Origin of the sequence: Pontibacter coccineus (genome assembly GCF_030546575.1) — a bacterium.
GTDB lineage: Bacteria > Bacteroidota > Bacteroidia > Cytophagales > Hymenobacteraceae > Pontibacter > Pontibacter coccineus.
The window spans coordinates 57,672-115,342 of record NZ_JAUOTN010000011.1 but is presented as its reverse complement, the minus strand read 5'-3'; the positions used below and the strand labels follow the sequence as shown (position 1 = coordinate 115,342).

Annotated in this window: 53 protein-coding genes (1 of these 53 only partly in view); 21 read left to right on the top strand and 32 right to left on the bottom strand. The window is 50.1% G+C overall.

The window, feature by feature from the left end; all coding sequences use genetic code 11:
- Positions 1-81 precede the first annotated feature (81 nt).
- The 6 genes from Q4E40_RS20050 to Q4E40_RS20025 form a co-directional block, all read right to left on the bottom strand.
- Complete coding sequence (locus tag Q4E40_RS20050) at positions 82-1,881, bottom strand: acyl-CoA dehydrogenase family protein (protein WP_303414972.1); 1,800 nt, start codon at positions 1,879-1,881, stop codon at positions 82-84.
- 35 nt (positions 1,882-1,916) lie between these two features.
- A complete protein-coding gene (locus tag Q4E40_RS20045; protein ID WP_303414970.1) occupies positions 1,917-3,095 on the bottom strand; it encodes a thiolase family protein in 1,179 nt (392 codons plus the stop codon).
- A 277-nt stretch (positions 3,096-3,372) separates the two neighbouring features.
- Positions 3,373-3,486, bottom strand: a complete 114-nt coding sequence (locus tag Q4E40_RS20460) for a GIY-YIG nuclease family protein (protein WP_425475188.1) — start codon at positions 3,484-3,486, stop codon at positions 3,373-3,375.
- A gap of 76 nt (positions 3,487-3,562) precedes the next feature.
- Positions 3,563-5,965 (bottom strand): 3-hydroxyacyl-CoA dehydrogenase/enoyl-CoA hydratase family protein, encoded by a 2,403-nt coding sequence (locus Q4E40_RS20035; protein WP_303414968.1) that lies wholly within the window; start codon positions 5,963-5,965, stop codon positions 3,563-3,565.
- 26 nt (positions 5,966-5,991) lie between these two features.
- Positions 5,992-6,426: a MarR family winged helix-turn-helix transcriptional regulator gene (locus Q4E40_RS20030; protein WP_303414966.1), complete on the bottom strand. Its 435-nt coding sequence runs from the start codon at positions 6,424-6,426 to the stop codon at positions 5,992-5,994.
- A 230-nt stretch (positions 6,427-6,656) separates the two neighbouring features.
- Positions 6,657-8,414, bottom strand: coding sequence for an AMP-dependent synthetase/ligase (locus Q4E40_RS20025; RefSeq protein ID WP_303414964.1), 1,758 nt, complete (start codon positions 8,412-8,414; stop codon positions 6,657-6,659).
- 240 nt (positions 8,415-8,654) lie between these two features.
- Here Q4E40_RS20025 and Q4E40_RS20020 point away from each other — a divergent pair, with 240 nt between their 5' ends.
- From Q4E40_RS20020 to murQ, 4 genes are all read left to right on the top strand, one after another.
- Positions 8,655-9,806 (top strand): formimidoylglutamase, encoded by a 1,152-nt coding sequence (locus Q4E40_RS20020; RefSeq protein ID WP_303414962.1) that lies wholly within the window; start codon positions 8,655-8,657, stop codon positions 9,804-9,806.
- A 108-nt stretch (positions 9,807-9,914) separates the two neighbouring features.
- Complete coding sequence (locus Q4E40_RS20015; RefSeq protein WP_303414960.1) at positions 9,915-10,172, top strand: cytochrome b5 domain-containing protein; 258 nt, start codon at positions 9,915-9,917, stop codon at positions 10,170-10,172.
- A 61-nt stretch (positions 10,173-10,233) separates the two neighbouring features.
- Positions 10,234-11,094, top strand: coding sequence for a hypothetical protein (locus tag Q4E40_RS20010; RefSeq protein ID WP_303414958.1), 861 nt, complete (start codon positions 10,234-10,236; stop codon positions 11,092-11,094).
- Between the two features lie 47 nt (positions 11,095-11,141).
- A complete protein-coding gene (gene murQ, locus Q4E40_RS20005; protein ID WP_303414956.1) occupies positions 11,142-11,960 on the top strand; it encodes an N-acetylmuramic acid 6-phosphate etherase in 819 nt (272 codons plus the stop codon).
- An 88-nt stretch (positions 11,961-12,048) separates the two neighbouring features.
- On the opposite strand, the gene Q4E40_RS20000 is transcribed toward murQ, so the two are convergent.
- Complete coding sequence (locus Q4E40_RS20000; RefSeq protein ID WP_303414955.1) at positions 12,049-13,131, bottom strand: hypothetical protein; 1,083 nt, start codon at positions 13,129-13,131, stop codon at positions 12,049-12,051.
- A gap of 222 nt (positions 13,132-13,353) precedes the next feature.
- On the opposite strand from Q4E40_RS20000, the gene Q4E40_RS19995 reads away from it, so the two are divergent.
- Positions 13,354-13,923: a hypothetical protein gene (locus tag Q4E40_RS19995; RefSeq protein ID WP_303414953.1), complete on the top strand. Its 570-nt coding sequence runs from the start codon at positions 13,354-13,356 to the stop codon at positions 13,921-13,923.
- Positions 13,924-14,000: 77 nt separating this feature from the next.
- Here Q4E40_RS19995 and Q4E40_RS19990 read toward each other — a convergent pair whose 3' ends face one another.
- From Q4E40_RS19990 to era, 4 genes are all read right to left on the bottom strand, one after another.
- The gene (locus Q4E40_RS19990; RefSeq protein WP_303414951.1) at positions 14,001-14,192 is read right to left on the bottom strand and encodes a hypothetical protein; all 192 of its coding nucleotides are present in this window, start codon (positions 14,190-14,192) and stop codon (positions 14,001-14,003) included.
- A gap of 186 nt (positions 14,193-14,378) precedes the next feature.
- Positions 14,379-14,561, bottom strand: coding sequence for a hypothetical protein (locus tag Q4E40_RS19985; protein WP_188503135.1), 183 nt, complete (start codon positions 14,559-14,561; stop codon positions 14,379-14,381).
- Positions 14,562-14,633: 72 nt separating this feature from the next.
- Entirely contained in the window at positions 14,634-15,947 is a 1,314-nt protein-coding gene (der, locus tag Q4E40_RS19980; protein ID WP_303414949.1) for a ribosome biogenesis GTPase Der, read from the bottom strand.
- A 63-nt stretch (positions 15,948-16,010) separates the two neighbouring features.
- Positions 16,011-16,898 carry a GTPase Era gene (gene era / locus Q4E40_RS19975; protein WP_303414947.1) on the bottom strand — a complete coding sequence of 296 codons (888 nt, stop codon included), beginning with the start codon at positions 16,896-16,898 and terminating at the stop codon, positions 16,011-16,013.
- Positions 16,899-17,176: 278 nt separating this feature from the next.
- Here era and hemH point away from each other — a divergent pair, with 278 nt between their 5' ends.
- Together hemH and Q4E40_RS19965 are read left to right on the top strand one after the other, a co-directional pair.
- Positions 17,177-18,208 (top strand): ferrochelatase, encoded by a 1,032-nt coding sequence (gene hemH / locus Q4E40_RS19970; protein ID WP_303414945.1) that lies wholly within the window; start codon positions 17,177-17,179, stop codon positions 18,206-18,208.
- Positions 18,209-18,225: 17 nt separating this feature from the next.
- Entirely contained in the window at positions 18,226-18,645 is a 420-nt protein-coding gene (locus tag Q4E40_RS19965; protein WP_303414943.1) for a hypothetical protein, read from the top strand.
- On the opposite strand, the gene Q4E40_RS19960 is transcribed toward Q4E40_RS19965, so the two are convergent.
- The 3 genes from Q4E40_RS19960 to glmM form a co-directional block, all read right to left on the bottom strand.
- Positions 18,618-19,199: an LOG family protein gene (locus tag Q4E40_RS19960; RefSeq protein WP_303414942.1), complete on the bottom strand. Its 582-nt coding sequence runs from the start codon at positions 19,197-19,199 to the stop codon at positions 18,618-18,620. The genes Q4E40_RS19965 and Q4E40_RS19960 overlap by 28 nt on opposite strands.
- A 98-nt stretch (positions 19,200-19,297) precedes the next feature.
- Positions 19,298-20,440, bottom strand: coding sequence for a cysteine desulfurase family protein (locus Q4E40_RS19955; protein WP_303414940.1), 1,143 nt, complete (start codon positions 20,438-20,440; stop codon positions 19,298-19,300).
- Positions 20,441-20,575: 135 nt separating this feature from the next.
- Positions 20,576-21,967 carry a phosphoglucosamine mutase gene (gene glmM / locus Q4E40_RS19950; protein ID WP_303414938.1) on the bottom strand — a complete coding sequence of 464 codons (1,392 nt, stop codon included), beginning with the start codon at positions 21,965-21,967 and terminating at the stop codon, positions 20,576-20,578.
- 169 nt (positions 21,968-22,136) lie between these two features.
- Between glmM and mazG the strand changes: the two genes are divergently transcribed.
- The 8 genes from mazG (at position 22,137) to Q4E40_RS19910 (ending at position 30,436) form a co-directional block, all read left to right on the top strand.
- Positions 22,137-22,949, top strand: coding sequence for a nucleoside triphosphate pyrophosphohydrolase (mazG, locus tag Q4E40_RS19945; protein ID WP_303414937.1), 813 nt, complete (start codon positions 22,137-22,139; stop codon positions 22,947-22,949).
- Positions 22,950-23,509: 560 nt separating this feature from the next.
- A complete protein-coding gene (locus tag Q4E40_RS19940; RefSeq protein ID WP_303414936.1) occupies positions 23,510-24,376 on the top strand; it encodes a MotA/TolQ/ExbB proton channel family protein in 867 nt (288 codons plus the stop codon).
- A gap of 25 nt (positions 24,377-24,401) precedes the next feature.
- Entirely contained in the window at positions 24,402-25,004 is a 603-nt protein-coding gene (locus Q4E40_RS19935; RefSeq protein ID WP_253406434.1) for an ExbD/TolR family protein, read from the top strand.
- 23 nt (positions 25,005-25,027) lie between these two features.
- Positions 25,028-25,552 carry an ExbD/TolR family protein gene (locus tag Q4E40_RS19930; protein ID WP_303414933.1) on the top strand — a complete coding sequence of 175 codons (525 nt, stop codon included), beginning with the start codon at positions 25,028-25,030 and terminating at the stop codon, positions 25,550-25,552.
- A 177-nt stretch (positions 25,553-25,729) separates the two neighbouring features.
- A complete protein-coding gene (locus Q4E40_RS19925; RefSeq protein WP_303414931.1) occupies positions 25,730-26,386 on the top strand; it encodes an energy transducer TonB in 657 nt (218 codons plus the stop codon).
- A gap of 230 nt (positions 26,387-26,616) precedes the next feature.
- Positions 26,617-27,459 (top strand): energy transducer TonB, encoded by an 843-nt coding sequence (locus tag Q4E40_RS19920; protein WP_303414928.1) that lies wholly within the window; start codon positions 26,617-26,619, stop codon positions 27,457-27,459.
- 368 nt (positions 27,460-27,827) lie between these two features.
- A complete protein-coding gene (locus Q4E40_RS19915; protein WP_303414925.1) occupies positions 27,828-28,790 on the top strand; it encodes a PstS family phosphate ABC transporter substrate-binding protein in 963 nt (320 codons plus the stop codon).
- Between the two features lie 41 nt (positions 28,791-28,831).
- A complete protein-coding gene (locus tag Q4E40_RS19910; protein ID WP_303414922.1) occupies positions 28,832-30,436 on the top strand; it encodes a tetratricopeptide repeat protein in 1,605 nt (534 codons plus the stop codon).
- Positions 30,437-30,529: 93 nt separating this feature from the next.
- On the opposite strand, the gene Q4E40_RS19905 is transcribed toward Q4E40_RS19910, so the two are convergent.
- From Q4E40_RS19905 to Q4E40_RS19840, 14 genes are all read right to left on the bottom strand, one after another.
- Entirely contained in the window at positions 30,530-31,615 is a 1,086-nt protein-coding gene (locus tag Q4E40_RS19905; RefSeq protein ID WP_303415077.1) for an RluA family pseudouridine synthase, read from the bottom strand.
- Positions 31,616-31,646: 31 nt separating this feature from the next.
- On the bottom strand, positions 31,647-32,261 hold the full coding sequence (locus tag Q4E40_RS19900) for an OmpH/Skp family outer membrane protein (protein ID WP_303414919.1): 615 nt from the start codon (positions 32,259-32,261) through the stop codon (positions 31,647-31,649).
- 31 nt (positions 32,262-32,292) lie between these two features.
- Positions 32,293-32,958: an OmpH/Skp family outer membrane protein gene (locus Q4E40_RS19895; protein WP_303414916.1), complete on the bottom strand. Its 666-nt coding sequence runs from the start codon at positions 32,956-32,958 to the stop codon at positions 32,293-32,295.
- Positions 32,959-32,967: 9 nt separating this feature from the next.
- Positions 32,968-35,448, bottom strand: coding sequence for an outer membrane protein assembly factor BamA (bamA, locus tag Q4E40_RS19890; RefSeq protein ID WP_303414913.1), 2,481 nt, complete (start codon positions 35,446-35,448; stop codon positions 32,968-32,970).
- Between the two features lie 8 nt (positions 35,449-35,456).
- Positions 35,457-36,200, bottom strand: a complete 744-nt coding sequence (uppS, locus tag Q4E40_RS19885; protein ID WP_303414910.1) for an undecaprenyl pyrophosphate synthase — start codon at positions 36,198-36,200, stop codon at positions 35,457-35,459.
- Between the two features lie 60 nt (positions 36,201-36,260).
- Positions 36,261-37,067 (bottom strand): type IX secretion system protein PorG, encoded by an 807-nt coding sequence (porG, locus tag Q4E40_RS19880; protein WP_303414907.1) that lies wholly within the window; start codon positions 37,065-37,067, stop codon positions 36,261-36,263.
- A 48-nt stretch (positions 37,068-37,115) separates the two neighbouring features.
- Positions 37,116-38,117 (bottom strand): DUF6089 family protein, encoded by a 1,002-nt coding sequence (locus tag Q4E40_RS19875; protein WP_303414904.1) that lies wholly within the window; start codon positions 38,115-38,117, stop codon positions 37,116-37,118.
- Positions 38,118-38,240: 123 nt separating this feature from the next.
- Positions 38,241-39,128 (bottom strand): NAD kinase, encoded by an 888-nt coding sequence (locus tag Q4E40_RS19870; RefSeq protein WP_303414901.1) that lies wholly within the window; start codon positions 39,126-39,128, stop codon positions 38,241-38,243.
- A gap of 15 nt (positions 39,129-39,143) precedes the next feature.
- The gene (locus tag Q4E40_RS19865; RefSeq protein WP_303414899.1) at positions 39,144-40,532 is read right to left on the bottom strand and encodes a POTRA domain-containing protein; all 1,389 of its coding nucleotides are present in this window, start codon (positions 40,530-40,532) and stop codon (positions 39,144-39,146) included.
- A gap of 8 nt (positions 40,533-40,540) precedes the next feature.
- A complete protein-coding gene (locus Q4E40_RS19860) occupies positions 40,541-41,206 on the bottom strand; it encodes a CBS domain-containing protein (RefSeq protein WP_303414896.1) in 666 nt (221 codons plus the stop codon).
- Complete coding sequence (locus Q4E40_RS19855; protein ID WP_303414893.1) at positions 41,203-41,979, bottom strand: alpha/beta fold hydrolase; 777 nt, start codon at positions 41,977-41,979, stop codon at positions 41,203-41,205. The genes Q4E40_RS19860 and Q4E40_RS19855 overlap by 4 nt, the downstream gene beginning before the upstream one ends.
- A 44-nt stretch (positions 41,980-42,023) precedes the next feature.
- A complete protein-coding gene (locus Q4E40_RS19850; RefSeq protein ID WP_303414890.1) occupies positions 42,024-42,596 on the bottom strand; it encodes an anthranilate synthase component II in 573 nt (190 codons plus the stop codon).
- Positions 42,597-42,913: 317 nt separating this feature from the next.
- Entirely contained in the window at positions 42,914-43,432 is a 519-nt protein-coding gene (locus tag Q4E40_RS19845; protein WP_303414887.1) for a CvpA family protein, read from the bottom strand.
- Between the two features lie 106 nt (positions 43,433-43,538).
- The gene (locus Q4E40_RS19840) at positions 43,539-44,000 is read right to left on the bottom strand and encodes a GatB/YqeY domain-containing protein (protein ID WP_303414884.1); all 462 of its coding nucleotides are present in this window, start codon (positions 43,998-44,000) and stop codon (positions 43,539-43,541) included.
- 166 nt (positions 44,001-44,166) lie between these two features.
- Between Q4E40_RS19840 and Q4E40_RS19835 the strand changes: the two genes are divergently transcribed.
- The 6 genes from Q4E40_RS19835 (at position 44,167) to Q4E40_RS19810 (ending at position 49,482) form a co-directional block, all read left to right on the top strand.
- Complete coding sequence (locus Q4E40_RS19835) at positions 44,167-44,880, top strand: pyridoxine 5'-phosphate synthase (RefSeq protein WP_303414881.1); 714 nt, start codon at positions 44,167-44,169, stop codon at positions 44,878-44,880.
- Positions 44,881-44,882: 2 nt separating this feature from the next.
- On the top strand, positions 44,883-45,914 hold the full coding sequence (mnmH, locus tag Q4E40_RS19830) for a tRNA 2-selenouridine(34) synthase MnmH (RefSeq protein ID WP_303414878.1): 1,032 nt from the start codon (positions 44,883-44,885) through the stop codon (positions 45,912-45,914).
- A gap of 119 nt (positions 45,915-46,033) precedes the next feature.
- Positions 46,034-47,089 carry a selenide, water dikinase SelD gene (gene selD / locus Q4E40_RS19825; protein ID WP_303414875.1) on the top strand — a complete coding sequence of 352 codons (1,056 nt, stop codon included), beginning with the start codon at positions 46,034-46,036 and terminating at the stop codon, positions 47,087-47,089.
- Between the two features lie 15 nt (positions 47,090-47,104).
- The gene (locus Q4E40_RS19820; protein ID WP_303414872.1) at positions 47,105-47,593 is read left to right on the top strand and encodes a hypothetical protein; all 489 of its coding nucleotides are present in this window, start codon (positions 47,105-47,107) and stop codon (positions 47,591-47,593) included.
- A gap of 107 nt (positions 47,594-47,700) precedes the next feature.
- Complete coding sequence (locus tag Q4E40_RS19815) at positions 47,701-48,471, top strand: alpha/beta fold hydrolase (protein ID WP_303414869.1); 771 nt, start codon at positions 47,701-47,703, stop codon at positions 48,469-48,471.
- Positions 48,472-48,765: 294 nt separating this feature from the next.
- Positions 48,766-49,482, top strand: coding sequence for an SAM-dependent methyltransferase (locus tag Q4E40_RS19810; protein ID WP_303414866.1), 717 nt, complete (start codon positions 48,766-48,768; stop codon positions 49,480-49,482).
- Positions 49,483-49,551: 69 nt separating this feature from the next.
- Here Q4E40_RS19810 and Q4E40_RS19805 read toward each other — a convergent pair whose 3' ends face one another.
- The 4 genes from Q4E40_RS19805 to Q4E40_RS19790 all read right to left on the bottom strand — a co-directional run.
- Positions 49,552-50,583: a DUF4249 domain-containing protein gene (locus Q4E40_RS19805; protein ID WP_303414863.1), complete on the bottom strand. Its 1,032-nt coding sequence runs from the start codon at positions 50,581-50,583 to the stop codon at positions 49,552-49,554.
- Between the two features lie 5 nt (positions 50,584-50,588).
- Positions 50,589-52,844, bottom strand: coding sequence for a TonB-dependent receptor (locus tag Q4E40_RS19800; protein ID WP_303414860.1), 2,256 nt, complete (start codon positions 52,842-52,844; stop codon positions 50,589-50,591).
- Positions 52,845-53,155: 311 nt separating this feature from the next.
- Positions 53,156-54,586, bottom strand: coding sequence for a SusD/RagB family nutrient-binding outer membrane lipoprotein (locus Q4E40_RS19795; RefSeq protein WP_303414856.1), 1,431 nt, complete (start codon positions 54,584-54,586; stop codon positions 53,156-53,158).
- A gap of 11 nt (positions 54,587-54,597) precedes the next feature.
- Positions 54,598-57,671 carry the 3' portion of a SusC/RagA family TonB-linked outer membrane protein gene (locus Q4E40_RS19790; RefSeq protein ID WP_303414853.1) on the bottom strand. Its footprint extends 139 nt past the window's final position, so only the last 3,074 of its 3,213 coding nucleotides appear in the window; its start codon lies off the right edge, out of view — the gene reads right to left on this strand; the stop codon is at positions 54,598-54,600.

Below are 57,671 nucleotides of genomic sequence, written 5' to 3'. Positions count from 1 at the left end.
GTCACCCGAGGCTAACTCAATAAAACAAAAAGGCTACCCCCTACGGAGGCAGCCTTTCCTAAACTATAGATTTGTCAGAATCTAGTATACGTACTCATTGGCCTCGATCATAGCGGCGGCTATGCGGCGGCGTGCCTCTTTGGTATTGTAGAGGTCTTTTTTTGTAAAGCGTTTCAGGCCCATGAACAGAAGGCGCTGCTCGTCACCCTCCACCATAGAAGCAATGGCATCCTTGCCGGCCAGGAAGGCGGTATCCACGGCATCGTTCACGGTCACACGCACCATGTCGATCTGGTTCGCCACTGCCTCCTCGCCTTTCATACCTACCAGTTTCTCCACGCGCAGCAGCGTTGACTCCGCCACATAGGTCTTAATAGCCATGTCGGCGATGTTCATCAGTACCTCCTGCTCCTTAGCCAGTGAGTTCATGTACTTCTGCACAGCCGTGCCAGCTACCATCAGGATCGCCTTCTTCAGGTTGCGGATTGCTTTGTGCTCAGCGGCGAAAAGGCCCTCCTCTTCCGAACCGAAATCAGGTATAGCCATCAGCTCGTTTTGCACGTTTTGAGCAGGTCCCATCAAATCCAACTCACCGTTCATAGCCTTTTTCAGGATCATATCTACAGTGAGCATGCGGTTGATTTCGTTGGTACCCTCAAAAATGCGGTTGATACGGGAGTCGCGATAGGCGCGGTCCATGGGGTAGTCAGCTGAGAAGCCGTAGCCACCGTAGATCTGCACACCTTCGTCTACCACGTAGTCGAGCACCTCAGAGCCTTCCACTTTTAGCATGGCGGCTTCCACGGCAAACTCCCGGGCGGCACCCAGCATGGCTTCGTTCTCGCCTTTGCCTTCTGCCAGCAGCTCCTGCTCTTTGCGGAAGATGTCCATGCCGCAACGGTACAGCGCCGACTCTACCGCATAAATGCGGATGGCCTGCTCCGCCAGTTTGTGGCGTATAGCACCGAATTTCGAAATAGGCAGCTTGAACTGCTGACGCTCGTTGGCATACTTTATCGACAAGTCCACCACTTTTTTAGAGGCACCCAGCGTAGCGGCGCAAAGCTTGACACGGCCGATGTTGAGGATGTTGAAAGCGATCAAATGGCCTTTGCCGATCTCGCCCAGCACGTTCTCTTTCGGAACCTGACAGTCAGAGAAAAATACCTGGCGGGTAGACGAGCCTTTGATACCCATTTTATGCTCTTCGTTGCCAAGGCTCAGACCCGGGTAGCCTTTCTCCACAATGAAGCCCGTGAACTTATCGCCGTCTACCTGCGCGAACACGATGAACACATCAGCAAAGCCGGCGTTCGTGATCCACATTTTCTGGCCGTTCAGGATGTAGTGTGTGCCTGCTTCATTTAGCACAGCTTTGGTTTTAGCTGCCAGGGCATCAGAACCAGAGCCCGGCTCAGTGAGGCAGTAAGCCGCCGCCCACTCACCGGAGGTAAGCTTTGGCAGGTACTTCTCTTTCTGCTCGTCTGTACCGAAGTACAGGATGGGCAGCATACCTATACCTGTGTGGGCCGCAAAGGCCACCGGGAACGAGTGACCGCCCCCCACTGACTCCGTTACCAGCAGCGAAGTGTTAAAGTCCATGTTCAGGCCACCGTATTGCTCCGGCATCGATACCGCAAACAAGCCAAGTTCACCGGCTTTCTTCATCAGGCCTTCCATCAGGCCTTCTTCGTGGTTGTCGAGGCGGTCGAGCAGCGGGTTGACTTCTTCGCGCACAAAGTCCAGACATGTCTGGGCCATCATGCGCTGCTCCTCGCTAAACTCGGCAGGTATAAATACATCCTGCGGATCAGTTTCCTTGATCAGGAATTCACCACCGCGGACGGTGGCCGTTTTATTTTTATCTGTTACATTTTCCATGGCAGAATATGATTAGTGTTTTTAGGTACAGTTTTTTATTTCAGTAATTCGAAGATGCCCGCTACGCCCTGACCGCCGCCAACGCAGGCTGTCACGACACCGTGCTTGCCACCGGTGCGGCGCAGGTCGCTGAATAGCTGCACGCTCAGCTTGGCGCCGGAGCAACCCAGTGGGTGACCAAGGGCAATGGCACCACCGCCAATGTTCAGCTTAGCCGGATCGAACTCGAGGTGACGCATCACGGCAATGGACTGAGCCGCAAAGGCCTCGTTCATCTCGATCAGGTCAATGTCGTTGAGGGTCATACCCGCTTGCTTCAAGGCTTTTGGAACGGCAGCGATCGGGCCCATGCCCATGATGCGCGGATCCACACCGCCTGTGCCGTAGCTCACCAAACGGGCAATCGGCTCCAGGTTTAGCTCCTTCATCATGCGCTCGCTCATCACAACCACAAAGGCAGCACCATCAGAAGTCTGGGAAGAGTTGCCGGCTGTCACCGTACCGCCGGCCGCAAAGACCGGCTTCAGACGCGCCAAAGCCTCCATGGAGGTATCAGCACGCGGGCCTTCGTCAGTATCGACCACATAAGAGCGGGTCTTCTTCTTGCCATTCTCGTCCACGTACGTTTCCTCTATCGTGATCGGAACGATCTGGTCCTTGAAGTAGCCGTTCTTAATAGCGTTGATGGCCTTCTGATGGGAGTTAAAGGCAAACTCGTCCTGGTCTTCGCGGGTTACCTTGTAGTCGGCGGCTACTGCTTCCGCTGTTAGTCCCATGCTCAGGTACCAGTCGGGGTTGTGCTTGGCGATGTTGTAGTTCGGCACGGTCTTCCAACCAGCCGTCGGCACCATCGACATCGATTCGGTACCGCCCGCGATAATACAGTCAGCCATACCTGCCGCAATGCGGTTGCTGGCAATGGCGATGGTCTCCACACCCGAGCCGCAGTAGCGGTTCACGGTCATACCGGATACCGACATGGGCAGGGCCAGCAGAGAAATCATGCGGCCGATCTGCAGGCCTTGCTCCGCTTCCGGCACGGCGTTCCCCACGATCAGGTCGTCTACGCGCTCCGGGTCCAGGGCGGGTACAGAAGCCAAAAGATGCTTGATGACGTCAGTGGCCAGGTCATCGGGTCTGGTGAACCGGAAGCCCCCGCGCCCGGCCTTGCCTACTGCGCTACGAAATCCGGCTACGATATATGCGTTGTTCATTTTGATGCTCTTTATAGTTTATACTATCAGCTATGTTTCATTTTTATTTTGTCATCCTGTAAGGATCTTGGTAGTTAGGGTATGAGGCTGTTGTTCAAGGATCAGCTTTCAAAAATCTTAGGTATGGATTCTCGCTTTTGATCATCTCCATTTTCTTTTCACGACTCCAGCTTTTCAGCTCCTTTTCTCTATCGATGGCATGCTGTACATAAGTATAGCGTTCATAGTAGAGAAGCCTGTAACAGAAGTAGCGTCCTGCAAAAGTTTCGGGCTTGCCTCAGTTTTCCCTATGTTGTTCAAGCCGATATACCAAGTCATTTGTCATCCCCACATAAACCACCGTTTTGCTTGGATTCGTAGTGATGTAGACAAAGTAGTTATGACTTTTCATAGCTGGGGCTTAACCTCCCTTCTACCAAGTTTCTTTCAGAATGACAAAGAACAAACAGCGAATGCTGCGTTAAACCTTAATTCCTAAGCGGCTTGCCTGTGGTCAGGATGCTCTGGATACGCTCGAGTGTTTTGCGCTCACCGGTCAGTGACAGGAAGGCTTCTCGTTCCAAGTCCAACAGATACTGCTCGCTCACCTCGGTGGGGGCAGACAGATCGCCGCCGCACATCACGTAGGCGAGTTTGTGCGATATCTTCTGGTCGTGCTCCGAAATATAGCGGCCGCTTACCATGGCATTGGCTCCGGTCAGGAACATACCCAACGCGCCTTTGCCCTGCACCTTGATGTTAGTTTTCTTGGCTGGCTGCGTATACCCTGCCTCGGCCAGACGAATCGCCTGCGCTTTCGCATCCGCTACCAGGCGGTTGCTGTTGAGGGTAATACCATCGCCCTGGCGCATAAAGCCCAGGTCAAAGGCCTCTTTCGCGGAGGTCGACACCTTGGCCATACCTATGTTCAGGTAGATGTTCTTGAGGGTGTTGTACTCAATGTCGCCATCTTCGTACATTTCGGCTGCGCGGAGCGTCATTTCTTTGGTGCCGCCACCACCAGGTATCAGGCCTACGCCAAACTCCACAAGACCCATGTAGGTTTCGGCTGCCGCCTGCACATGGTCAACATGTAGGTTGAGTTCGCAGCCACCACCCAGGGTCAGGCCGTGCGGCGCGCCAACCACAGGTATAGCCGAGTAGCGCATGCGCATCATCGTGTTCTGGAACTGGCGGATGATCATATTCAGTTCGTCATAATCCTGATCCAGCGCATACATATAGATAAGCCCCACGTTGGCGCCGGCAGAAAAATTGGCACCCTGGTTACTCACTACCATGCCACGGAAATCTTTCTCGGCGAGCTCTATCCCTTTGTTCAGTGCCATGATCACGTCGCCGCCCATGGTGTTCATCTTCGTATGGAACTCCACATTCAGGATGCCGTCACCTAAGTCAATGATCGTTGCTCCGGTGTTTTTCCACACTACTTTGTTGCTGCGCAGGTTGTCGAGGATGATGAAGTTCTCGGCGCCAGGTATAGCTTTGTATGCTTTGCTTTGGATGTCGTAGTAGCGGCGGTTACCGTTTTCCACAATGTAAAAAGACTCCTTGCCGTTATTGAGCATCTCCTCCACCCATGCGGCAGGCTCGTAACCGGCTTCGGTCATGCGCTGTAGCACCTCGCGGGCACCCAGCACGTCCCAGTACTCAAACGGACCCAGTTCCCAGCCAAAGCCGGCACGCATGGCGTCGTCGATGCGGTACAGCTCATCGGAGATTTCAGGTATACGGTTGCTCACATATTGGAACAGCCCGTAGAGTGACTCGTTGAAGAATTGCGCTGCCTTGTCCTTTTGCTGTGAGAAAGCTTTCACGCGCTGCTTCAGATCTTCGATCGGCTTGAGCACCTCCAGGCTCTGGAACTTGGCGCGCTGCTTTGGCCCGTACTCCAGTGTGTTTAGGTCGAGCGTGAGTATCTCGGTTTTGCCTTTGGCGTCTTTGGTCTTTTTGTAGAAACCCTGCCCGGTCTTGTCGCCCAACCATTTGTTCTCCACCATTTTCTGCAGGTAGTCCGGCAGCTTAAACAACTCCCTAGACTCGTCCTTTTCGCCGGTCTGATACAAGCCATTGGCCACATTCGCCAGTGTATCCAGGCCCACCACGTCCAGCGTGCGGAAGGTGGCGGACTTCGGACGGCCGATGATCGGCCCGGAGATGCGATCCACCTCGTCCACGTTTAGGCCGAGTTTGTTCATCACCTGCAGGCCTTGCATAATGGCATAGATGCCTACACGGTTCGCGATAAAGGCCGGGGTGTCTTTGGCCAGCACAGTGGTTTTGCCCAGGTATAGGTCGCCGTAGTGCATCAGAAAGTCTACTACTTCCTGATCCGTTTCCGGCGTAGGTATAATCTCTAATAACTTGAGGTAGCGCGGCGGGTTGAAGAAGTGCGTACCGCAGAAGTGCTTCTTAAAATCATCGGAACGGCCGTCCAGCATCAAATGGATCGGTATACCTGATGTGTTGGAAGTGATCAGGGTGCCCGGCTTGCGGTGCTGCTCTACCTGATCGAACACCGTTTTCTTGATCTTCAGATTCTCCACCACTACTTCTATAGTCCAGTCGGCAGTGGCGATCTCCTTCATGTTGTCTTCGAAGTTGCCGGTCTGAATCAGGCGGGCGTCGGACTTGCGGTAAAGGGGCGACGGGTTGGAGTTGATGGCAGCCTGCAGCGCCGTGTTCACAATGCGGTTGCGGACATGCTTGCTCTCCAGCGTTAGTCCTTTTTTCTCTTCGTCGGGGGTCAGCTCGCGTGGCACGATGTCGAGCAGCAGCACCTGCACGCCGATGTTGGCAAAGTGGCAGGCAATGCGGGAGCCCATTACGCCGGAACCCAGCACGGCTACTTTCTTAATAATTCTTTTCATAGAAAAAGCTTGATGGTCTACTATGGTTAGAAAATTTCTTTGTTTTCGATCATGCTGATGATGCGCTCCGACACCCGGAAAAAATTATTCAGCTCTTCCTGCGGTATGGTTTCCTGCACCTTGCGGTTAAAATGGAGCACCGTTCGGCGCGATACCTCCTTTTTCTCAAGTCCTTTTTCGGTCAGGAAAATTCGCACCAGCCGCTTATCCTTGTCGTCAGACACTTTATAGATAAGGCCCTTCTCCTCCATACTCTTCAGGATGCGGGTCAGGCTGCGCGCCTCCAGCCCGAGCAAAGGGGCTATTTTGGTGGCGGGAGTACCTGTCTCCTGGTTAATGTTGAGCAGAACGAATCCTATGGAAGTGGTAATGTCGTTTTTGGCAGCCTCTGTATTATACATACGAGAGATGGCGTGCCAACATACCTTTACATTATAATCTACGGTCTCTTCAGGCTTCATGCATTATGGTGTTTATACCAAATATATAAAATAATGTTATGCAAGCATACTATTTTAGGAAAAAAATTAATCCCCGTCCGTTTCCACAACCAAAAGCGGATTACATGCCATAGTACCTTTTCCTATTGTTTATGTATAATCAGCGTAATGGTTACAAACAAAAAACCCTTTCCGGTCGGGAAAGGGTTTTTTGTTTGTTGGCAGGCCTGGAGCCGTATCTTTAAGGCCAATTAATACATGCTGTCGATTTCTTTCTGATAGTTAGTCGTAATGTTCTTGCGCTTCACTTTCAGGGTTGGTGTCAGCTCGCCGCTTTCTACGGTCCACATATTCGGCACGAGTGTGAACTTCTTGATCGTTTCGTACTGCGCCAGCCCTTCGTTCGCCTTCTCTATCTCGCGCTTATACTTGTCCAGAATCTCTGGCTTTTTGATCATATCGGCATCGGAGGTATACGGAATACCCTTGTGCGCGCACCAATCCTGCAGTCCCATGAACGAAGGCACAATAAGCGCGGCGGCATACTTCTGTCCGGCTCCTACTACCATGGCCTGTTCAATCACTACAGACTCTTTCAGCTTGTTCTCGATCGGCTGCGGTGCCACATACTTGCCACCCGACGTCTTGAACATCTCTTTCTTGCGGTCGGTGATCTTGATGTACTTGCCGTCTACCAGCTCGCCAATGTCACCGGTATGGAACCAGCCTTCGGCGTCGATCACTTCAGCTGTCAGGTCAGGTTTCTTGTAATAGCCTTTCATCACATGCGGGCCGCGGGTCAGAATCTCGCCGTCTTCGGCAATTTTCACTTCCACGCCGTCAATCGGCAGACCCACGGTGCCAATCGCGTTGTTTTCCGGCTCAAAACGGTTCACAGATATTACCGGCGAGGTCTCCGTCAGGCCGTAGCCTTCCATCACGCGGATGTTGGCCGACCAGAACACACGCGCCAGGCGTGGCTGCAGCGCCGCGCCACCCGAAACGATCGCGATGATGTTGCCGCCCAGCGCCTCACGCCACTTGCTGAAGATCAGCTTGTTGGCCAGCTCCAGCTGCTTGTTGTACCACCAGCCTTTGTCTTCGCGGGTGTCGTACTCCAAACCAAGCTCCAGTGCCCAGAAGAACAACTTGCGTTTTACCCCCGTCAGCTCCATGCCTTTGGCCACGATCTTGTCGTACACCTTCTCGAGCAGGCGCGGCACGGTCGTGAACACGTGCGGCTGCACCTCTTTCAGGTTGTCGGCCACTTTTTCGATGCTCTCGGCATAGTAGATCGACACGCCGATACGCATGTATAAATAAAGCAGCATGCGCTCAAAAATATGGCAAAGCGGCAGGAAGCTCAGCGCGCGGTGGTGCTGGTTCACCGGCACGTAAGGCAGTGTGCCCGTCACGTTGCTGATGATGTTGTTATTCGTCAGCATCACCCCTTTCGGGTTGCCGGTAGTGCCAGAGGTATAGATAATGGTCAGGACATCGTCAGGAGCAACGGCCGCCTTCATCGGCTCGAGTATCGCCACGTCTTCGCCCTCGGCCATTTTCACAACTTCTTTCCAGTGTTTGGCACCGTGTATCTCATCGAAGGTATAGATCTCCTTGATGCTCTCCATCCCCTCGGTAGCGGCCACCACTTTGTTGTAGAGTTCGGCGTCAGACACAAATACCGCCTTCACCTCCGCATCATTGAAGATGTAACGGTAGTCCTCCACGGTAATAGTGGGGTACATGGGCACACTGATCGCGCCAATCTGCTGGATACCGAAGTCAGCGAACACCCACTCCGGGCGGTTCAGGGAGATGATGGCCACTTTGTCGCCTTTTCCTATACCTAGTCTCAGCAGACCCAGGCTCACCTTGTTGGCCATGTCCTGCACGTCCTGCGTGCTGTATTTAATCCACTGTCCGTTAACTTTTGTAGCAAGACAGTCGGTCTGGGGCAAATTTTGCAACTGATAAGGCAGCAGATCCAGGGTGCGGGTTACGTTCATGGTGGTGCTTAGGTTAGTGTCAGTCTTTTGTAGAGCAGTATACTTATGGCGCAACATTGGCCATGCCTGCGTTCTTTAGTGCATTTTAATTATTTTTTTCTGAAATTTCTATACCTGCCTCCACAAATATTTGTCAATCCTTATATTGATAGTACTTTTTACACTAAAAAGTTATACTTACCTAAAAGCCACTCGCAAAAGCTGCATTTTTGCTATATTTGACATTCCTGATACTGCTTTATGAATCTTTCCATTTTCTTCGAACCTCTGAACGAGGACATCTTTGCGCTGCTCGACAAGCCGCGCACGCTTGGTGCCTACATCGGCCGCTTTACAGGCAAGTTCCCGGACTGGCGCGCTGCCGATATTGCCCTGATCGGTGTGAATGAAACCCGTGGACGGGGAGAAGAAACTGTATCAGAGGTGTTTCCGGCCCGGGCGGTGCGCAAAAAACTGTACAGCCTGCACAAAGGAACCGGCCGCTGCAACATAGTGGACTTGGGCAACCTGCGCTCAGGTATAACACTCGACGACACTTACCTGCGCCTGAAAGAGATCGTGGAAATCCTCATCTCACACAACACCATCCCTGTGATCATTGGTGGTTCGCATGACCTGGAGTACGGCCAGTACATGGGTTACGAGCACCTGGAACGCGCCGTGAACATGGTCACCGTGGACAGCAGCGTGGATATGAGCGAAGACAATGACGTGCCCGCCAACAAAAAGCAACTGCACCAGATCCTGATGCACGAGCCCAACTACCTCTTTAGCCTGGGGCAGATCGGCTATCAATCGTACCTGGTGGACCCGGAGGTGATGGCTACCTTTGAGAAGCTCCATTTTGAGGCCTACCGTGTGGGCGAGGTGCACCGCAGCCTGCAGGAAATGGAGCCTGTCGTACGCCAGGCCGACCTGCTCTCCTTCGACATCTCCGCAATCCGCCATCAGGATGCTCCGGGCTATTCGCCTGCCAACCCCTTTGGGCTCACCGGCGAGGAGGCTTGCCAGCTGTGCTGGTATGCGGGCCTGAGCGACCAGATGAGTTCGCTGGGAATCTACGAATACGATCCGCAGCAGGACGAGCAGGAACTTACGGCCATGACGATCGCCACCATGGTCTGGTACTTCATAGAAGGCTTCTATCACCGCAAGAACGAAACAGAGTTCAGCTCTGGCAAGTTTACCAAATACGCCGTGGCCTTCAATGACGCCCCCGACCGCATGACCTTCTTTAAAAGCAAAGTGAGTGAAAAGTGGTGGATGGAGGTAGAGCCCTTATCGGACGAGAAGAGCCCGCGCATTGTGCCTTGCAGCTACGAAGATTACCTGCAGGCCATTAAAGGCGAAGTGCCCAACCGCTGGATCCTGACACAGGCCCGCATCGGCTAAACCTGGGGCGCCGAATAAAGAAACAAACCTGATTCTGTTCCGTTTGCCCCAATCAGTAGGGTAGTATTATTATATTTGCAATCCGGGCCCTGTAGGGCCTGCCATTGAATGGACGAAAATCTCCCGGAATACACCCTGCAACAACTCGCCCTGCGCAACGGCCAGGACCGGGACGATGTATGGGTTGCCTACAAAGGGCTGATCTACGACGTAAAAAAATCAAGGCTGTGGCGGAGCGGCAACCACTACGAACACTGGGCCGGACAAGATCTGACCGAGGAACTAAAGGACGCCCCGCACACCGAACATGTGTTTGACAAATTTGAGGTGATCGGACTAGTCAAAAACTCAGTATACCGAAAATAAAGCAGAGGGAGTTTGCCAGCATAGCGGGTAGGCTCCTGATCAACTATAATTTACCAATACTATGATTCTGATAGCTGACAGCGGCTCTACCAAAACAGACTGGCGCACCATTGATGCCGACAACGAGTACGAACAGGTAACCACCACTGGCATCAACCCCCAATACCTGGATACTGATAAGATCTACAGCATTTTTGAGACCGAGCTGCTGCCTCAGTTAAAAGAGCGAAACATCAGCGCCATTTACTACTACGGTGCCGGCTGCAGCTCCCCGGAGCGTAACAGACGCGTGGAAGACGCACTCAGCCGTGCCTTCCCGGGTGTGCCCAACTATGTGGACCACGACCTGCTGGCAGCTGCCCGCGCCCTGTGCGGTCACAAGCCGGGTATCGCCTGTATCCTGGGCACGGGCTCCAACTCCTGCCTCTACGACGGCAAAAACATCATCGACAACGTGACCTCGCTGGGCTTCCTGATGGGGGACGAAGGAAGCGGCGCCTATCTAGGCAAACTCCTGATCAAAGCCTACATGTACCGCGAGCTGCCTGACGAGTTGGCGACATCGCTAACAAACAGGTATAACCTGACCAAGAACGGCGTACTCGATGCAGTATACGGTTCTGACATACCGAGCCAGTACCTGGCGACTTTTGCCAAGTTCATGCACGAGAAGCGCAAGAATCCGGTAATCAAGGAAATGATTTACGAGAACTTTGAGGAATTCTTCGAGCGCCATGTCAGCAAGTACGAGGGCTTTGGCGAGCTTCCGGTAAACTTTGTGGGCTCCATCGCGTTTCATTTCGCGGACACGCTTAAGCTGGTGGCCAAAAAGTACGGCTGCCACATCGGGGTCATCATCTCCAGCCCGAGCGAAGGCCTGATCAAGTACCACCAGGAGCTGCTCAAAATGCAGAATGCCTAAGGGTACGCATGTTTATTTTCTGAATTCAAATTTGACCGATCAATACAGTGTCTACTACCGAATCCGATTCTCTTTACGATAGATTAGAGCAAATGCCTGTGCACGAGCTGCTCACCTGCATCAACCAGGAAGACAAAAGTGTGCCAATGGCCGTGGAGCGGGTAATCCCGCAAATAGAAACCCTGGTGAATGCCACGGTAGAGCGTCTCCGCAAGGGCGGCAGGCTCTTTTACATCGGAGCGGGCACGAGCGGCCGCCTGGGCATAGTAGATGCCTCCGAGTGCCCTCCTACCTTTGGGGTACCCCATGGCATGGTCATCGGCATTATAGCGGGCGGCGATGGTGCGATCCGGAAGGCAGTGGAGTTTGCGGAGGACGACACCAAACAGGCCTGGAAAGACCTGCAGGAGCACAACATCACTGACACAGACATGGTGGTAGGTATAGCCGCCTCTGGCACGACACCTTATGTGGTAGGAGGATTAGAAGCCTGCCGCCGTGCAGGTATAGCCACAGGCTGTGTCGTATGCAATGCCAACAGCCCCGTAGCCGCCGTAGCCGACTACCCGGTAGAAGTGGTTACCGGACCGGAGTTTCTGACTGGCAGTACGCGTATGAAAGCCGGCACCGCCCAAAAACTTGCGCTCAACATGCTTACCACGGCCACTATGATTCAACTCGGCCACGTGAGAGGCAACAAGATGGTAGACATGCAGCTCTCTAACACGAAGCTGGTAGAGCGCGGCACCCGCATGCTGATGGATGAGTTGCAGCTGGCAAAACCCGAGGCCGCCGCTCTGCTCAAAAAGTACGGCAGCGTACGCGCCGCCATCGACGCCTACCGCAATGGCAGCGGTCTTTCATAGGCAACCTATACCTGACAAAAGCAGATCGGCCTGCCAGCGTTTTCTTACGCTGGCAGGCCGATCTGCTTTATCGTATATCCGGAAAAGGCTAGTCCAGAATGGCCATGCTCTCTACGAGCACTTTTGCGGCTTCTTTGCTTGGCACTTTATAATTGATCACTGCCCAGTCGTAGCCTAGCTTGAAGCGATCATCTTTTACGGCATACCGCATTTTTTCCCGGTAGTCGGCTACAGGTTCCAGACCCAGTTCCTGGCGAAGTTCGTTCGCCTTGGCCTCTTCCTCCTCGCTCATGCGCTGCACCAGGTAGCGGCTCGACAGATCGCCGAATTCCTTATCATCTTTGCAGTCTTCCGGTTTGTTACAAATGACGCGGGCCAGCACTTTGGACCGATACACATTCTTCCCCTGCTGCTGGTCTATCAGGTAGGCGGCCGCGTGCGGGTCGAGTTTACCCTCCTGCACGGCCTGGGTAAGCACGGTTTTGAAATCAAAGCCGTTGCGGGCGGAAGTCTGCCGCTGAATCACAATGCTGAAGCGTGGCAATACCTCCAGCGTGTCGGGCATTCCAATCAGCTCCTCCCCCGGATACCCGTGCTTGCTGATCCAGGCCAGGAGTCTGTTCACGTTGTCAGCCTCTATTTTTCTGATCGTATCGGCATGCACGCGCAGCCCCCCTTTCGCCTGGCGGAAGAACTGATCCCGTGCCCAGAGCTCATCCAGGTCCGCTCGCAAGTCGATGTTCGTATTCTCCCGGAAGGCTTTGCGGCGCTTCGGGTACTTTTTAACGAACTTCTTCCAGCCTTTATCAGTCCTTAGCGGTTCGAGTGCCTCCTGCTGTTCCAGGTATTCCAGCGACACTCCTTTTGCTACAAGCTTCTCCAGGTAATCTATACCTTGTTTCTCGTGACCGGTGAGGCCGGCGCAGACGGCAGCGTTGTAGTAGTCGCGGGCAAACCCCTGGGGCACGGCTGCAAAAGCCTGTTGGTATACCTGCAGCGCGCCTTCGTAGTCTTTTGCCATCACCAGCCGTTCGGCTTTGTTGATGTGCGGGTGGTAGTCTTTGGTATAATCTGCCTTGGCCATTGCCTGGGTACTAAAACAAAGCATGGCCAACAGGAAGAGTATAGCGACCGCGGACTTAAAAAAATTGGAGCTGAATGTGAACTGCATAGAAGATGGGTGGTGTTTTCAGTTGGAACGTGCCATGTTATAACGTACGCAAGACAGCCTTAGCATATCTGGTTGCCATTTTGTACCTGCTTATACCTGCATCAGCACACAGGAGTTGACTAATCAGGCGATTTCTTCCTTAAATATAGCCAACTTTGTCCATAATCTTTAAGTAGACTGACAAATGCCAGCCCCTGACACAGGCGCAGAATAGATTGACTTATGCATGACATTGAACCCTTTTACAACTGGCTGGAGCTATACTCAGCTACCGAAGACCCACGCTCTCCGCTGTATGGCGCCGAGAACAGCCTGCTGCAGTACACCCATACCATCTATGGCTACTACATACACCCGCAGTGGGACGACATCGACTCCGAAACGCTGTTTCTGAAGATCCTATATGCCGACTACGACCTGGGGTTTGCCGTGATCGAATTTATGGGGGAGTGGAACGATGCGCTCCACAACGACATCATGAAGCTCAAACGCAACATCATCGATCCGCTGGTGCAGGAAGGCATCAAGCACTTTATCCTGATCGGCGAGAATGTGTTCAACTTCCACGGCTCCGAAGACGACTATTACGAGGAGTGGTTCGAGGATGTAGAGGAAGGCTGGATCGCAGCTATCAGCTTCCGGGATTTCGTGCTCAGCGAAATGCGCAGCTACAACATCGACTCCTACATCAACTCCGGAGGCACGCTGGATGATTTGCATTGGCGCACCTATACCCCTAAGCGGCTCTTTGGGCTGGTAAACAGCATGATTCAGAAACGGCTGGGTGCGTAACCGGTTTAAGTCAGTTGAAAACAAAAGAGCGGACTCGTCATGAGCCCGCTCTTTTGTTTGGTATAAGTAGTCTTAGACTACTGAACTACAGTCGTGTCGCCATCTTCAATACGATCAGCTTCACGCTCACCGGCTTCTTCTACTTGATCCGCTTGCTCTTCAGCAGCGTCTTCTACCTGGTCAGCTCTCTCGTCAGCTGGAGAGTCGCATGATGCGAATGTGAAAGCGAAAAGACCAGCAGCTAGGAAAAGGTAAATTGACTTTTTCATGTTTATAAGTTTAATGTGATGGTGGAAAATGGTTGGTTATCGCAACAGGCACCACCCTGCACCGAAGCTTGCATGCCAATACGCAGCCTGCACATATTAGTTCAGGTATATATATAAAAAAAGCACTCCGAGGAGTGCTTTTTTCTTTTGCCAGGCCTTACGGCCAAGTAGTACTGGTACTTGTGACTACTGAACAGCAGTTGTGTCTTCTTCGATAGTAGCAGTAGTGTCTGCCTCTACTTCAGTCTCCACTTCAACTGTCTCTACAGTTTCAGTAGTTTCAACTTCAGTTGCAGTTTCTTCTGCGTTGTTGCATGAAGCAAAAGTGAAAAGACCTGCAACGAATAGTAAACCGAATACTTTTTTCATAATGTTTTGTGATTGGTTAAGGATGAAGCTTCAAATATAACTCTATATCTGAATATATTGATACAGAAGCTTTTATTTTTTCTTAAACAACACTTTGATCGGCACCCCTTCGAAGCCAAAATGCTTCCGGATGCTGTTTTCCAGGTAGCGCGTATACGGCTCCTTTACGTACTGCGGCAGGTTGCAGAAGAACGCAAACGTTGGGTTGTGCGTCGGCAACTGCGTCACGTACTTGATCTTAATGAACTTGCCTTTTACGGATGGTGGCGGATAGCGCTCAATCTCCGGCAGTATCTTGTCGTTCAGCTTTGAAGTAGAGATTTTACGCGTTTTCTGATCGTATACCTCCATGGCCGTCTCAACGGCCTTGTGCACACGCTGCTTGGTCACGACCGATGTGAAAATGATCGGTACATACTTGATCGGCGCAATCGCTTCGAGTATCTTCTCTTCGAACTCCTTGGTGCTGTGCGTATCCTTCTCAACCATGTCCCACTTGTTCACCAGGATCACGATGCCCTTGCGGTTTTTCTCCGCCAGCGAGATAATGTTCACGTCCTGCGACTCTATACCCCTGGTGGCGTCCAGCATCACGATACACACATCGGCATCCTCCAGGGCGCGTACAGAGCGCATCACCGAGTAGAATTCAATGTCTTCGCTCACTTTGCTCTTGCGGCGCAGACCGGCCGTATCCACAATGATGAACTCTTTGCCGAAGGCATTGTAGCGCGAATCGATGGCATCGCGGGTGGTACCGGCAATGTCGGTTACGATGTTACGCTCCACGCCCAGCAGCATGTTCACAAATGAGGACTTGCCCACGTTCGGGCGGCCCAGCACGGCAAGTCTGGGTATACCTGCATCCGGATCTTCTGTACCCTCTGTTTTGAAGTGTTTCACCACCTCGTCCAGCAACTCACCTGTACCGGAGCCGCTCTGCGACGATACCGGGAAGATGTCTATACCTAAGCCCAACGCATAAAACTCGCCCATCTGGTGGGAGCGTGCATTGGTGTCGGCTTTGTTGGCCACTACATAGATAGGCTTGTCGGTGCGGCGCAGTACGTTGGCGAACTCCTCGTCCAGGCTGGTTACGCCTGCCTCCACGTCCACCATGAACAGGATCACATCGGCCTCTTTGATAGCCAGTTCCACCTGTTTGTTGATCTCGCCTTCAAAAATATCGTCGGAGCCGTGCACGTAGCCACCTGTGTCAATCACGGTGTAATACTTGCCGATCCAGTCGCCGTGTCCGTAGCTGCGGTCGCGGGTTACGCCGCTCTCGTTGTCCATGATGGCCTGGCGGCGCCCTACAAGGCGGTTAAAAAGTGTAGACTTGCCCACGTTCGGGCGGCCTACGATTGCAATGATGTTGGTTGACATCTAATAAAAATAAAATAGTTAAAGTGCCCCCGGAGCACCTTGCCCCGAAGCTTTAATAGTGCGCTACTCGCTGTAGCCGAATCGGCGTAGCAGCTTCTGGTCGGTTCGCCAGTTCTCGTTCACGCGCACGTATAAATCAAGAAATATCTTTTTCTGGAAAAACTGCTCCATATCCACACGGGCCTGTGTGCCCACTTTTTTCAGCGCCTCGCCTTTGTGGCCGATCACAATGCCCTTCTGGCTCTTGCGCTCCACACTGATCTCGGCACGGATGCGGATGATGTCCTCTTCCTCCTTGAACTCCTCTATCACCACTTCGCAGCTGTAGGGAATTTCCTTTTTGTAGTTGAGTAAAATCTTCTCGCGGATGATCTCAGACACAAAGAAACGCTCGGGCTTGTCAGTCAGTTCATCTTTCGGATAAAAAGCCGGGTGCTCGGGCAACAGCGCCAGCAAACGGTTGAACAGCTGCTCGACCCCGAAATTGTGCAAAGCCGAAATCGGATGGATCTCGGTCGGGTTCATCTTCTCCTGCCAGTAGGCTATCTTCTCGTTTACTTCCTCCTCCGTGGCCTGGTCAATTTTGTTGATGAGCAGCAGAATGGGCACCTCAGCGTGCTGCAGGCGCTTGATCACATCGTCCTCGTCGTGCTTTTCGTAGATGTCCGTCACAAACAAAATGATGTCGGCGTCCTCCAGCGAGGTGCGCACAAAACTCATCATCGACTCGTGCAAAGCATACTGGGGCTTGATGATGCCGGGCGTGTCAGAGTACACGATTTGGAAATCATCGCCGTTCAGGATACCCATGATGCGATGGCGGGTGGTTTGCGCTTTGGACGTGATAATAGACAGCTTCTCCCCCACCAGGGCGTTCATAAGCGTGGACTTACCCACATTGGGCTTACCCACTATACTCACAAAACCGGCTTTGTGCGGATTTTCGGACATACACTAAAATTTAAGGATGCAAAATTACTCCTTTTTTTACGGTTTACGTCACCTGTGCGTAAAGATTTTGGAATGAGATAACATGAAAATGAGCGGATTAGGATTTTGCAGTTAAATCCAGTGCTGGTCTGCCAAACATTTTTGTGCCAGCTGAACTTATACTTTGCAAAAGGAAATGGTAGCGTTGGTGATAAAGATCATCATTATCCTTCTGCTTTACTTATACCCCAACATGGTAATACTTTGTATCTTTGCAGGCGATAAATCATTATAGTTGAATGAGTAAGAAGGCGACAAGTAAGATAGGCGTTTTGTTGGTGAACCTGGGTACCCCTGATTCACCTGAAACACCTGACGTAAGAAAATACCTGCGTGAGTTCCTGCTGGACCCCCGCGTAATCGATATGAACCCCGTTGGGCGCTACGCCCTTGTGAATGGCGTGATCGCTCCTTTCAGAGCGCCTAAATCTGCCAAGGTATACAAGCAGCTCTGGACCGAGCGCGGCTCCCCGCTCCTTTTCCACGGACTGGACCTCCAGAAAAAACTACAGGAAGCACTCGGCACCGGCTACCACGTGGCTTTTGGTATGCGTTACCAGAGTCCGAGCATTGCCAGTGCCCTGGAAGAGCTTCGCGATAAGAGCGTGGATCGGATCATTGTGCTTCCGCTGTTCCCGCAATATGCGGCAGCCTCAACAGGCTCTGTGCAGGAAAAGGTGATGGAGATTGTCAGAGAATGGTGGGTTATACCTAGCATCAACTTCATCTCCTCCTTCTGCGACGACCCGGGCTTCATCAACGCTTTTGCGGAACTGGGCAAGCAACACATGGCAAAGGACGACTATGATCATGTCATCTTCAGCTACCACGGCCTGCCGGAACGCCAGGTGCTCAAAGGCAGCGACAAAGGCTACTGCCAGCTGGGTGCCTGCTGCAATAGCTACAACAAGCGCAACAAGTACTGCTACCGCGCCTCCTGCTTTGTCACCTCCAGAATGCTGGCCGAGAAGCTGGGCCTCCGTGAAGACCAGTACACGGTCACGTTCCAGTCCAGACTTTTAAAAGATCCCTGGTTGCAGCCTTACACCGACGAGGTGCTGAAGACACTGCCCGGGAAAGGCATCAAAAAGGTACTGGCGTACAGCCCGGCTTTTGTTGCGGACTGCCTGGAGACCACTATTGAGGTAGGCGAAGAATTCAAGGAGATGTTTGAGCACGCAGGCGGGGAGAAATGGCAACTTGTAGAAAGCCTGAACTCTAACCCGATGTGGGTAGAGGCCGTGAAGAATTTGATATTGGAGATCAAGTAGGGGGCGGAGTTTTTAAGTTGTCTCTACAGCTATGGAACCCCGCCAAGTATAACCCGGAGGCGCCGCTGCAAGATCTTGCAGCGGCGCTTCTGGTTTATACCTCCGTTCAGCTAATATTTCCGGCCAATGAAGGATATCCTGATTTTACCCACGCTTCCAACTTTGCTATACCTGTGACCAACTCGAAGAGGTCACGCGTCCATGTTGTCAGGCTACCACCTTTAAGTTCGGGTGCGGCTCCGATAGTAGTTGCTGCAGGTATACCACCGACTTGCGTAGCCGAAAGAGCAGAAGGCTGGAATCCGATCATGCCCGAACTGCAATTACTTACCCGACTTGGTCACGACCTATACCTGCAAGCAGGCCTAAACCGTCACACCGCAACTGCTCAACAGGGAGCAATCAACAATCAGATCCTCTTAAAATCGACCCAATAATCGGAAGAGGTGTCTGCGTAGGCTCTGATCTTCTGGAGCAGTACCTCCGGATCACTTTCTACAATCAGGTTCTCGCGCTGATCAAACTTCACGAAGCCTTCACTTACCGTATGGTCGATCATCTCGAAGAACTTGTCCCAGTAACCGTTGATGTTGTAAAAGGCTACAGGCTTTTTGATGATGCCTAACTGGTTCCAGGTAATGATCTCACAAATTTCGTCGAAGGTGCCAAAACCGCCAGGCATGGCAATGAAAGCATCGGATCGGGCCGCCATGATGGCTTTTCGCTCGTGCATGGTTTCAACGACAATCAGTTCCTGCAAACTCCTGTGCGCTACTTCCCTGTCCACCAGGCTCTGTGGAATAACACCTATCCCTATACCTCCTCCGGCTATTATAGCATCAGCAATCACACCCATCAAGCCCACATTGCCTCCACCGTATACCAGCTTAATGTGTTGCTCAGCCATCAGCTTACCAAGCTGTGCTGCAGCATCACTATACACCGCATTTATACCTGTGTTGGCTCCACAAAAAACGCCTATACTTCTCATTGATTACTTCTTATTCCGTTTCGGTTATTGATTGATAAAGAAAGGCTCCAGCATTCCTGCTGAAGCCTTTTTATATTCTTACTAAAGCGCGCCTATACCTAGGCCAGCTCTTTTTTATACATTTTGGCTAGTGTTTCGGCTACGTAGTCGATCTCGGCCTCTGTGTTATACTTGCTGAAAGAGAAGCGAACAGAACCCCGAAGCGGATCTACGCCCAATGCACGCAGCACATGCGAACCCGCATTGGCGCCGCTGCTGCAGGCACTTCCGCCCGAAGCCGAAATCTTGGCAATGTCAAGACTGAAAAGCAACATCTCGTTGATGTCAGAGGCCGGCAGGCTTACGTTGAGCACCGTGTAAAGGCTCTTGTCACCAAACTCCGACATACCATTGAAGCTCACATCTTCCATCTGCTCCCGCAGTTTGTAGATCATGCGGTCCTTCAGGCCCTGCATGTGCTTCTGGTGCTCAGCCATTTCGCGGTAAGCGATCTCCAGCGCTTTGGCCAGCCCGATGATGCCATACACGTTCTCGGTTCCGCCACGCATATTACGCTCCTGCGCACCACCCTGAATCAGGGGCTGAATCTTGGTCTCCGCATCGCAGTACAGGAATCCCACACCCTTTGGTCCATGGAACTTGTGCGCTGACCCTACCAGGAAATTAGCACCGATCTGCTGCACATCGTGCTTATAATGCCCCATGGTCTGCACCGTATCAGAATGGAAAATGGCGTTATACTTTCTGCATATCTCCCCGATCTTCTCAATATCGTTGAGTGTGCCGATCTCATTGTTGGCGTGCATGATCGAGACGATCGTGCGCGGTTGGTTCGCCAACAGCTCCTCCAGGTGCTCCAGGTCCAGGTTGCCGCGCTCGTCGTGGCGCAGGTAGCTCAGTTGCACATCGCCTTGCTTTTCCAGCATTTCCATGGTGTGCAGCACGGCATGGTGCTCCAGTTTGGTAGTGATCGCATGTTTTATACCCAGCGAACGGCAGGTACAGACAATAGCGGCGTTGTCCGCCTCCGTGCCACCGGAGGTAAAAAACACCTCGGCAGGCGACGTGTTTAGCAGCGTAGCTACCGTGCGACGGGCTTTTTCAATGGCAGACCTCACCTCGCGCCCATGGGAATGGATGGAAGAAGGGTTGCCGAAATGCTCCAGCATAAAAGGGGCCATGGCATCAAAAACCTCTCTGTCAAGAGGAGTGGTAGCTGCATTATCTAAATAAACACGCATGATATTTTGTATTGGATTCTCTTAAACGAACTACTAAAGTATAAAAAAAAGTTGCGCCACTAGAGAAAAAGCTTGGTTTCTCCTTTGGCGCAACCTCCGATTGCTAGTTAATTAATATGCTACAGCAACAACACATTATGCTTTGGCAGAGATGATCTCTTTGATGTCAGCAATAATTTTGTTGGCCAAGTGGTCGGCAGTAGCGTTGCTCTCCGACTCTGCATAAATGCGGATGATCGGCTCTGTGTTGGATTTGCGCAGGTGCACCCACTCCCTGTCAAACTCGATCTTCACACCGTCAATGGTATTGATCGGCTGCTTGGCGTAACGCTCCTGCATTTGGCGCAGCACTTCGTCTACGTCCACATCCGGCGTCAGCTCAATCTTATTTTTAGAGATATGGTAATTCGGGTAGCTGGCACGCAGGCGCGTCATGCTTATACCTGATTTGGCCAGGTGCGTCAAAAACAGCGCTATACCTACCAGGGCATCGCGGCCATAATGCAGTTCAGGGTAGATGATACCCCCATTGCCTTCTCCTCCGATGATGGCGTTCTCAGCCTTCATCATGTTCACCACGTTCACCTCGCCCACAGCAGCAGCATAATACTGCCCACCAGCTTTCTCAGTCACGTCGCGCAGCGCCCTGGTAGAGGAAAGGTTAGAAACCGTGTTGCCCACCTGGTTTTTGAGCACATAGTCGGCTACGGCCACCAGGGTATACTCCTCGCCGAACATGCTGCCGTCTTCATTGACCAGGGCCAGTCTGTCCACATCCGGGTCTACTACTATACCTAAGTCAAACTTGCCTTTCTCGATCACGCGCGCGATCTCGCGCAGGTTCTCAGGTAGCGGCTCCGGGTTGTGCGGGAAATTCCCGTCCGGCTCGCAGAACAGCTTTTCAACTTTATGTACGCCCAGTGCCTCGAGCAGCATCGGGATGGCTATACCTCCGGAAGAGTTAACACAGTCGATTGCTACGCTGAAGTCTTTCTCTTTAATGGCATTTACGTCGACCAGCGGCAAAGCCAGAATCATATCAATGTGCTTTTGCAGTGCTTCGTCGTCGTGCTGGTAGGTACCCAGGTCGTTCACCTGTGCAAACTCAAACGCTTCCTTATCTGCCAGTTCCAGCACCAGTTTGCCTTCAGCATCAGAAATGAATTCACCTTTGTGATTGAGCAACTTGAGGGCATTCCACTGCTTTGGGTTGTGGCTTGCCGTCAGGATAATACCGCCGCCAGCTTTGTAGTCGGGCACCGCCATCTCTACTGTAGGCGTTGTTGACAGCCCCAGATCGACCACGTTTATACCTAACCCTTGCAGGGTGGCGCAAACCAGCTTGTTCACCATGTCACCAGAAAGGCGGGCATCGCGCCCCACTATAATGGTGTTGTTGCCAGTAGTCTGCAATACCCAGGTACCGTAAGCGGCGGCAAACTTCACCACATCCACAGGAGTAAGTGCCTCACCAGCCTGTCCTCCAATCGTACCTCTGATTCCTGAAATTGATTTTATTAAAGCCACTGCGAGAATATTTTTTTCACCTGCAAAAGTAATAATTTAGAATTAAGGTTTAGCAGTTTATGGAATTTAGCTGCTTCGTGCATCTAATAATTAAATGGCATCGCTGCGTAGATGCGGTATCGATTTGCAGTACAACATCGCCACTGATGATTTTATTACCTTTGCGTTTATGAATAACACGCAAAAATTTGAAGACAGTCCGCGCGGGCGCCAGCTACAGGCTTTTGACCGCTTGCTGGACGTGATGGATGAGCTACGCGAGAAATGCCCCTGGGACAGAAAGCAGACGATCGAGAGCCTGCGCCATCTGACCATTGAAGAAACCTACGAACTGTCCGACGCCATTATTCGACAGGATATGCAGGAGATCAAGAAGGAAATTGGCGATATCATGCTGCACATGGTGTTCTATGCCAAGATCGCTTCCGAGCAAAAAACTTTTGATATAGCTGATGTTCTTAACGCACTCTGCGAAAAGCTTATTTTCAGACATCCGCATATTTATGGCGATGTCACCGCCACCACCGAAGAGGAGGTAAAGCAGAATTGGGAGCGTCTGAAACTGAAAGAAGGCAACAAGTCTGTGCTTGGCGGCGTACCAACCTCACTCCCGGCTTTGGTGAAAGCCATGCGTATACAGGAGAAAGCCCGTGGGGCAGGCTTTGATTGGGATGACAAATCGGAGGTATGGGAGAAGGTACAGGAAGAGCTGCATGAGTTTGAATCGGAGTTCAACACGCTGGAGGTGCAGTCAATTGACCACCAGAAAGCTACCGGAGAGTTTGGAGACTTACTTTTTTCACTCATCAATTTTGCCCGTTTTATTGACATAAACCCAGAAGAAGCACTCGAAAAGACCAACCTGAAATTTATTGACCGGTTTCAGTATATGGAGCAAGAGGCATCTAAAGATGGTAAACGACTACAGGACTTATCCTTAAAAGAAATGGATATTTACTGGAATCGGGCAAAAAACAGATAGGCATGCATACATATTTAGCAAACATGCTTTATATTTATGATTCAATCTGCTCCCAGGCCCGTTTCAAACAAACTTATTTGACTTTATTTATTTGTTACCAACTAGTTTGAATACGTTCTTCTTATCACAATATTCCCCGGTCTGATTTATTGCCATTACAGGAATCACCCTATTGCCTGCGTTAATACCGTATATAAACCAAGGTACACGGCTGTTAAATTGGACATTAAACACTTGACCAGCAAGCGATAAAGAGAACCTGAACTAGTGCTGTGCGGATACACGAAGTTTAAACTTTGGATAAGAATTATAAATAAAATATATTTGTAAAGCCGCAGTATTTGCCTTGAGTAAAAGTATTAAGAAATTTATTTTGGGCTGACTTTACAGTACTATGGCTAGTTTTTTCGAAATTAAAAGCCCTAGATCGTTTGAAAATTGCGGAAAAAGCAGAAATTGCAAAACCAATGAAGAACTAAATCCGAAACAATTACCTTTTCATATTACACAATCATTTTTAATTACAACACAAACAGCTAAACTTTAAACTTTTAAACAAAATGGAAAAAAAGACTGCAGTAGTGAGCAAAGATGCTAATGTAGAAAAAAAGCCGAGCCCGATTGGTGGCGTATTTGCGAGTATTGTTATTCCGCTTGCGCTGGTAGCATGTGTGCTTATCTATATGTTCGTTTTTGGCAATCCTGCCAACTTCGAAGGCAACGACCCGAATAACCACCCGCTTCCGGGCAACTATCTTGGCATTGTTTACAAAGGTGGCTGGGTAGTGCCTCTGTTGCTAACTCTTAACCTGTTGGTATTTATTTTCGCTATTGAGCGTGCCCTTACAATCAGCAAGGCAAAAGGCACAAAAAGTGTTGCTCAATTCGTACGTACCATCTCTACTAAATTAAAGCAGCGTGATATCAACGGCGCTATTGCTGCCTGCGATGTTCAGAAAGGATCAGTTGCCAACGTGGTAAAGGCTGGTTTGCTGAAGTACAAGGAAATGCAGAACGAGCCTGAACTGCTGAAAGCAGAGAAAGTTGCCGCTATCCAGAAAGAAATCGAAGAGTCTACTTCACTGGAACTTCCAATGCTGGAGAAAAACCTGGTGATTATCTCGACTATCGCTTCAATCTCTACACTGGTAGGTCTGATCGGTACGGTACTTGGTATGATCAAGGCCTTCTCGGCTCTTGCAACTTCAGGTGCTCCTGACTCAGTAGCCCTTGCAAACGGTATCTCTGAGGCCCTTATCAACACAGCACTGGGTATTACTGGTTCTACTATCGCGATCATCGCGTACAACTACTTTACAAGCAAAATCGACGAGCTTACTTACGGCATCGACGAAGCAGGTTTCAGCATGGTGTCTACTTTCACAGCAGAGCACGAAACACCAGCTACAAGACCACACACTGTATAAGTTAAACCGTATTTAACCAGATAAGATGCCTAAAGTAAAAGTAAAAAGAACGGCCCCCTCATTGGACATGACGCCAATGGTGGACTTATTCTTCTTGCTGGTTACTTTCTTTATGCTGACTGCAACAGCCCGTCCAGATGAGGCTGTTATAGTAGACACTCCTTCATCTGCTTCAGAAATCAAGATCCCGGACACTAACGTAATTACTATTACGGTTGATAAAAATGACCGTGTGTTCTTTGGAGTAGACGGGCAGCAGACAAAGGAAGCATTGCTTGACAGAATTGCTAAGAACTACAATATTGGTTTTACCGAAGAGGAAAGAAAAACATTTTCTCTCCTAAGCAACTTCGGCGTGCCAATTAACCAACTGAAAGGTTACCTGGCAATGGAGTCAAACGATCGTAAGGAAGTAAACCAGCCGGGAATTCCGGTTGATTCGGCACGTAATGAGCTTGGCGACTGGGTATTGCAGACTCGTCTTACTAACCCAAAGGTGGTAATTGCCATCAAAGGTGACCAGGACGTAAGCTATCCGACTGTGAAGCGAGTGATGGACATTCTACAGGAGAAGAAAGTAGACAGGTTCAACCTCATTACGGACATGGAGATGAAGCCAACGAACTAATTAATTAGAAAGGAGATAAGATAATGGCAGAAATGCAACAAAAGGCCGACTCTGGCGGCAAAGGCGGGAAAAAACGCGCCAAACGCCAGTCGACCAAAATTGACATGACACCGCTGGTAGACCTTGCCGCCCTTCTGATTACGTTCTTCATGCTTACCACTACCTTCAACAAGCCGCAGACGATGGAAATCAACATGCCAAAGAAGGTCGAGAACGAAGAGGAGCAGATAGCCTTGAAAGCCAGTAACGCCATGACCATTATACTTGGCGCTGACGACAAGCTATACTACTACTTCGGTTTGGCAGAGGATAACCCGGAAATCGTTGAGTCGAGTTATGCCGCAAATGGCATCCGTAAAGTTCTTTTATCATCGCAAGTGAAATCGAACGATATGATGACCGTAATGGTAAAACCGATGGAAGGTTCACGCTATAAAAACATGGTAGATATCCTGGACGAGTTGAAAATAACGGATACCAAGAGGTTTGCGATGGTCGATATAGGCGAATCAGACAAAAAGTTGGTACAAGAACAAATTGGGAATTAAGATATGGAAGTAAGTAAGTTAGAAAAAGCATCGCTCGATGATATAGTCTTTGAAGGACGTAACAGAGCGTACGGTGCCTACCTACTTCGCAGAATTTACAATAAGCATATCACAATTGCCGCAACTGTAGCAATTGCATTGTTCTTCCTTTTCCTTAGCATTCCTCTGATTTCAAAAATGATCAAAGGAGACACGGAAGAAGAACAAGTGGTAGACCGAATTGTAACAGAAGTAGATCTGGCTCCGCCACCACCACTGGATGAGGCCACGCCACCGCCGCCGCCGCCGCCACCACCAGATCTTCCACCGCCACCGCCACCAGTACGTGCGCAGGTAAAGTTCACGCCACCAGTTGTGAAGCGTGACCAGGAAGTACAGGAAGAGGAAAAAGTGCCGGATCAATCAGAATTGGAGGACGTAGACATCGGAACCAAAACGGTTGAAGGTGTTAAAGGTGCTCCACTCGATCTGGGTGACATCGACGGTACAAGCGACGTAGTTGCAGAAGTAGTAGAAGAGAAGCCATATACTTACGTGGAGCAGATGCCTGAATTCCCAGGCGGAGAAGGCGAAATGATGAAGTATCTCGGCAAGAACATCCGCTACCCAGCTGCTGCTCAGCGTGCCGGCGTAGAAGGCCTGGTAGTTCTTTCGTTCGTAGTAAGCCGCACAGGCGAGATCTCAGAAATTGAGGTTGTGAAGAGCCTTGGCTCTGGAACTGACGAAGAAGCTGTTCGCGTTGTGAAAACAATGCCGAAGTGGTCACCAGGAAAGCAGAACGGTCGCTCAGTACCTGTTCGCTATACCTTGCCAGTACGATTTGCTATTAAGTAAGTCTTATTCCATAACAGTAAAAAGGCCCTCATACGAGGGCCTTTTTTATTTATACCTGGTGCAGATATTTATACCTGCTAACCCAGGCTCTACTTCTGGAAAGGACAAACCTTTATCAGAGTGATCCGCCCACTGTAAAAAATATCAAAGGTACTTGTGGAAAAATGACTCGGGGTGCATCCAATAAGAAAATGCAGGTAAAACTGCCTCACTTCTAAAACCTATGCGCCATGAAAGAGAGCTATTTATTCGACATGACCTTCAACAATGTAGTTTTCGCCACCAGAAACAAAGCCTACGGAGCTTATGAACTAAGGAAAGATTACAGCAAACACATAGTGGCAGCAGCAATTGTAGCGATTAGCCTTTTCGCTACAGGGCTCGGCTGGCCTTTGCTAATGCCTGATCAGGAAAAAGCGATAATCAGCAAAAAAACACCTGATGAAGATAAAGGCCGTGTAGTCATAGAGAAGTTGATCTTACAGCCACCGCCTGCGGCTGACCCTGAACCAGCACAACAGGATCCAGCACCAGCCACGCAGGAACAGATCAAAACAGTGAAAAACGTAACAACAAGGGTAGTTCCAGACGAACATCCCGGACCAGATGAAGCACCTCCTACCGAAGAAGAAATGGCAGGAGCCATTATCGGAACACAAAACATCGAGGGTGAGATGCCAAGCAATTCGAATCTGGCAGGTATAGAAGGCGATGGAAACAACAACACAGCCGGTACAGGAGAAGGTGAGGCTAACAGTGTATTCGATTATGTGGAAGAAATGCCATCGTTTGAGGGCGGTGAGGCAGCGCTGATGCGTTATATCAGCAAAAAGATGCGCTATCCGAGACAGGCTGTCACAGAACAGGTAGAGGGAATCGTTGTGGTGAGCTTCGTCGTGAACAGAAACGGAAAGGTAACAGGCGCAACTGTTTTGAAGGGATTGGGTTACGGAACGGACGAAGAAGCACTACGCGTTATTCAGAGTCTGCCTGACTGGTCGCCAGGCAAGCAAAACGGGAAACCTGTCGCAGTCCGCTATACTTTACCAATACGATTCAACTTGCAACGATAAATAGAAATATAAAGTATAAAGCAGAAGCTAAACTACACATAGCATGGCTTCTGCTTTAATTTTTAAAGTATAAACCTTAAATTTAGGCCTACATATATAGGCAAACCTGAACATGTTACGACCAAGGAGAGGAGACGAAAGATCTTCCGTTACGTATTTCAACAAATTCGCACGCTATTTCGGTATGCTGATGACATTGATTTATGTAGCGGCAGGGCTGTTTATGATTTTTATGGATGGAGAGGAATACAATCTGAGTATGTCAAAGACAGCACAAACGATTTTTGGAGGGGTGCTTATCCTTTATGGACTCGTACGATTTGTCAGAGCATATCAGGTTAATTCCAAATCAAGGAGAGACAGACAAGATGATTAAAGCAGCCAAGGTGTTCCTGGCGCTTGGACTGGTTGCGCTGGCAGCCTGCCATAGCGACCCCAAGACAGAACGTGACACATCTACAACGGGTACGATCGGCATTAGCGCTGACGAAACCCTCCAACCAATCATAGAAAGCCAGGTAAACGCTTTTGAAGGCATATACCGGTATGCTACCATTAATGCACAGTACAAGGCAGAGGGGAAAGTATTTGATGACCTGCTCGACGATAGCACCCGGGTCGCTATCGTGTCGCGACAGCTGACTGAGCAGGAAAAGGCAGTCTTTGACCAGAGAAAGATTACACCCAGGTATACCAGGATCGCTATTGATGCCGTTGCACTAATTGTGAACAACAAGAACCTGGATACGCTCCTGACCATGAACCAACTGCGTGATATCTTTTCAGGAAAGATCACCAGCTGGAAGCAATTGAACCCTGAGAGCAGCCTTCGGGATATTGCCTTGGTATTTGACAACAACAACTCCAGTACGGCTAGGTATATGCGCGACACCCTGATAGCGGGCCAGCCGTTGCCTCCGACAGCCACCGCGAGCAATTCTCATCCGGCCCTGATAGACTATGTGGCAAAAAATGAGAATGCAATAGGGGTGATCGGCGTGAACTGGATAAGCGATCGGGATGACACGACTTCTGTCAATTTCTTAAAACAAATAAAAGTAGTCGGTATAAGCACAGAAGAGAACCCAATAACAACGGATAGCTACTTTCAACCGTATCAGGCTTACATCGCACAAGGCGACTATCCGCTTAGAAGATTCTGGTATATCATTAGTACTGAGGGCCGTGCAGGTCTTGGCACAGGTTTTGCAGCTTATGTAGCAAGCGACCGAGGGCAGCGCATCATACTGAAGTCTGGCCTTGTGCCTGCCACTATGCCTGTCCGTGTGGTGGGTTTTAACAATAGACCGAGTAAATTCAAACAGGATTAAAGCTTACAAACAATAATAACACAACCTAAATTAAACTAACAATGACAAATAACTGGAAATATGCTTTACTGGTAGCTGCCATGTTCCCTACAGCAGCTGCATTTGCGCAGTCTAGCGATCAGGGCCGTAAGGCAGCTGAACAAGGGCGCTATCAGGAGGCTAAGTCTATTTATAAATCTCAGTTGAACAACAAAAACGCTGACAACGCTTATTTTGGACTGGGTGATGTATACCTACGCTCTGAAAATCCGGACTCAGCCGCCTACTACTTTAATCAGGGTCTGGCTAAAAACTCAAAGTCTGCCATCAATATGGTGGGACTGGGCAAAGTAGAAATGGCCAAAGGCAACCGCGCCGGTGCTGAGAAGCACTTTGCAGATGCAATGAAACGCGGCAAGAAAGATGCTTTCGTGCTGGCAAGCATTGGAGAGGCTTACCTGATGGCTCCTGAGGCAACAGAACAGGATTACAACAAAGCGATCGAGTACCTGAAGCAGGCCGTAGATCGTGATAAAAACAATGCTGAGGCTTACCTGCTGATGGGCGATGCTTACCTGAAACTGGGTAACGGTGGCCAGGCTATGACTAGCTACGACAACGCTATCCGCATCAACGATAAGTCGCCGAAGGCTCACCTGAAAAGAGGACAGCTGTATACCAGCTCACGTAACTACAACGAAGCAGAAGAGGCTTACAAGAAAGCAATTGCGCTTGACCCGAACTATGCCCCCGCTTACAGCGACCTAGGCGAACTATACTACTTTGCCGGCCAGTATGACAGAGCACTGTCTACGTTCAAGCAATTTGTAGACATGTCGGAGAACACGCCTGAAACCCGTGCTAAGTATGCATCTTTCCTGTTCCTGACAAAGGACTATGAAGGCACATTGCGCGAAGTACAGGAAGTACTGAAAACAGATCCCAACAACAAGACGATGAACCGTCTGTTGGCCTACTCATACCTGGAACTTGGCAAGCCTGAAGAAGCCTTGCAGGCTATGGAAAATTACCTGAGCAAGGTAGACCAGAACAACCTGATCGCGAGTGATTATGAGTACTATGGCAGAATACTGGCAAGAAACAACCAGCCTGCGAAAGCTGTTGAGAACCTGGAGAAAGCGATTGCGCTGGAACCAACCAAACCAGAGCTTTATTATGACCTTGCTAACATGTATGCCCGCGAGAAGCAGTTTGACAAAGCTGTGGAGGTTTACAACAGAAAGCAAGAGAAACTGGGTGCTTCCAATACAGACTACTTCCACCTGGGTAATGCCTACATGATGGCAGAGCAGTTTGACAAGGCTGACGAGACTTATAAGAAGATCACGGACGCTAACCCTACTTACGCTTATGCGCACTTATGGAGAGCCCGTGCACAGGCGAACCTGGACCCTGAGACAGAAAAGGGTTTGGCTAAGCCTCACTACGAAGAGTTTATTAAACTCACTAATAGTGAAACCGAGAAGTATAAAAAAGAGCTGATCGAGGCTAATACTTACCTGGGCTACTATTACTACCTGAAAGGTGAGCGTGACAACGCGATCAAGTACTGGACGGAAGTGAAAACGCTAGACCCAACCAACACGCAGGCTGAAACAGCCCTGGCTGAGATCAACAAGACTAACTCTCCTAAAAAGAAGCGTTAATTTAAATTCAACGCTTGATCATAGAAAAGCCCGCTCCTGATGGAGCGGGCTTTTTGTATTCATGACCAGAGTATATGGTGACACCAATATACCTTACTGGTTTTCGTAAAGCGACCACTTTTCTAATGCCGCCTGGAAGTCCTCAGGCAATTCAGAGTGGAATTGTATAAACGCCTTGCTTGAAGGATGAATAAAACCGAGTGATTTAGCATGCAACGCCTGTCGTGGCATTAACTTAAAGGCATTCTCTACGAATGTCTTATAAGAGCCTGTTGGCATCCCCTGTAATATCTTATCTCCTCCGTAGGTGGCATCAGAGAATAACGGATGGCCCAGGTACTTCATATGCGCTCTGATCTGATGTGTTCTCCCCGTCTCCAGGTTACACTGCACCAGCGATACATATTTAAACTTTTGCAGGACCTTATAATGTGTAACAGCGTGCTTCCCAAACTCCCCGCCTGGGTATACGGTCATTACCCGTCGGTCTTTTGCGCTACGTCCCACATGGCCCACAATCGTGCCTGAGTCCTGCTTGGGCACTCCCCACACCAAGGCGTAATAAGTCCGCTCGATCGTATGCTTGAAAAACTGCTTGGCTAGAAAAGCCATGCTATACTCTGTCTTCGCAATTACCAGTAAGCCAGAGGTGTCTTTGTCAATGCGGTGCACAAGCCCGGGACGGCCCTCCCCGTTGCGGGTAGTAGGGAGTTGCTGCAAATGGTAGGTGAGCGCATTGACAAGCGTTCCTGACCAGTTATTAAAGCCTGGGTGCACCACCATACCTGGCTCTTTGTTAACGATCAGCAACTCATCGTCTTCATAAATGATGTGGATCGGTATATCCTCCGGGATAATTTCGGTATCGCGTGGGGGAGTCGCCAGTGTGATGGTGATCACATCAAGGGGCTTCACTCTGTAGCTTACCTTCACCGGCTTCTGGTTAACCTGCACTGATTCGGAGCGTATAGCTCCCTGCAGCTTGTTGCGGGTCACATTAGGCAAGCGATCCATCAGGAACTTATCGATGCGCAGCAGCGCCTGTCCCTTGTCTACTACAATGCGATGGTGTTCGTATAATTCGTCCGAATCCTCTATACTGTCCTGCTCTTCTTCTTCAAAGTCAATCACGGCACTAGATTTAGGTATAAACAAAAAGAAAGCCGAAGTATAGAACATCGGCTTTCCTGAACTCACGAAGGAGTATTGATTACTTTTTCTTCTTCTTGGCTGGAGTTGTAGTGGCTGGCTTGGCAGCGGCTGGTTGCTGCTGCTGTGGCTGAGCCTGCTGAGCTGCTGCTGGTTGCTTGCTAGGGTCTACACCCAGCTTTTTGAACACCAGGTTGTTGATGCTGCCGCTTTCAGGACCTTCCAGGATAGCCTGCTCACTCAGGATATACAGGTAGCCGTTCTCTTTAGCCACTTCTTTGATGGCGTTCTCGATCTTTACAAGCACTGGCTGGATCAGCGACTGCTCTTTATCACGGATAGACATCTGAGCATCGTACTGAAACTTCTGGATAGACTGCTCCAGGTTCATCAGTTCACGCTCTTTGTCTTCGCGTACTACTTTGTCCATCGTGGAAGCGCCTTTCTGGTAAGCTTGCATCTTGGTGTTATACTCAGTTTCTTTTGATGCAAACTGCTCCTGCAACTTTTGTCCATATACTTCCAACTCCTTCTGCATAGAGGCTCTTTCTGGCATCTTGCTCAGAATCTCTTCTACGTTAGCATATCCTATTTTAGTCGCCTGCTCGTTCGTCTGTGCAAAAGAGGCAAAGCTGATAAAGAAAAACGCTACTACTAAAAATTTGATTTTGTTCATGATTGGATGGTTAATTTGTTATTCTTGTTGTTTAGTTGTTTGACTTCTTCTTTGTTGGCGGCGTTTTTTTCTTGTCCTGTTGCTGCGTCTGGTTCTCTTCGTTCTGTATACCTGTATCAGGCAAACTATCCGGATCATCCACTAACGCATCCGCCGGCTTTTTGCCAGGCACATTCTGCTTATCGGTGGCAAGGCCCAACTCCTCCAACACGTACTCTGTGTAATCGTGTACCGGGTTGGTATAGATCATGATCAGGTCTCCTGACTTATCAAATACCGTTTGCAGACCCTTTGCCTTGGCAACTTTTTCAACTGCCGTGAACACCTCATCCTGAATTGGTCTGATCAGGTCCTGGCGACGCTTGAACATCATCCCCTCGAAACCAAAGACTTTGCGCTGGTATTCCCGCACTTCATTCTCTTTGCGGGTGATTTCAGAAAGGCGCTTCTTCTTCATCTCTTCCGTTAGAAGCACCTCCTCGGCCTTGTAGTCTTCCTTCATCTTCTCCACCGCCTGGTGCATTCCCTCTATCTCCTTCTGCCAGGCCGCGCTTTGTTTGTCCAGCTCCGCCTGCGCCTTGGCGTATGCCGGCATCTTGCTCAGAATGAAGTTAGAATCAATATAGCCAAACTTCTGCGCCTGTGAAACAGTCGTCAGGAAAAATCCGGCTAAAAAGATGAACAAAAACTTTTTCATACTAATTCCTTATCGTATCTGCTGTCCGATCATGAAGTGGAACTGGCCACGCTTCATTTCAGGACGTCCAGGCACATCGTCAAATCTCCAACCGTAGTCGAAGCCCAGCAGACCAAAGGCCGCCATGAAGATACGAACACCCACACCACCTGAGCGGTACAGTTTAAACGGATCGTATCGGTCATAAGAACCAAAGCTGTTACCAGCCTCCAGGAATGCCAGACCATAGATCGTAGCACCCGGGTTAGGAGAAATCAACTGTCTTGCCTCCAATACAAACTTGTTGTATGCAATACCGCCTGTGTTTATCAGGTTCGGATCCGGGTTATTGATCACCGACTCCTCGTCATAGCCACGCAGACCAATGTAGTCAGTTCCCACAAAGATGTTGGCACCACCTAAACCGTTACCTCCTAATCTAAAACGCTCAAACGGGCCAATGCTCGTCTTCGAACTGTAGCTATTCAGGAAGCCAAAGTGGGCCCGTGTGTTCAGTACCAAATTCCCTGCCAGATTCATGAAGAACGAGGCGTCGAACATCCATTTATTGAATTCTACAAACTCAAAGTTGTTACGCTTGTCTGAGAACAAAGAATATGGCGGTGTCAGGTTCACGCTCAGCGAGATATTAGAACCCCTTCTTGGGAAGGTAGGGTTATCAATACTCACACGTGCCAGTGTGTTGTTAAACGAGATATTGTTTGAGACACCGTTCTCGAATGCAGAACCGAATAGCGGGTAGTTCTTAAGTGTATAACGGTTGTAGCTCAGTGTATGGCTTAGCTGGAAGAAGTTGTCCGGCCATTGTAGGGTACGTCCTAAGCTTATAGCACCACCATCCACATTCAACCTTCTGTCGATATCGGCTCTTGGCTCACGGCGCACAGTTTTGAACACACTCGCGGTTAGTGAGTTTCGCTTACGACCACCCAGCCACGGCTCGGTGAACGAGAACGAGTAAGACTGGTAGTAGCGCCCGTTAGCCTGCACGTTGAGCGATAGGCGTTGGCCATCGCCACTAGGTAGCGGTCTCCACTCCGACAGCTTAAACAACTTGCGGGTAGAGAAGTTGTTCAGGGTAAGGCCTACTGTACCCACCGCCCCAATCGGACCACCCCAGCCTCCTGAAAGGCTGATCTGGTCATTCGGACGCTCTGATACACTATAGTTAATGTCTACCGTTCCTTCTTCCGGGTTCGGTATCGGGTTCAGTCCGATCGTTTCCGGGTCAAAGTAGCCTAAGTTCGCTAACTCGTTTCTGGAACGAATCAAATCGTCGCGGCTATACTTCTGACCAGGTAAGGTACGGATCTCGCGGAGCACCACATGGTCGCTCGTCTTGGTGTTGCCGGTCACAGTCACTTTACTGATCGTCGCCTGCGGACCTTCCGATACACGCATCTCGATGTCTATCGAGTCACCCTCTACCGTCATTTCTACCGGGTCGATGTTAAAGAACAGGTAGCCGTCATTCTGATATAGAGCCGACACGTCTATACCTGCCGGGTTGTAGTTCAGGCGCTTATCCAGCTCCTGCTTGTTGTAAATATCACCTTTGTTGATACCCAGAACACGAGTCAGATAATCATCTTCGTATAGGTAGTTTCCATTCCAGGTGATATTGCGGTAATAGTAGCGGTTGCCCTCATCCACCACAATCCGGATTCCCAAGCGGTCAGGACTTACATTATAAACACTATCAGACACAATGATCGCATCCCGGTAGCCTTCTGAATTGTAAAAGTCGAGCAGGAGCTGCTTATCATTCTCGTATTCTGAGCGCTGGAATTTTGACGAGGTGAATATCTTGTGAAGGCGCTTCTCTTTTGTCTTTTTGAGCTGGCGGCGCAGTTTCTTGTCCGAAAAGGCCTCATTTCCCTCAAAGTTGATCTCGGCTATTTTTACCTTGTCGCCTCTGTCAATATCAATGTTAAGCACCACACTGTTTGGAAGCAGTGAGTCAGGGCGCTGCACGATGTTGATCTTTGCATTGAGGTAGCTTTTCTCAGCGAAGTACTTGCGGATGGCAGCACGTGTCTGGTTAAGCATGGCATCTGTTACCGACTTCCCTCTGATCAGGTTGATCTTTTCGCGAAGGGCATCCTGCTGCGACTTGTTTATACCTTTGAACTCGAAGCGGGACAGGCGTGGTCGTTCTTTCAGGTCGAAGTTCAGGAAAATCTGGTTGCCTTCGATACGGGTTACGTATACATCCACGTCACCCAGTATACCCTGGTCCCACAGTTTCTGAATGGCACGGCTGATGTCCTCGCCCGGCACGGTAATCTCATCACCAACTTTCAGACCCGACACCCCCAGAAGTGAAGTAGGGTCGAGGAACTTAATACCTGTAAACTCAATCCCACCGATGCGGTACTGCTGGGGCTGAGCGTAGTCTATCGTTTTGCTCTGTGCTGGATTATTCAGAACTTGGGAAGAAGCCGTGCCTGCCATTAGCAAAAACACAAGCACCCAGATGCATCTTGTCATTAATATGTTCACTTTGTTAGTTGTTCACTTGTCTTGCCAAAGCGGCGTTCTCTTCTCTGAAAGGCACATATGGCTTCGTAGAGGTGCTCTTTGCGGAAGTCAGGCCAGAGTAGCTCCGTAATGTATAGCTCCGTGTAAGCCAGCTGCCAAAGCAGGAAATTGCTGATACGCTGCTCCCCGCTCGTACGGATCAGCAGTTCGGGATCTGGTATACCTGCTGTAGAAAGGTGCTGCGCTATAGTGGCCTCACTAATATCAGCTGGTGCTATAGTACCATGACCCACTTCCACAGCAATACGTTGCATGGCTTGCGCGATATCCCAGCGGCCGCTATAACTAAGGGCCAGCACCAGGGTCATGCGGGTGTTGTCCTTTGTTATCTCCATCGCCTCGAGCAATTCTCTTTGGCAGGCTTTCGGCAGGCTTTCTGTATTCCCGATCGTTTGCAGGCGGATATTGTTCTTGTTCAGCGTCGCAGTTTCCTTTCTGATAGTAGAAACCAGTAGCTGCATCAGAGCGGAAACCTCTGTTGCCGGCCTCGACCAGTTCTCAGTGGAGAAAGCGTATAGGGTTAGGTATTCGACGCCCATCTCTGCTGCGGCCTCTACTGTTTCGCGAACAGCTGTGATAGCACTCTGATGGCCGAAAATTCGCAGGCCGCCCCGTTTCTTTGCCCAACGTCCATTTCCGTCCATGATAACGGCAATGTGTCTTGGCAAATTGTCTAAATCTACTTGTTCCCTAAAATTCATTAAACCACAATTTCCTTGCAAGTTACAAAAAGCAAGATAATTTAATGAAATTTTAGCGGGTTAATCTAGTATTCCGGCTTTGCGCTTGTAAACAGGCGGGCAATTGAGTCGATAGAGCGTATAAGAGAGGCTTATACCGTTGTAGAAGTACATATCTTTATCGAATGGATTGGCATATGCCTTGGAGTTGCCTGCCCCCAGATCGGTAGCCAGCAGTCCGGACCCGCTCTCCTGCAGATAGTCCAGGTTATCAGTAATCATAAAGCGAGGACCAAACTCCAGGCCCAGGTTCCAGTGTTTACTCAAAGCATATTTCACCCCTACGCCAAAAGGAATTGAAACCGTGAACTTGTTGTCGAACGGCTCCTTCACATCGCCTTGTCGGGAAAGCTGATGGTTAAAGTTGAGCAGTGCCGCTCCTAAGAAGAAGTAAGGCGAGACACGGTGTGGCTTCCGGATATCTTCGTAGTAATCGAGAAAATTGTATTCTATACCTAACGAAAATTCCAGCATGCTCAGCTTCAGTTCCGTATCGCGCCATTCGTGGTGCGGTAGATTCTGTGACTCGTCTCTGAATGCCTTGTCGTCGAAAATGCGGTGGCTGCCCATAAAAGCGGCCTTCAGCGTGATGGGAGCAGAGATATCATGGCGATAGAAGATCGTCATGGCAGGCTGATTATTCAAAAAACGGTAATTGGGTGATATTTCACCCACGTAGTTCAATCCGCCTATGCCAGCACCTATCTCGCTGGTCGTCACAGGCTTAATCTGCTGCAGCTGGGCATTCGCAGTATGGCATAAAAAGACGCTCCCAATTTGCAGTAACACACAAATAAGGAGCGTCTGTCTGAATGTATTCAAAGTCATGTATACTTGTTTCGGAGTTTAGAAAACAACGCACTATACTCCGTTATATTATCTGAATTTAGGTCTTCTTATACGTGGGTTCAGGATATAGTTAAGGCCCAGGCTGGTTTGGATGTACCAGTCATTGTCTGAGCTGTTGCCACGCGTACGGTTGTTGCTTGTACCGTACGGCTTCAGGCGGCTGAAACCATTAGGTTCTGTTATCAGGTCGTTCGTAAAGCCGGACTCAGCACTTCTGTCAGAGAAAATAACAGAGGCGTTGCGGTTATCCACGCGGTTGCCATCACTCAGGAGCACATCTTTGTCTACGTGGGCTGTACTTACGTCATCCAGGTAGTCTGTAAAAGTGGCTCTCCAACCTACCTCAAAGCTAAAGTCCCAGTTACGGTCCAGCTTGTATCTTACACCAAGGCCAAACGGAATGGCAATCTGCACACGGCTGTAAGGTTCGCTAACAGTTCCCGGCTGATCAACAAACTGACCCTCTGTACCGAGCGGCTGCAGTGCATACCAGCCAGAAGGAATATCCTTGTCTGGTGACAGGCCTGGGTGCGATCCGTTCTCGTAATACGCTTTTGGATTATGGTGCAATACCGCCACACCAACAAAACCATAAGGCACGAAGTCAGGACGACGACGGTAGTAGTGACGGTTTTCGAAAAGGTCAATGATGGCTACGGCACTCAGCTCTTTAATATCGTTGCGGAAAGACAGGTTACGTCTGTAACGTCCTAAGTTCTCCCCTTCATCAGGTCCCGCTGCCTGGGCGTCATCACCCGCAATACGGTTCCAGTTGAAAGCTACACGGGACGAAATGCGCGGAAAGTGGCGCTTGGTGTAATTGATGCCTATGCTCGGACGCGTGGACTTTACACGCATACTCGTGAAGTTAGGCTGAGGCACCAAGTCGCCAAAGTAGTTAGAAGCCCCTAGCTGGATACCCACCGTGGCGTACTGCTTCCGCTTCGTAAAGCGCTGTGCTTCAGCCTCCAAGGCCACAGTAATAAGCACAACAGTAAATAATAAAAACAGCGTAGTAAATTTCTTCATAGCGAACCAATTTCTTTCAAGCGTATTTCCACAGGCTTACAATTCATCCAAATTAAACCTCCGTGACAAAAATAGAAATAATTTTCTGGTATAAAAATATGTATACCAAATATCGAATATAATTTACCTAAAAATATTTGTTCTTTTATCAAGACCCCAGTTTAACTTACCGCGTAGCGTGGTTAGGAAATTTACGTGATGCAGTTTAACAAGCCGCGCCACAAAATTTTCCCGCCGCACCGCTATCTGAACTGACATATCTACAGGAACGGATCTCGAGTCGAGGGAAGCAAGGTATGTACTGCTGCGCCCCTCTACCTCAAAGGAGATCACACTCCGGTCTGACACGATCATGGGACGCACATTCAGGTTGTGAGGGCATACGGGTGAAATAACGAAATTGTTGGTCTGTGGCAATACCAGCGGACCGCCGCAACTAAGCGAATAGCCTGTCGAGCCGGTTGGGGTAGCCACTACCAGACCATCAGCCCAGTAGGTGTTCAGATATTCTCCATCTATATACGCATGCACGGCTATCATGGACGAGGAATCGCGCTTGAGCAAACTGAACTCATTTAACCCAAAGTTGATGCCGTCAAATATCTCCAGATCGGAGTCCACGCGGATCAGCGCACGGTCATCGAAGGTATAGTGGCCTTTGAAAAGGGCATCCAGCGCCAGGTTGATGCTGTCGTGCGCGATGGTGGCCAGAAAGCCAAGCCGCCCCGTGTTGATGCCCAGGATCGGAATCTGAAGCGCCCCAACGTAGGTAACCGTATCCAGCAGTGTGCCGTCTCCGCCCAGGCTCAGCACAAAGTCTACGCCCAGCAGACTGTCGCCACGGTTGAAGGTTGAGATGCCTTCGGGCAGGTGAATGCGATTCTGCAGAAAAAAGCTAAAGTGCTCCACTACCAGTATCTCAGCATTCCGGCGCTGCAATTCATCGAACAGATTCTGGATAAAAGGTCCGTATTCTTCGTCGAAGGGTTTTCCAAGTATAGCTATCTTCATAAATCTTCTGTTTCATTAAAAAGGGAAACGGCCACTCAGGTAAAAGCCGCTCGTCTTCTCCCGGTTGATGGTATATTCGGCCCGGAACACAAAGTCATAAAAAGTGACCAGATGAAGCCCTGCCCCCATACCTGCCAACAACCTGTTAGACAGCGGGTTGCCTTCCTCAAACACTTCATCCACGACATAGCCCGCATCAGTGAACACGTTGGCATACAGCGCGAGCGGCACTTTGTTGAACTTCGGGCTCTTGATAAACTTCAGGTGCACGCCCTCGTGCTTGAAGAGCTCCCGGGTAAGCCCCTGCTTGAACAGCCCGAAGTGCTGACCGCCTACTACCTGCAATTCGTAGCCCCGCACCAGCGAACGAAAACCCAGGGCCACGTTGTCAGCATAGGCATAACGTTTCGAGAGCCGGGCCTGTGCTTCGCCACCCACAAAATAATAATATTTACCTGATATGTGACGATAATCAACATACTTGGCGCGCAGGGTTGTGATGGGAGTCCCGTTTCCATTCATAAAAAAGGTTTGCGCGGCGATCGCTTCAAAGTAACTGCCCGTGAGCGGGTAAACGAAGGAGTTGCGCAGGTTCACCACCTTAAACACTTCCAGTCGCAGGTACTGCCTGTCCTGCTTATCCTCTATGTAGTATTCCGGGTTTAACACCAGCACCGTATCAGCCACCCGCTCCTGCACGTAAGTGAGCCGCAATCCTTCCTGCCGCTGCACGCTCTGTCGGTGAGTGAGACCGGTCGTGAGCAAGGTGCGCTGAATAGGCACGCCGCTCTCCTGCACAAAAAATCGCTGCCGGTTATTGAGCGTGCGGTAGTCAATGGCGCGGCTCCGGTAGTCAGCCACCCCGAAGTCCATACCTAATTTATGGGTGCGGCTTACATAAGGAACACGGTAAGTAAACTCCAGTCGTTTGTTGAACCCCTGTTGCAGCCTGATGCGCACCTCTTCGTTGCGGCCTCTGAAATTGCGCCTGATCAGGTTAATACCATAGTCGACACGGTTCCAGTCGCGGCGTTCGAGCCAAGCGTTGAAGTTGCGGTCGGCCAGGTCGAAAATAGGTATAGGGTATAGGTACCAGCGCTCCTGCATGGTAAAAGTCACGCCAACCAACCCCTCCTGGCAGGTATAGGTATAGCCCACCTCGTGAAAAAGACGTAGGTTAAAGAGTCTTCTGCGGTTTTCCTGCAGCTTTTCCTCCAACTCATCAGTCGGCAGCGTGTCGCCGGGTGCTATGTTGAGTTCAAAGAGGAGCATACGGCTTTTGCTAACCTCATTGCCCTTAAAGCCAATGCTATCTATTACAACGAATTCAGTATGGCAGGATTGAGCCGCCAGGGTATGGCAAAGCAAACTAAAGCACAGCAGCAAGAAGGTGCGCAGAACCACGGACAGGGCTATATGTCCAGGTACTTGAACAGCATATCCAGGCGGTCCCGACCCACGTCGTACTTGGATCCATCCTGGAACTGCGCCGTCACCCGGTATTCGAATCGCTCCAGCGTGGCGATAATGCGGGTGAGATCGGAAGTGTTAAGTTTAAGTGTGAGCTTGATATTATAAGGGTCCACTTCGTCAGGCGATACATAAGCGCTCAGGATTTTGGTGTTCTCCTCCTCTATCAAACGGCTGATCTGCCCCAGGGAGTAGTCGCGCTCCGGCATCGTAAGCACCAGTATACTGCCATGGCCCTGCAGCGCCGACATCTGTCCGAAGGCGGCCAGCGTATCGTTGATGGTGATAATGCCCATGTAGTCCTGCTCTTCGTCGAGCACGGGCACCACCTGTATCTTGTTTTTAATGGCGGACTCCATCACATCATAAAAGTGCTGGTGATGCATTACGAATACATCCTGGTACTCCAGTTTGACCTGCTCCAGTGTCTGTCCCCGATCCGGCAGCTCAATCAGGTTAACTTCGGTGGCAAGGCCCATGTACTTGCGGTTGCGGGACACGGGCAATTCGTTTACGCGGAACTCATCCATCCATCGCAAAGCCTTCTCCACGGTGTCGTAAAGCTTAAGCGGCGGTATCATTTGGTTGATGAGTTCTTCTGCGATCATGTGGCTGTTTCCCCTACTTGCGTTTTGGCCAAAAATTTATCTAAGATACTGTTAAACCGCTCCGGATGTTCCATCATCGGCGCGTGTCCGCACTTGTCTATGAAATAAAGTTCGGAATTATGAATCAGTCGGTTGAACTCGTGCGCCACCAGCGGCGGCGTGATCGTGTCGTTCAGTCCCCATATTAACAGCGTGGGTACCTGAATGTTCTCCAGATCCTTGCCCAGGTTGTGCCGCTGCGCTGACTTGGCAATAGCGATGATGCGCAAACACTTGGCATTACTGTTGGTGATGTCGAACACTTCATCCACAAGTTCTTTAGTGGCCGTTTCAGGGCTGTAGAAGGTATAGCCCACGCGCTCTTTCACATACTCGTAGTTGCCACGCTTCGGGAATGACCCACCCATCGAGTCCTCAAACAGGCCGGAGCTTCCCGTTAGCACCAGGCGCTTTACTTTAGCCGGATTCTTTAAGGTATAGACCAGCGCCACATGCCCACCCAGCGAGTTGCCTAGCAGCGTCAGGTTGTTCAGATTCTTAAATTTAACAAAATCCTCGATAAAAGAAACAAGTCCCGGCACGCCCGCCTTGTGCAGTGCCATTTCATAGATGGGCATAAGCGGAATCACCACACGGTAGCTTTTCGAGAAATGGTCCACTACGCCGTTCCAGTTGCTCAGCGCCCCGAATAAGCCGTGCAGCAACAGCAATACTTCTCCTTCGCCTTCGTCTATGTACTGAAATTCGCCTTCGTGTTTGACCTGTAGATTCATTCCTGCAATTGCTAAAAGTAACGTGTTGTAAAAAAGTCTGGCTGCTACCAACCTGCAATATTAACGAAATCAAGCCAATTCCGCAGCATGTCGAGCCCATAAGTCGTGAGTGCGGCCTCCGGATGAAACTGCAGCGCATGCAGCGGCAGTGCGCTGTGCCTGAAGGCCATGAGCTCTCCTTCGGCAGTATACGCAAGCGGCACGATGCTGTCGGGCCACTCCCTCAAAACCAGCGAATGGTAGCGTACAACGGGCATTCTGGAGGGCAGACCGGCAAAAAGCAGATCATCCGCGCAAATGATCTCAGAGATTTTGCCGTGCATGGGCTTTATACCTTTGTCGAGCCGGGCACCGAAAAACTCGCCCAGCGCCTGATGCCCCAGACAAATACCCAACATGGGCACTTTGTCGTGGTAGTGCCGAATCACGTCCATCATCACGCCTGCCTTTTGCGGCTCTCCCGGTCCGGGCGACAAAACGATGCCCTCGATCGGAAGCGCTTTGATCTCATCCAGCCTCACATCGTTGCGCAACACATGCACCTCCACCCCCAACTGACCAAAATAGTCCACCAGGTTATAGGTAAAGGAGTCGAAGTTGTCGAGCAGGAGCAGCATTTTCGATTTGAAAATTTGGAGATGTGGCGATTTGAAAATGATTTTTATTATCAAATCCTGTCATCAGACCAGTAGATGTTCAGATGCGTGAAGTTATCTCTAGGTTTTACTACGAAGCTTTTAAACCTGAAGCAAGTCCTGACCAAAGTATAGGTATAGATTATAGCTTGAGCCGGATAGGTATAGCACTATACCTGTTTGCTGGTCATTTACTTTCCGGGTGTAAATAAAAGCGTCATTATATCAGCTCAAATGCCTCTCCAATACTCCAAGTTCAAACCTTGCATCTTCAAATTTTCACCAGCACATTAGCAAATCTAAAAATGCTCCTTAAGCGACAGCAGCAGAGACTTCACAAACGGCAGCACATAACTCATGACGCTGAGGGCATAAGGGGTCGTTTTTACGACAAATGGGTATACGGCAGAGCTCGCCGCCGTTTCAGGTGTGATGGCTATACCTGCCATCTCTGATACGTAGAGCAGCAAGCTTAGGGCCAGGGTCCATTTTAAGGCGCCCAGCAGGGCGCCCAGTATGTTGTCAAACATACCAAACGGCGTGAAATCGATCACTTTTTTGAGCAGGATACCCAGCACCCTCACCCCTAAAATGATCGCCACAAAAATGACCAGGAACGTGACGAAAGGCAGCAGACCGCCGGCATCGCCGATATACTCTTTCATGATGGGCAGGCCGGAATCGAGCAGTTTGAGGCCAAGCAGTATGCCCAGCACAAGCGCAAACAGAGAAATCAACTCAAGCAAAAGACCTTTGCGGAAACCCAGGAAGGCGCCGAACAGAATAGGTATGGCCAGAAAAATATCGAAGGTACTCACAGGATAAAAACATTAAAGGCAGAAGCGAACACCTGTCGCCCCTGCCTCCAAATATAGTGCAATTGCAGCATTCACACCAGTAGGTGGGCCGCAAAAAATCCCGATTTTAAAAATCCGTGTTGTTCAGCAAATCGCCCACGGCTTTAGAAATGGCACGCCCGTCGGCTTGCCCGGCCAGTTCGCGGGAGGCAACGCCCATCACCTTGCCAAGGTCTGAGGGACCGGATGCGCCTACGCGCTGAATGATCTCCAGCAGACGAACGCGCAGATCGCCCTCATCGAGCTGTCCGGGTAGGTACTCCTCTATCACGGCCAGCTCCGCCAGTTCAACCTGCTCCAGGTCAGCACGCTGCTGTTTAGCATATATCTCGGCTGACTCACGACGCTGCTTGGCGGCTTTGGTGAGCAGTTTCATCTCCGTATCCTCACTGATCTCGTCGGTGCCGCCTTTTTCGGTTTCGGCCAGCAGGATCTGTGACTTTATGCTGCGTAGCGCTTGCAAGCGGGATCTGTCTTTGGCCAGCATGGCCTGCTTGATATCGGCTTCAATGCGTTGTTTTAAACTCATAGTTTTAGGATTGATTGGTTATTTACGGCAAGTGATGGAATTCCTGCCTCTACATTATACACTACTACAGCCAAGGCCATAGGTTATCATCTTATTCAAATTTCCACTAATTTAGTCTTTCCGTATGCATTAGTATCACCAGCCTGCGGGCTACAACACACATACCATGACCAAACTTAGTGTAAATATAAACAAAATAGCCACACTGCGGAACGCCCGCGGCGGCGACAGACCCAACGTAGTGCAGGCCGCCAAAGACTGCGAGCGATTCGGGGCCGAAGGTATAACGGTGCACCCGCGCCCCGACGAGCGCCACATCCGCTACCGCGACGTGTACGATCTGAAAGAAGTCGTGAACACCGAGTTTAACATCGAAGGCAACCCAACGCCCGATTTTCTGAAAATTGTGAAAGACGTGCGCCCTGCCCAGGCAACCTTGGTGCCGGATGCGCCGGATGCCATCACCTCCAACGCCGGCTGGGACACGCTGCAGCACAAGGATTTTCTGACTGACGTGATCGGCGAACTGAAGGACCTAGGTATACGCACCTCCATTTTCGTGGACCCGGATGTTCGAATGATTGAAGGAGCATCGCTGGTGGGCACAGACCGGGTGGAGCTCTATACCGAAGCCTATGCCAAAAACTATCCTGCTAATCCCGAAGAAGCCATACGCTCATACCTGGTGGCCGCCCAAAAGGCACAGGAGTTTGGCATCGGCCTCAACGCCGGCCACGACCTGGACCTCGACAACCTGAAGTACCTGAAAGACACCTTGCCCGGCCTGCTGGAAGTGAGCATCGGGCATGCGCTGATCTGCGATGCGCTATACCTTGGGCTGGAAAACACGATCCAGCTATACCTGCGTCAACTCAAATAATTGTGGTCAATACCATCACGATACAGGAATTCCTGACGAAAGCGAAGCAGTTGCCTGTGCTGGACGCCCGCGCACCCAAAGAGTACGCCATCGGCCGCATACCCCAGGCCCGGAGCTTTCCTATTTTCTCGGATGAGGAGCGGGCTACGGTAGGTACAGCCTACAAGCAGCAGGGGCACGATCCGGCTGTGCTGATTGGGCTCGACCTGTTTGGTACCAAGATGTCAGGGTTTGTGCGGGAAGCAGAGAAGCTGGCTCCGACCAAAGAGGTGCTGGTGCATTGCTGGCGGGGCGGCATGCGCAGCGGGCACATGGCCTGGCTGCTCGATTTCTCGGGCTTTCAGGTATACCTGCTGCAGGGTGGCTACAAAGCGTACCGGCAGTACATGCACGAGCAGTTTGAGCGCGAGCGCCCGGTGCTCATCATCAGCGGCAATACCGGAAGCGGCAAAACCGACCTACTCTCCTACCTGCAACAAAACGGTCAGCAGGTCATCGATCTTGAGGGGCTGGCCAGTCACAAAGGCTCTGCTTTCGGCAGCATCGGCATGGTGCCGCAGCCCAGCACAGAGCACTTTGAGAACCTGTTAGGTATGGCCTTGCTCGAACTGGACGATCAAAAGCCACTATGGCTGGAAGACGAAAGCATCGGCATCGGGAGGGTGCAGATGCCCAAGTCTCTTTTCAATAAAATGCAGGAGGCCCCGGCCATTGTGCTCGAGGTTCCGAAGACCCTGCGTATACAGAAGCTGGCCGAGGAGTACTGTCGCACTGACCCGGCTTTGCTGGAGGCGGCCATACTCAGAATAAAGAAACGGCTGGGCGGATTGGCCACAAAAGAGGCCATTGAAGCCATCTCGGTTGGTGATATGGAAAAGATGGTCGACATTGCCCTGACCTATTACGACAAAGCATATACCTACGAACTGGTCAAAAAGCAAACGGTGCTGCGCCTGCCCCTGGAAACCTTGAACCCGGAAGAAAACGCCCAGCGTCTGGTTGAATTCGCGAAACAGCACAAGCTGATTAAATAATGCCCCGGACATAGTACCTGAGACAGAAGGCACACGAACAGCCAGATTAAATGACTTAGCAGCAATACATTACAGGTATCGATACTGCTATACCTGTGATGAACAACAACTTACTTACAATGGAAAATACCAACACCCAAGACATAAAACTCACCCAGTACAGCCACGGTGCTGGCTGCGGCTGCAAGATATCCCCCAAAGTGCTCGACAAGATCCTGCACACCGATATCCATTACCCCGAAAACGACAAGCTGCTGGTGGGCAACAGCTCCCGCGATGATGCCGCCGTGTACGACATCGGCAACGGCCGCGCCGTCATCAGCACCACCGATTTCTTCATGCCGATCGTGGACGACGCCTACGATTTCGGCCGCATCGCCTCCGCCAACGCCATTTCGGATGTGTACGCCATGGGCGGCACCCCGACCATGGCCATTGCCGTGCTGGGCTGGCCGATTGACAAACTGGCCCCGGAGGTAGCTAAGCGCGTGATCGAAGGTAGCCGCAGTATTTGCCACGAAGCAGGTATACCGTTGGCGGGTGGCCACAGCATCGACAGTCCGGAGCCCATCTTCGGGCTGGCCGTGACCGGCATGCTAGATATCCCGAACCTGAAACGCAACGACACCGCCACAGCTGGCTGCGAGCTATACCTGACCAAACCGTTGGGCGTGGGCATCCTGACCACCGCGCAGAAGAAAGCGATCCTGAAGCCAGAGCACGTGCACCTGGCCCCGCAGCAGATGATGCAGCTCAACAAAATAGGTGCAGACCTGGGTCAGCTGCCGCAGGTGAAAGCCATGACAGACGTGACGGGTTTTGGTCTGCTGGGCCACCTCTCCGAAATGTGCGAAGGCAGCAACCTGACCGCTGAGGTATACTTCGATAAAGTGCCGGTTATACCGGAGGCACTGGACTACCTGGCGCAAAAAGCCATACCTGGCGGCACCCACCGCAACTTCGACAGCTACGGACACAAAATAGCCGAGCTCACCCCAGACCAGAAGCACCTGCTCTGCGACCCGCAAACCAGCGGTGGTCTGCTGGTAGCCGTGGACCCGAGCGGCCGCGAAGAAGTGCTGCAGCTGTTTGAGAGGTACGGTTTGCAACTTCAGCCGCTGGGCGTGTTGAAAGAGCGTGGCAGCGAAGAGAAGCTGATTAAGGTGTTTAACTAATCAGTGGAATTACAGATGAAGTATCGTTTCTGTACTGAGCAGTTTGGTATTAGCGACAGCGGCATACACCTCTTGCGCAGCAGGTATAACTATAAATCCGTCGCCTCTGCAGATGTTACTTCTGTAGTAATAAGGCGTGGAAAAGCTATCAAAAATTGGCTATTCCTATTACTTTTTGGCGTTGCCTGCCTTGGCTTTTCTGCCTACTACACCTCCATTATTTACGATTTTTTCTACTCTGAGGAAGGCGGAAGAATTTATATAGAGGAAATAGTAGTACCTGTAATTCCTGCATTTGCGGGGATAGCTGCCATAACAGTTGCGCTCAGAAATACAACTATCGCCATTGTACAGTATAGAGGTGGTAAACTCGTACTGGATTTATCAGATCTGGTGAAAAGCGGAGAGGCTACGTCTTTTGTGCTATACCTGAATGAAACGGTTGGAAGGGAAAAAATCAGGCACAGCATAGCTTTAGAAGACAAGCTTGTCACTTATGCTTAGCTGCCCATTCTATTTTAGCTGCTTCAGCACCAAAGACATATATCAACCTTCGCACTAACTCCGTAAGGTATTAATCAATATTGATCTTTAACAGACCTCAGAAAAACATGAAACTACACTACAAGGAAATGGGCCATGGCCAGCCGTTGCTGATTTTGCACGGGCTGTTTGGCACATTGGATAACTGGGCAACGCTGGCCAAGCGACTGGCCGAGCACTATAATGTATTTCTGGTAGACCTGCGCAATCACGGCCGCTCCCCGCACAGCGAAGAGCACAACTACGACGCGATGGCCGAGGATGTGCTGCGCCTGGTGGACGAGCTGCAAATCCCGACGCCAGCCATTATGGGACACTCCATGGGTGGCAAAGTGGCCATGAACTATGCGCTGAAATACCCCACCCGTCTCACCAAGCTGATCGTGGTCGACATTGCCCCGAAGGCCTACCCGCCGCACCACGACGAGATCATCGATGCGCTGCAGTCGGTGGACCTGAGCAACGTGACCAGCCGCGGCGATGTGGACAAGCAACTGGCCAAATCAATCCCGGAGGAGTCAGTGCGCCTGTTCCTGATGAAGAACCTGTATCGCAAAGAAGACAATACCTTCGGCTGGCGCATGAACCTTGATGCAATCGAAAAGAACTACGAGAAAGTAGCGGCTCCTATTACCTCCGATACGCCCTTCAAGAAAAACACGCTCTTCATCAAAGGCGGCCGTTCGCGCTACATCCTGCCCGAAGATGTGTATGGCAGCATTGAGCGCTTGTTTACGCTTGTAGAAGTGGAGACTATACCTGAAGCCGGCCACTGGGTACACGCCGAAGCGCCGGACAAGGTATACGATCTGGTAACCAGGTTCCTGGATACTAATTAAGGATGGATCAGGATTTTCAGGATTTCTGAAACCAGATTTATACTTTACCCGCCGGAGTCCGATGTAGAGACGCGATACATTGTGTTTCCATGCTTCTGTCATTAGACTAGACACTTGCAGGAATGCGCACAGCTACAAGGGCAAGAACGATCCTGCAAATTCCTGGGGTAGGGCCCCATACAAAGATCCTGACAGCAAAGCCGTGGCCTAAAGCTGCGGCTTTGCTGTCAGGTATAGCCAACACAACAAGTATGGCCATTCAACAATTTAACCATCCAACAAATTAAAATCACCATGAAGAAGACCGGCACGCTTTACCTGATTCCGACCATACTGGCAGACGACACAGCTGACCAGGTGATATCGCCTCAGGTGAAGGACACGGTGCAGCGGCTGACTTATTTTATTGTGGAGAACCTGCGCACCGCCCGTCGCTTTGTCAAAAGCATTTGCCCGGAGCTGGTAATTGAGCAGCTCAACTTCGTGCAGGTCGATAAGGATGCTACGCCCGCTCAGGTGCAGGCCTCGCTCAAGCCACTGCTGGAGCAAGGTATAGACGCAGGAATCATCTCAGAAGCAGGGTGCCCAGGTATAGCTGACCCTGGTGCTGAAGTGGCAAAGTATGCGCATCAGAAAGGTATACGGGTAGTCCCTTTTGCCGGTCCGTCGGCTATTCTGCTCAGCCTGATGGCCAGCGGATTCAACGGACAGCGATTCGCCTTCCATGGCTACCTGCCTATTGAGAAAGGACCGCGGCTGCAGGCGCTGCGCAACCTGGAGAAGGAGATGCTGCAGCGGGACCAGACGCAAATCTTTATGGAGACTCCCTACCGCAACAACAAACTACTTGAGGACTTGGTGCAGACGCTCAGTGGCGGCACCCGCCTCTGCATTGCAGCCAACATCACCTCGCCCGAACATGAGTTCATCCAGACCAAAACCATCGCCGAATGGAAAGGTAAGCTGCCGGACATACACAAGCAGCCGGCGGTGTTTCTGATCTATAAGTAATTTCTCTGAAAGATCTTTTTGCAAGGCTGGAATTGGGTTAGCCCCTTTCCTGACATCAGTGTTTGTCTTCTACCAGCCTTCCGGTATAACCATGGTAGCATTCTTTATTACCAGGCAATCGTCGGGGTAGCGGAACGGGGCGAAAGGATAGTCAATATCATTGCGCAAAATGGTCACCTGCCTGGTGCTCACTCCGGAGACATCGAAAAAGCCGATCACCTGCTCATTTTCATTGTTTACACTGGTGATGTTCCCTTTCACTTCGGCCGGAGGCGGATCAAACACAGTGCCCGTGGCGAGCTTCTGCTGCTCCAGAATGCGGAAGAAATTATAAGCCTCTTCGCTGATCGAATGCTGGTACAGCGTGAGTTTGTTCTTCACGCCCAGATATTTCTCAAAAGGCATGAAGAGCACATTCTGACGGAGCACCTGCTTTCCATTGGTCAAACGGTCGTCTATCACTTTGAGCTGCTCCAGCCTTTCCTCCAGGAAGCACTGCACGCAGCAATCCTTGGGTGCAGGGAGCCCGGTGAAGGGGTGAATGTAATCCTGGGGCTGCGTCCTGACCTCGTATTGGGTAGTGAAAGACCAACGCAGGAAATTCTTTTCTTCTGCCGGATCACTGTAATCCACCAGCACGTTATACCCCGGAAGTAATTGCTGTTCACGCTCTCCCGGAAAGGCAAATGTCTGCTCAGCAACCTCAAATTGAACAGCGTCGATCGCTATCGGCTCTTTCATAACAACCGGCTCCGACTGGTAAAGCTGATCACCTACTGTGATGTTGAGTGTGTAGGTATGGCCGGGAACTCCTATTGCTTCGCCATTACCAGTAGGGTAATAATATCCTGCCTTGTCATACGAAAATAGGTGCCACTCCCCTTCATTACTTGTCACAGTCACAATCGCCTTTTCTTCAAACTCATTATAAGGGGATGAGTGGGGCTGGGAATAACTTAGCCGGACATAGTTCAGCCTGGCTTCATTTGTAAAGTAACCCTCAACTACCAAATGCTTTTTTTGGGTATTCAGGTCTGTATCAACCGGGTCGATACAACCCATGAGAAGCAACAGGAAAAATGGCAGCAACCTTCGTAGCATACGCATTAGAATTTAACATTAAAATTGATTGAAGGTATAGGAGCGCCGATCACAGCCAGCTTATACGCCCCCGGTGCCTCTCCGTAGTGATGCTGGTATAGCATGGAGTAAGCGTTCTTTCGGCCATACAGGTTATAAATGGAGAAGCTGCCACTGTACTCTGCCTTGCCTCTTTTGATAATTTCACGATTCAGGGACACATCCAGGCGGTGATAGTCGGGCATTCGCTCCTGATTTCGGCCTGCGTAGTTGGCGAATATCTGTCCCTGGTACCAATACCAGGAGTCCGCGGCCGTAACCGGCCTGCCGGTGGTATAGGTGAAGTTTGCCGTCACTTTCCATTTTGGCCAAAGGTGATAATCAGCAAAGACATTTAGGTTGACGGGTTTATCGTAATTAGATGGATAGGCTTTCCCGCCGTTGATGGTTTCTGCTTCGGTATTGCCCGCTATCGTTCTAAAAGACCTGGAGTACGTCAGACTGACCCACCCTGTAAGTCGTCCCTGGTTCTTTTTCAGCATCCATTCAGAGCCGTAGGCCTCACCATCTCCGAACAACAAATCCGATTCGAGTGTGGGGTTGAGCAGCAGCGTTGCCCCATCTTTGTAATCGACCTGGTTATAAAGTTTTTTATAATATACCTCCCAACTGAGGTCATACCAACTCTCCGGATCTGAGTAAAAATACCCCAAAGACAGCTGGTCTGCCACCTGAGGCTCTATGTGGTTGTTAGACAGCTTCCAGACATCCACCGGCGTAATGGCGGCTGTGTTTGAGATGATCTGAATATACTGTCTGGTTCTGCTATAGCCTGCTTTAAAAGATGTATTGTCAGTTAAAGAATACTTGAAGGACGCCCGTGGCTCAAGCCCATAGTAGGTTTGCACCACCTTCCCTGCACTATAGGAAAGCGTATCGACAATATTCACATCACTCTTGGGCTGCCCCTCTGCATAAACATAAGTATCCGAAGGCCCTATTTTCGCAAACTGAGAGAAGCGTAGCCCCACTGACATCGACAGCCTGTCGGTAAGTGTCATTTCATCATTTAGGTAGACGGATGTTTCATATCCTTTGTCGCTTTCCAATTGGCGCGGGTTAAGGCTTGAACTGCCGTACGGCACTAATTCTCCCGGCTCAATGACGTATACAGATGCGTCGGCCCCAAAGTCAAGTTGATGGTTTTCAAGTCCGAAGTAACCAAAGTCAAGCTTTAGCTGTGTCAGGTCTATACCTGAGTTAAGCGCAAACTCTTCCCCGACAGCTATCCCTTCGACCTTATTGACGTAGTTGCTCTTAACGACTGTGGCTATACCTGAAAAGTTGTTGTTGAAAAGATGACTCCATTTGAGCGTTCCCAGTGTGTTTTTCCATTGATAGGTCGTGTCGTTCGGAAATTTGAAGCCATCCGCACTGTGGTAACCTGAGAAACTGACGGTATTCTTTGCGTTCAGCTTATACTTAAACTTCAGGTTACCGTCATAAAAATGACCGGAGCTGTTTTTGATATTCCTGTTGGGGAACAGCTTCATGATGTAGCCTGGGAACGCTCCTCTGACAGCAGCCAGGAAGGTGAGTTTGTCAGACAGAGGCCCATCCATGCTGAACTTGCCCGAGATGGGAGACACACCGATCTCATACTTCATTTTTTCCTCGTTCCCATCCCGGAGGCTAACATCCAAAATAGACGAAATCCTACCTCCATACCTGGCCGATATTCCGCTTCGATGCAGTTCATAGCTTTTGAGAATATCAGGATTGTAGACCGAGTAGAAGCCGAACAAATGGTTGGCGTTGAACAAGGGGGCATCGTCCATCAGCACAAGGTTCTGGTCCGCACTGCCACCCCGCACAAAAAAGCCCGATGTTCCTTCGCCTGCATTCACCACCCCGGGCAATGCCGAAACACTCCGCAACACATCGGCTTCTCCCAATAGCTTGGGCATGCGCGTCAGCATCTTCTGATCTATGAACGAACTGCCCATATGGGTGTTATTCACATCCGTAACAGGCCTGCTGGTGATCTCTACCTCTTTTAATTTGAAGTTGGCCAGTGTCAGCGTAAACTCAACCTCTTTATCAGTGGCTATGGTAACTGACTCCCGGAACGGTGCCATCCCGATGTATTGGCAGGCAATCTCGTAGCTACCCTTCTCCAGCAGTAAGGAAAAGCGGCCCTGCTTATCGGTAAAAACGCCTTTCCCGCCTGGTGTAACCACTAAAAAAGCGCCTTCCAGTCTCTCACCCCAGATCCCCTTCACTGTTCCGGATAGTTTGTATTGCCTGGGATTTACTGATTGGGCCCATGCGTTTAAAGTGAAGACCATCAGTAAGAGGGTAATTGCAACTGCTTTCCGGGGCATATGGAGCGAAATATTGTTGAAATACTTTTTTAAATATACAAAGTTTAGACATTCAATTACCATTAAGCTAAAAGCTTTTTAACAACTCAGCGTGACACTGCCGTTGCTGTGAATTATTATAAAAAGAAAAGGTCTCCGGATTCCGGAGACCTTTGCCAATGAAGAAGACTACTACCTAGTTTTCTTAAAATTCAATTAATAAATCATTACTATTTAACATCCCAGAATAGCTTGGTTGAGCTCGCATCACCACCAATCGCTGACGCCGCAGCGGCATTGTTTGATGGGTTGAGTGTTTGCTCGTTAACTGGGTAGATCAATCTTGTAGGTACGGTCAGGCCTTCTACTGGAGGAAGAAGCGTTGGAGCATCTAATCTTCTCCAGGTTACCCATGCGTCGTATCCACGGTTATAAAGCGCGATCCACTCCTGTGTACCAATTTTCTGTCTCCAGTCGCCAGGAGCAGTCAGATAGTTCACGCTTGGCTGTAACAGGTATGCTGTAGCCTGAGCTTCGGTACCACCCCAGTAGGTAATAGAGGCCTTAACAGCTTTATTGTAGTGATCCATAGCAGTGCCACCTACATTATAACCTCTTTCTACAGCTTCGGCCAGCAGGAATTCTACTTCAGCATAATCAAGCAACACGGCCTCGAACGTAGGATTAGCAACCTTTGCGCTCACAGTTGAGAAACTAGTGAAAGTGTTAGGGAAGCCATACTTACCACCTGCATACGTTCCATTAACCTGAGAGAAATAGAACTCTCTTCTTGGGTCATTACGCTGGTTCATGGCGTCAACTAGCGTGTTAGCAGCAACGTAGTCTTCACGAGTTGAAAGTGGACCTTTCACGTTAGAAGAGATAGGGTTGTTGTTCGGCGGTGAAGACAAGTATTCGAATGCTGCATTTTCAGCGTTGCTTGAGATTACTCCACCTGCGACTGCTGATTCTGCTAAGGCTTTTGCTTTCGCATTGTCAACGTCAGCTACTACCATACCGAGCTTCAACTTAAGAGAGTTGCCGAATTTAAGCCATCTCTCCATGTTACCAGAGTAAAGAATGTCACCGCTCGCAGTAAATCCAGTAGTTTTAGGATCAAGCTGTCCTACTGCAGCCTCAAGGCGATTTAAGATATCAGCGTAAACAGTTTTTGCATCGTCGTACTTAGGCAGTGCATTCTGTGGATTAAGTGCCTCAGTGTAAGGAATGTCACCAAAAGTATTTACCAGAACAGACCAGGTATACACTTCCATGATTTCGATCTGAGCCAGCTGGTTTTTCTTAACGCCTTCAGCAAGCGTCGCATCTTCGGTTACGATCCTTTTGGCTTCAACTAAATCATTTAGCACATCACGGTACAGTACTGTCCACATGCTTTGTGGGATCGTACGTGAAGTCATGTTATAGCGTGGCTCATCCAGGTACTGAGTGGATGTCCAGTGCTGCACATAGAAACGGTAGTTGTTTGTATTAACGTTTGGAGTTGTCAGCACATCCGTCAGGTTTTTAGTAGCACCCGTGAACAGGGTAACCGCCGGAACTGCTGTTGCTCGCTTCTGGTCGACATTATACTCTTCCAGATCATCTACGCATGATGCCATAAACACCAGCGAGAATAAGCATATGATAAGTTTCTTCATTTTCTGATATTTTAGAAATTTAATTTAACGTTGAAGCCATAAGTTCTAACAGCTGGGTAAGCACCAGACTGATATCCTCTACCAGCGTTACCTGAGCTCAGACCTTCTTCCGGATCAGAGTACTCCATGTTCTTGTGGATGATCCACAGGTTACGGCCGATCAACTGCAGATCAACACCTTTTACGAAGCCCAGGTTCCCGATAACTGACTCAGGCAAAGCATAAGAAAGAGCAACTTCTCTCAACTTCACGAAGCTACCATCGAACACATACATAGCGCGCGGAGCACCCAGGTAGTTATCAGCTGCGTAGCCGTAAGGAGTCATACCGTCACCATCCTGGTTCTCAGCATAGATGTCGTTTGGAGTACCATCTTCCTTAACGCCTGGCAGCAGTACACCACCACCTTCTGCAGCTGGGTCACGAGTAGGATTACCCTTGTCGTTCAAGCCAGCAGTGTGAGCATACAAACCAGTTGCTTCGCCATACCACTGGTCAAGAGAGAATACATCTCCACCCTTGCGAACATCGATCAGGAAGCCCAATGACACACCTTTATAAGTTAAGGTGTTGTTGAAACCGCCAGTCCAGTCTGGGTTTGGATTACCGATAATAACGTCTGATTTTTCTGACAACAGGTAGTATCCATTCTCTCCAACTGTTTTCTGACCATTCGTGTAAACGAAGTCGTTACCACGAATTACACCGTAAGGCTGACCAATGGCAGCGTTCAGAGAAACACCACCCTGGAAAGAAGCAAGAGTTAAGTTCTGCACATCTTCGTACAGGCTTATAACCTTGTTTCTGTTACGTGCGAAGTTGAAGTTCATGGTCCATGTGAGGTCTCCTGTTTGAACCGGAGTTACAAAAGCAGCAATCTCAAAACCTTTGTTTTCTACTTCACCAGCGTTTACATAACGGTTTGTAAAACCTGAAGCAGCCGTCTGGCTAACAGGCATGATCTGGTCGATCTGGTTTTCCTTGTATACAGTGAAGTCGAAACCGAACAGGTTGTTGAAGAACTCAGCCTCTATACCTGCTTCCATACTCTTCTTTCTTTCAGGCTTCAGGTTAGGGTTGTTCTTCGTGCTTGGAAGCGAGAAGATCGGAGTTGAGCCAAAACCGGTTGGCTTGTCATACACATCAAAGATACTCAAAGGGGCGGCATCGTTACCTACTTCGGCGTAGTTAACTCTGGCCTTACCATGTGATAACCAAGAGGTTTCCAGCAGGTTAGAGAATATTACGTTCACACCAGCAGCTGGATAGAAGTATGAGTTATCGCCTTTTGGAAGTGTAGTAGACTTATCCTGACGAGCAGAAAGCTCCATGTAGTAAGTGTCTCTGAAACCAAAGTTTACGTTGGCGAAGATACCGTCAACACCTCTACGGCTGAAGGTTTCAGTTGGAGGGTTTACAGGGCTCGCTGAGTTGGAGATGGAGTAAAGTTTTGGAACGACCAGACCGCCGTTTGTTGCTGTAAAAATAGATTCAGCACGTTCTCTGCGAAGGTTGGTACCTAACAAACCTGTAAAGCTTAATTCTTCAGAGATATCTTTGTTGAAGTTCAACATGAAGTCGAAGTTCGTCTCGTTGAAGTCTCTGTTATATCTGGAGTAGCCACTCAGGCCAGCACTACCAACAGCAACGCGCTCTTCCTGCATGTCACCTGTAGTGTTGAAAGAGGCTCTACCCATGGCGCTCATCCAATCGGTGATTTTGTAATTAACAGTTGCATAACCGTAGATGTTATCTCTGCTGTCGTTTGCGTAGTTTTCGTACTGCGTCCAGTATGGGTTATCAGAGTAGATAGGGCCTGTGTTTGAGCTGTTCCAGTTCCAGGTAATGTTCTGGCGGTTTCTGAAGTAAGCATCTTTCTGCTCTTTCAGATCCACGTTGGTTTGCCACCACTGACGGAACTGCTGGTTAGGGTTAGTACCGCTATAACCAGTACCATATCTACCCATACCTACTGTACGCGTGTAGTTACCTGAAGCAGACACTGTCAATCTTTCAGTAGCCTCGTAAGAAGCATTGAAGTTGAACATGTCTTTGTCTATTGTAGAGTTAGGCAGGTTACCTTTGATATCGTTACGGGTGTAACCAAGGTTAAAGGTTGTCTTGTCGCCACCGCCACTAACTACAACGCTCTGGTTAGAGTTAAGACCAGTCTCATAGAAAGCAGTAGGATCGTTTTCAGCAGCTACCCAAGGTCTGGTCTTCCCATAGTTTGGATGAAGCGGATCGATCGCATCCCACTGGTAAACCTGCAGGTTCGGATCGAATCTAGGACCGTAGGAAGCATCATCTTGGTATCTTACTACCGGTGCTACACCGCTGCCTAAATCTTTAGGTGCACGGAAGCCCTGGAAGTAACCACCACCATATTCTTTCTGGTATTTCACATAAGTGCTTTTATCAATGTTACTCCAGGTAACACCGCTGTTCACAGCTATGTTAAGGCTATTTTTAGCACCTTTTTTAGTAGTGATCATGATAACACCGTTGGCTGCACGCGAACCGTAGAGTGCTGTTGCTGCTGCACCTTTCAGCACGTTCACAGACTCGATGTTATCAGGGTTCAAGTCAGCTGCAGCGTTACCAAAGTCAGCACCACCACGGCCAGTAGCCTGGCTAGAGCCGTTGTTGTTGGCATTACTTACTGGCACACCGTCAATAACGAAAAGCGCCTGGTTTTCACCTGTAAGGGAAGAATAACCACGGATAATAACGTTAGTAGAGCCACCCATGGTGTTGTTGGTTCTGATGTCCAGACCAGCTACTTTACCTGAGAGGGAGTTTACTACGTTTTCATTTCTGGCGCGAGTGATCTGGTCTCCGCTAACTTCCTGAGCTGAGTAGGCCAGCTCGTTTCTGTTACGCTCGATACCGAGGGCGGTCACCACAACCTCACCCAACTGGCGGGTATCAGTTCCCATAGACACGTTTATGGCAGATTCGTTACCGATCGGCCGTTCAACTGTCTGATAACCAATAAAGCGGAATACAAGGGTGTTGCTGCCCTCTGGCACATTTACAGTGTAAGTACCGTCTGCCCCTGAGGCAGTACCCACTGAAGTGCCTT

Coding starts and splice junctions, on each gene's coding strand:
- Q4E40_RS20050 (WP_303414972.1), bottom strand. CDS start 1,881: ATGGAAAATGTAACAGATAAAAATAAAACGGCCACCGTCCGCGGTGGT.
- Q4E40_RS20045 (WP_303414970.1), bottom strand. CDS start 3,095: ATGAACAACGCATATATCGTAGCCGGATTTCGTAGCGCAGTAGGCAAG.
- Q4E40_RS20460 (WP_425475188.1), bottom strand. CDS start 3,486: ATGAAAAGTCATAACTACTTTGTCTACATCACTACGAATCCAAGCAAA.
- Q4E40_RS20035 (WP_303414968.1), bottom strand. CDS start 5,965: ATGAAAAGAATTATTAAGAAAGTAGCCGTGCTGGGTTCCGGCGTAATG.
- Q4E40_RS20030 (WP_303414966.1), bottom strand. CDS start 6,426: ATGAAGCCTGAAGAGACCGTAGATTATAATGTAAAGGTATGTTGGCAC.
- Q4E40_RS20025 (WP_303414964.1), bottom strand. CDS start 8,414: ATGAACGTAACCCGCACCCTGGATCTGCTGCCTTATCAGTTGCAAAAT.
- Q4E40_RS20020 (WP_303414962.1), top strand. CDS start 8,655: ATGAATCTTTCCATTTTCTTCGAACCTCTGAACGAGGACATCTTTGCG.
- Q4E40_RS20015 (WP_303414960.1), top strand. CDS start 9,915: ATGGACGAAAATCTCCCGGAATACACCCTGCAACAACTCGCCCTGCGC.
- Q4E40_RS20010 (WP_303414958.1), top strand. CDS start 10,234: ATGATTCTGATAGCTGACAGCGGCTCTACCAAAACAGACTGGCGCACC.
- Q4E40_RS20000 (WP_303414955.1), bottom strand. CDS start 13,131: ATGCAGTTCACATTCAGCTCCAATTTTTTTAAGTCCGCGGTCGCTATA.
- Q4E40_RS19995 (WP_303414953.1), top strand. CDS start 13,354: ATGCATGACATTGAACCCTTTTACAACTGGCTGGAGCTATACTCAGCT.
- Q4E40_RS19990 (WP_303414951.1), bottom strand. CDS start 14,192: ATGAAAAAGTCAATTTACCTTTTCCTAGCTGCTGGTCTTTTCGCTTTC.
- Q4E40_RS19985 (WP_188503135.1), bottom strand. CDS start 14,561: ATGAAAAAAGTATTCGGTTTACTATTCGTTGCAGGTCTTTTCACTTTT.
- der (WP_303414949.1), bottom strand. CDS start 15,947: ATGTCAACCAACATCATTGCAATCGTAGGCCGCCCGAACGTGGGCAAG.
- era (WP_303414947.1), bottom strand. CDS start 16,898: ATGTCCGAAAATCCGCACAAAGCCGGTTTTGTGAGTATAGTGGGTAAG.
- hemH (WP_303414945.1), top strand. CDS start 17,177: ATGAGTAAGAAGGCGACAAGTAAGATAGGCGTTTTGTTGGTGAACCTG.
- Q4E40_RS19960 (WP_303414942.1), bottom strand. CDS start 19,199: ATGAGAAGTATAGGCGTTTTTTGTGGAGCCAACACAGGTATAAATGCG.
- Q4E40_RS19955 (WP_303414940.1), bottom strand. CDS start 20,440: ATGCGTGTTTATTTAGATAATGCAGCTACCACTCCTCTTGACAGAGAG.
- mazG (WP_303414937.1), top strand. CDS start 22,137: ATGAATAACACGCAAAAATTTGAAGACAGTCCGCGCGGGCGCCAGCTA.
- Q4E40_RS19940 (WP_303414936.1), top strand. CDS start 23,510: ATGGAAAAAAAGACTGCAGTAGTGAGCAAAGATGCTAATGTAGAAAAA.
- Q4E40_RS19935 (WP_253406434.1), top strand. CDS start 24,402: ATGCCTAAAGTAAAAGTAAAAAGAACGGCCCCCTCATTGGACATGACG.
- Q4E40_RS19930 (WP_303414933.1), top strand. CDS start 25,028: ATGGCAGAAATGCAACAAAAGGCCGACTCTGGCGGCAAAGGCGGGAAA.
- Q4E40_RS19925 (WP_303414931.1), top strand. CDS start 25,730: ATGATCAAAGGAGACACGGAAGAAGAACAAGTGGTAGACCGAATTGTA.
- Q4E40_RS19920 (WP_303414928.1), top strand. CDS start 26,617: ATGAAAGAGAGCTATTTATTCGACATGACCTTCAACAATGTAGTTTTC.
- Q4E40_RS19915 (WP_303414925.1), top strand. CDS start 27,828: ATGATTAAAGCAGCCAAGGTGTTCCTGGCGCTTGGACTGGTTGCGCTG.
- Q4E40_RS19910 (WP_303414922.1), top strand. CDS start 28,832: ATGACAAATAACTGGAAATATGCTTTACTGGTAGCTGCCATGTTCCCT.
- Q4E40_RS19905 (WP_303415077.1), bottom strand. CDS start 31,615: ATGTTCTATACTTCGGCTTTCTTTTTGTTTATACCTAAATCTAGTGCC.
- Q4E40_RS19900 (WP_303414919.1), bottom strand. CDS start 32,261: ATGAACAAAATCAAATTTTTAGTAGTAGCGTTTTTCTTTATCAGCTTT.
- Q4E40_RS19895 (WP_303414916.1), bottom strand. CDS start 32,958: ATGAAAAAGTTTTTGTTCATCTTTTTAGCCGGATTTTTCCTGACGACT.
- bamA (WP_303414913.1), bottom strand. CDS start 35,448: ATGACAAGATGCATCTGGGTGCTTGTGTTTTTGCTAATGGCAGGCACG.
- uppS (WP_303414910.1), bottom strand. CDS start 36,200: ATGAATTTTAGGGAACAAGTAGATTTAGACAATTTGCCAAGACACATT.
- porG (WP_303414907.1), bottom strand. CDS start 37,067: ATGACTTTGAATACATTCAGACAGACGCTCCTTATTTGTGTGTTACTG.
- Q4E40_RS19875 (WP_303414904.1), bottom strand. CDS start 38,117: ATGAAGAAATTTACTACGCTGTTTTTATTATTTACTGTTGTGCTTATT.
- Q4E40_RS19870 (WP_303414901.1), bottom strand. CDS start 39,128: ATGAAGATAGCTATACTTGGAAAACCCTTCGACGAAGAATACGGACCT.
- Q4E40_RS19860 (WP_303414896.1), bottom strand. CDS start 41,206: ATGATCGCAGAAGAACTCATCAACCAAATGATACCGCCGCTTAAGCTT.
- Q4E40_RS19855 (WP_303414893.1), bottom strand. CDS start 41,979: ATGAATCTACAGGTCAAACACGAAGGCGAATTTCAGTACATAGACGAA.
- Q4E40_RS19850 (WP_303414890.1), bottom strand. CDS start 42,596: ATGCTGCTCCTGCTCGACAACTTCGACTCCTTTACCTATAACCTGGTG.
- Q4E40_RS19840 (WP_303414884.1), bottom strand. CDS start 44,000: ATGAGTTTAAAACAACGCATTGAAGCCGATATCAAGCAGGCCATGCTG.
- Q4E40_RS19835 (WP_303414881.1), top strand. CDS start 44,167: ATGACCAAACTTAGTGTAAATATAAACAAAATAGCCACACTGCGGAAC.
- selD (WP_303414875.1), top strand. CDS start 46,034: ATGGAAAATACCAACACCCAAGACATAAAACTCACCCAGTACAGCCAC.
- Q4E40_RS19820 (WP_303414872.1), top strand. CDS start 47,105: ATGAAGTATCGTTTCTGTACTGAGCAGTTTGGTATTAGCGACAGCGGC.
- Q4E40_RS19815 (WP_303414869.1), top strand. CDS start 47,701: ATGAAACTACACTACAAGGAAATGGGCCATGGCCAGCCGTTGCTGATT.
- Q4E40_RS19810 (WP_303414866.1), top strand. CDS start 48,766: ATGAAGAAGACCGGCACGCTTTACCTGATTCCGACCATACTGGCAGAC.
- Q4E40_RS19805 (WP_303414863.1), bottom strand. CDS start 50,583: ATGCTACGAAGGTTGCTGCCATTTTTCCTGTTGCTTCTCATGGGTTGT.
- Q4E40_RS19795 (WP_303414856.1), bottom strand. CDS start 54,586: ATGAAGAAACTTATCATATGCTTATTCTCGCTGGTGTTTATGGCATCA.